Here is a 46,074-nt window from a genome sequence, read left to right as displayed (position 1 = left end):
TATAAGAGACAGGTGCGGGCGGGTGGGTGCCACGGCCTCGGCGGCGCGTACCGAGCCCGCCATTCGCCGCAGCTGATTGGTGGAGAACTGGGCGCGCAGCAGAGTGAACTCCTCGGTCTCCTCGTGCGCGGCGTGCTCGGCGACGGCGTCGGCGAACTTCGCGAGCTCGGCATCGAAATCGGGATGGTCCACCCCGAGGTCGTACAGGTCGGCCAACGCGCGTTTGGCGGCGTTCTCCTCCTCCAGTCGCGGCTGCACGATGTCGGCGTCGGCGCCGAAGCGGGCCCGTCCGGCGACCGGATGCACCACCTCCTCCTCGGCGCTTTCGTGCACGGCCAGCAACCGCACCAGCTCGGTGAACAGATCCTGTTTCGCGCCGTCACCCGCCTTCAGTCGCGCCAGCAGCGCGAAGATCTCCTCGTGCTGGGCGGTCAGCAGTTCGACGACATCCTGATCGGTCATCGCACACTCTTCCTGTCGCTACGGAATGAACTCCTGGACTTTGGTTTTCGCGCCCTGCGCGATGAGGTGCCACGCGTCGGGGTCGCCGCGCAGCACGGCTTCGGCGGTGTCCTTCATCTGATCCCAGGTCGCGTGCGGCGGGATCGGCGGCACGTCGGGGTCGCAGTGCACGTCGAGCACCACCGGGCCGTCGGCGTGCAGGGCGCTGTCCCAAGCCGGGCCGAGCTCCTCGGGTGTGCGCACGGTGATGCCGGTCAGGCCTGCGGTGCGCGCGAACTCGGCGTAGGAGACGTCGGGCAGGGTTTGGGATTCCTCGAATTTCGGTGCGCCGCCCATGGCGCGCAGCTCCCAGGTGACCTGGTTGAGGTCGTTGTTGTGGAACACGCACACGACCAGGCGCGGGTCGCTCCAGCGCGGGCGGTAGCGGGCGATGGTGAGCAGTTCGGCCAGGCCGTTCATCTGCATGGCGCCGTCCCCGACCAGCGCGATCGCCGGACGGTCCGGGTGGGCGAACTTGGCGCCGATGGCGTAGGGCACGCCGGGGCCCATGGTGGCCAGCGTGCCCGACAGCGACCCGCGCATCCGGCCGCGCATACGCAGGCAGCGCGCGTACCAGTTGGTGGAGGACCCCGAATCCGCGGTGACGATGGCGTTGTCGGGAATGCGTTCGGACAGCTCCCAGACCACCCGCATGGGGTTGACCGGCTCGGCGTCCAGCAGGCATTGGCGTTCGATCGTCTGCCACCAGCGGGCGACGTTCTTCTCGATCCGTTCCCGCCACGCGCGGTCGTCCTTGCGCCGCACCAGCGGAATCAACTCGGCCAGCGTCGATCTCGCGTCACCGACCAGGTTCACCTCGGTCGGGTACCGCATGCCGATCATGGTGCCGTCGATATCGATCTGCACCGCGCGCGCTTGTCCGAATTCGGGCAGGAACTGGCTGTAGGGAAAGTTCGATCCGACGATCAGCAGCGTGTCGCAGTCGCGCATGAGCTCGTAACTGGGCCTGCTGCCGAGCAATCCGATCGCGCCGGTGACGAACGGCAGATCGTCGGGCAGCACGTCCTTGCCCAGCAACGCCTTCGCCACACCCGCGCCGGTACGCTCGGCGAGTTCGACCACCTCGTCGGCGGCCGAGCGGGCGCCCTGCCCGATCAGGATCGCCACCTTCGATCCGGCGTCGAGCACCTCCGCCGCGCGCCGGATGTCATCGTGCGCGGGAATCACTCGCGCCGAGGCCGTTCCGGGCGGGCTCGACGGCACCTGCTTGAACGCGTGCCGCGGCGGCTCGTACTGCTCTTCTTGCAGATCCGACGGCAGGATCACCGCGGTAGGGGCGCGGCGCGCGGCCGCGATCCGGAAGGCGCGGTCCAGCGCGTTGGGCAGCTGGCTGGCCACGTTCACCTCGACCAGATAGTCCGAAGCGACGTCCTTGAACAGGTTTTGCAGATCGACTTCCTGCTGGTAGCTGCCGCCCATCGCGCTACGGGCGGTCTGCCCGACGATCGCGACCACCGGGACGTGGTCGAGTTTCGCGTCGTACAAACCGTTGAGCAGATGGATCGCCCCCGGCCCCGAGGTCGCGGTGCACACGCCCACCTTGCCGCTGAACTTGGCGTATCCGGTGGCCTGGAACGCCGACATCTCCTCGTGGCGAGCTTGGATGAACGCCGGCTTGTCGTCCGCGCGGCCGAAAGCGGCGATCAGACCGTTGATCCCGTCGCCGGGATAGCCGAAAACCTGCTCGACGCCCCATTCCCGCAAGCGTTGCACCACGTAGTCGCCGACCTGTCGAGCCATCGGGTTCCTCCTGTCCATGTGCCGGTGGCAGGGTCCGTCGCCGGGCGGTTACCCGGGCGTTGCGGCCCCAATCAGCGGGTCACCGTCCTCGGCGGTGTCCGGCTTGTACAGCAATCCGGGAAGCAGCGCCGCGGCGGCGGTGGCGGTCACCGAGCACGTGGTCGCGATCCCCCACCCCACCGGATCCAGCGGGCGGCAACCGAAATAGGTGCACAGCCCCGGTGTCATCACCACCGCGCCGAGCACCGCGCCGCTGGCCGCGGTGGTGATCCACACCAGCGGGCTGCGGTAGCCGGAGACCAGCGTCTGCCCCAGCTGGGTTCCGATGAGCGCGACCAGGCCGATGGTGGCGGCGCGGCGTTGCGTGCCGGTCACGCGGCCGAGGGTCCAGGCGACCGACGCGCTGGTGGCGGTGGCGACGCCGCGGACGCCGAGGGTGCGCAGCAAGTCGGTGCCCAGGTGCGCGCGCGGGAGGTCGGCGAGCCGTTCGGCCGCCCGCTGCGCCTGGGACTGCGGATCGTCGGCGTCGTCGGGATCGACCGCGTCCCCGTCGCGCGACAGCGCAAGCGCCATCGCCGGGAACATGTCGGTGAGCATGTTCACCAGCAGGAACTGCCGGGTGCCCAGCGGCGCCTGGCCGCTGACGGCGGTGCCGTACAGCGTGAACGCCACCTCGCCCGCGTTGCCGCCGACCAGGACGCCGACCGCCTCGGTGACCCGCTGCCACATGCCGCGCCCTTCGACGAGGGCGTGCAGCAGCACCAGCGGATCGGGCCGGGTGAGCACCATGTCGGCGGCATTGCGGGCGGCGACCGAACCCTGTGCGGCCAAACCGATTCCGACGTCGGCGGTGCGGATCGCGGCCGCGTCGTTGCTGCCGTCGCCGGTCATGCCGACGACGTGACCGGCGCGGCGCAGCGCCGCCACGATGCGCACCTTCTGTTCCGGAGCGACGCGGGCGAAGACCGTGCCGTGTTCGATCAGCTCCGCCTGGGCGGTCTCGTCCAGACCGTCCAGATCCGCGCCGGTCACCACCTCCCCCGCCTCGATGCCGAGTTGGCGGGCCACCGCCGCCGCGGTCACCGGGTGGTCGCCGGTGATCATGCGCACGCTGATGCCGTTGCGCTGCAACGCGGTGACCAGCGGCAGCGTCTGCGGGCGCGGGGCGTCGGCCAGGCCGATGAAGCCGAGCAGGGTGAGTTCCTCCACCGCCGCCTCGACGTCGTCGGGTTCGGCGGGCAGGTCACGCCGCGCCACCACCAGGACGCGCAGGCCCTGCTGGGCGAGGTCGCGCACCGCCCCTTCGGCGCGCTCGCGCACCCGCTCGTCCAAGGGGTGATCGGTGTCGTCCGATCGCACTTTGGTGCAGCGCGACAGCACGACCTCGGGCGCGCCCTTCACGATCAGCCGCAGTTTGTGGGCGGTGTGCCCCAGCGTGGCGGCGTAGCCGCGGTTGGATTCGAAGGGTATCTCCTCGATCGGATCCCAGCGGCGGACGTCGTCACCGAGCGCCTGCTCCGCGGCCTCCAGCACCGCACGGTCGGTGGCGTGCACGATCGGGCCCTCGGTGGGGTCCGGGCAGGCGCGTGCCGCGGCGCGCAGCAGCCGGCGAGCGTCTTCGGAGTCGGTGTCCGGGGACCATTGCGCGTCCAGGTCGGCCACCGTGGTCAGGCGCAGCCGCCCCTCGGTGAGGGTGCCGGTCTTGTCGAAGCACAGGGTGTCCACCCGGCCCAGCGCCTCGACCGTGCGGCTGGCGCGCACCAGCACGCCGTGCCGGGACAGCCTGCGGGCCGCGGCGAGCTGCGCGACGGTGGCCACCAGCGGCAGGCCCTCGGGCACCGCCGCGACCGCCACCGCCACGCCGTCGGCGATCGCGGTCCGCAGTGGCCTGCCCCGCAGCATCCCCAGCCCGGTCACGACCCCGCCGCCGGTCAAGGTCAGCGGCAGGGCGCGGTCGGTCAAGCGGCGCAACTGCGCCTGCACACCGCCCTTTTCCGGCGGAATGGCCCCGGCGGCGGCACGGCCTGCCTGAGTGTCGGAGCCGACGGCCACGACGACCGCGCGACCGGTTCCGTTGACCACGGTGCTGCCGTCGAAGACCATGCAGGCACGGTCGGCCACCGCCGCGCCCGGCGTGGCGGGGACGTGCTTATCGACCGTGATCGATTCGCCGGTGAGCCCGGATTCGTCCATCTCGAGGTCGTCGGCGCGCAGCAGCCGCGCGTCGGCGGGGACCACGTCCCCGGCGCGCAGCACGATCACGTCGCCGAGAGTCAGCAGGTTCGCGGGCACCCGGCGTTCGTCCGGTTCGCTCGCGTCGAGTTCGGTGCGATCGATCACCCGGGCGGTGAGCTGTTCGCGCTCGAACAAACGATGCAGCGCGTCCTCGGCGCGCTGGCGCTGCCAGGCGGAGACCAGCGCGTTGACCGCGAGCACCGACGACAGCAACACCGCGTCCGACGGCGCGCCGAGCACGGCGGTGGCGACCGCGCCGACCCCGAGGATCGGGGTCAGCGGATCGGACAGTTCGCGGCGCAGCTGGCCGGCGAACGACGCCGCCGAGGCGATCACGCTCGCGCCGGGGATGCGCGCCGCGGCGCCGGGCTGAGCTCGCTGCTCCAGCGCGACGGGCTCGGGCAACCGGCTCAGCACCTCGTCGGGTTCCAGGGCGTGCCAGGGCAGCAGCGGGGCGAGCGTGGCCGGTGGTTGCGTCCGCGCCGACCGCCATCCGGTGTAGGCGCCGCTGAGCAGACCGGTGTAGTGCGCCGCGGTCATGGGCGAGGACCTGCCCGCGCTGCCCGGCGCGACGGCCAGCAGCAGTCCGCCCAGCGCGGCCGCCGACAGGGCCAGCGAGCGGCCGCGTTCACTGACTTGACGTGCCGGGCCCACGGTGGCCAGCACGCTCAGCGCCTGCCCGAGGTCGCGGCAGACCACGTCGGCGGTCCATGGCATCTGCAGCGCGTTGTCCTCGCGGGTGGCAATGCCGATCGCCACGTCGGCGAACGCCAAGGCCCGGTGCGCGCGGGGACTCAGCACGGCGACGACGTGACCGTCTTGCTGCAAGGTGCGCACCAGCTTGCTCAGCGAGCGCGACGGGGAGACGAATTCGTCGGCCAGCGACCGCAACTCCGCGGCGTCGTCGCCCGCGACGAGGGTGACGCGCAGGCCCGCGCTGCGGGCACGGCCCAGCACCGCGTGCGCGCGCCGGTCCAGTTCGCGTCCGACCAGTACCCGCCCCACCGGTTTCCCGTTGTCGTGCAGTTCCCGCCATACCGGGCGGCGCGTGAGGCCCTGCTCGGCCTTGCCGGTCGTCGGGTGCACCAGCCGCCGGTGGCCGTCGGATGCCGGGTCGAGACCCTTCGGCCGCGAGTCGCCCTCCGGATCCTCGGCGGTTTCCCGATCCCACAGCAGGCGCTGGCTCGCGCTCCACACCTCCGCGACCGACCATTTCTCGTCGAGGGATTCCGCGTCGAGCACCATCCGGCGTGCGGTGAGCAGCGACTCTCCGTCGACGACCAGCGCCGACAATCGGTCCAGCCGCCGCCACACCCGCGGGTGGATCGTCAGCACCCCCGCCCGGCCCAGGACCGTGGAGACGATGGCGCCGTAGGCCTCCCGGCTGGCCCGTGCCGCCTTGGGCGCGCCGAGTTCCAACGCGTCGGCCGCGCCCAGCAGGCCACGACCGCCCAGTACCGAGGTGACCGCGCCCACGAGCGCGCCCGCGGCTGTCTCGTCGGCGACCCGTTCGATGGGTCCCTGCGGCATGTCCACGACGCGGGGCGGCGGCGAGAGCGGTTCGCACACTTCCGCGGGACGGCGGTCGATCTCGGCCTCCCAGTTGCGCCACTGCGCGTATCTGGTCAGCGACTCGGTCAGCGTGAAGCCGCGGTGCACCGCGTCGACCAGCAGGTTCGCCGAGCCCGCTGCGGCGCTGTTGCCGAGGGCGTTGCCGATGGCGTTGGCCGTGGTGAGCACCAGGTCCGTCCGGGGGCGGCCGAGCTGTTCCTCCAGCCGTTTACGCAGGCGGGGCTGGGTGTCGACGAAGGCGGCGGCCGCGCGCAGGACCCGGGCGGGCGCGCGCAGCGGGAGCACCGCGCTGACCGTGGACAACCCGATCGCGCACACATCGCCCGCGACCTGGATTCCGGCCGCCAGCAACGGCTCCCGATCCCCGGGGTGTTCACAGCCGCGACTCCAGTCCAGGTCGCCGACCGCGGTGTCGGCCTCCACCGACTCGATCGCCGCGACCAGGGCGGGCAGGTCGGCCGCACCGTGGGTGAGCGCGGCAACGACGCGACCGGTCACCGCGTTGACCCGCCACCAGCGCACGTCGCGGCGGGTGTCGAGGGTTCGGTGCAGCGCCTGCGTGACGGCTTCGCTCTTGCCGGAGTCCAGGCCACGGACCTCGACCGTGGCGCGGTCCTCGTAGAGGGCGACCCGGCGGCGCGAACGCAGCGCGTGCGGATCGACCAGTGCCGCCAGCTCGTCGCGCAGCTCCTCGTCGCGGCGCAGGTTCAGCAGCGACGCACCCGCTCGCGCGCCCGCCGCCACCACCTGCACCGGCGCCTGTGCCGCTTTGACGCCCAGGTCGACGGCCTTCTCCACACCCGCACGGGCCATCTCCGCCGCGACGGAGGTCGGCGCCTCGAGCCACCACGGCGAGACGACTCCGCGTAGTAAAAAGCTCATACCCGGCGAGCTACCCAGGCACGGACAGAGCAAACCGGACCCGGCCGCGGTCGCGCACGACCGCGGCTGGTCCGGTGCGGACCCGCTGCGCCGGTCAGTCGGCGGTCGGGTCGAGGACGATCTTCACCGCACCGTCGGTTTTCTGCTGGAACATCGCGTAGGCCCGCGCGGCGTCGGTCAGCGGAAGGCGGTGGGTGGCGAAGGTGTCCACGCCCAGCGGATCACCGTCGCTCAGCAGCGGCATGATGTCCTCGACCCACCGTTTGACATTCGCCTGTCCCATCCGCACCTGGATCTGCTTGTCGAACAGCACCCGCATCGGCAGCGGATCGAGCATGCCGCCGTAGACGCCGATCAGCGAGATCGTGCCACCGCGGCGGACGATGTCGATCGCGGAGTGCAGCGCCGCGAGCCGGTCGATGCCCGCGGTGTCCATCACCTTCCGCGCCACGACGTCCGGCAGGAACGCCGCCGAGCGCTGCGCCACCGAGGCGATCGGCGAGCCGTGGGCCTCCATCCCGACCGCGTCGATGACCGAGTCGGTGCCCCGGCCGTCGGTCCACCCCCGGATGATGTCGCCGACCGGCTCGTCGACCGACTCCGAGTCGATCACTTCGACGCCGCGTCCGGCCGCGCGCGCCAGCCGCTCGGGCACCCGGTCGACACCGATCACGCGATAGCCGCGATGTGCCGCGACCCGGCAGGCCATGTCCCCGATCGGGCCGAGCCCGAGCACGGTCACCGATCCGCCCTCGGGCACCGCGGCGTATTCCACCGCCTGCCACGCGGTGGGCAGCACATCGGACAGGTACAGGAATCGCGAATCGGGCGGTCCGTCGGGTACTCGGACGTGGGTGAAGTCCGCGTGCGGCACGCGCAGATATTCCGCTTGGCCGCCGGGCACCTGCCCGTAGAGCTTGGAATACCCGAACAGCGCCGCCCCGCAGCCGTATTCGCGGACCTGGGTGGTCTCGCACTGGGTGGGCAGCCCGGTCCGGCACATGTAGCAGCCGCCGCAGCTGATCTGGAACGGGATAACGACGCGGTCACCGGGGGCCAGCCGGGTGACGGCCGAACCGGTCTCGACCACCCGTCCCATCGGTTCGTGGCCCAGCACGTCGCCACTGCTCATGTACGCGCCGAGCACTTCGTACAGATGCAGGTCCGATCCGCAGATGCCGGTGGAGGTGACCTCGATGATCGCGTCCGTCGGCGCCTCGATCCGCGGGTCCGGCACCGTCTCCACGGCGACTTTGCGTCGTCCTTGCCAGGTCACTGCCTTCATCCGGGCGCTCCTCCGGTCGGGGTCCTCACTTCCCCGTGCTACCCGGGCACCCCGGCCCGAAACTCCGCCCGAGTTTGCCCGAACAGCGGCAGGGTAGGCGGAAGCCGTGGACCATACACGAGCTCCTCTGCTGGAAGCGCTTGCCGACTATCACCGGCTGGGTCGGTACGGCTTCACTCCCCCCGGGCACCGTCAAGGACGCGGGACCGACGAACGCGTGCTGGAGGTGATCGGCCGCGACGCCTTCGGCTCCGACGTGCTGGCCATCGCGGGCTTGGACGACCGGCTCGCGCGCGGCGGCTACCTCACCCGCGCCGAGGCGCTGATGGCCGACGCGGTGCGCGCCGAATCCGCGTTCTTCTCCACCTGCGGCAGTTCCCTGTCGGTGAAGGCGGCCATGATGGCGGTCGCGGGCGGCCACGACGGCGGCCTGCTCGTCCCCCGCGACAGCCACAAGTCGATCGTGGCCGGACTCATCTTCTCCGGCGTCCAGCCGCACTGGATCACGCCTCGATGGGACGCCGAGCACCATCTCTCCCATCCACCTTCGCCCCGGCAGGTGCGCCAGGCGTGGGACGAGCATCCCGACGCCGCGGGCGCGCTGATCGTGAGCCCGAGCCCCTACGGCACCTGCGCGGACATCTCCGCCATCGCCGACGTCTGCCACGAGCGCGGCAAGCCACTCATCGTCGACGAGGCGTGGGGCGCGCATCTGCCGTTCCACGAAGACCTGCCCACCTGGGCGATGGACGCGGGCGCTGACCTTTGCGTGGTCAGCGTGCACAAGATGGGCGCCGGCTTCGAACAGGGCTCGGTGTTCCATCTGCAAGGCGATCTCATCGATCCGATCCGGCTCAGCGAATGCGCCGACCTGCTGATGACCACCAGCCCGAATGTGCTGGTCTACGCCGCGCTCGACGGCTGGCGCAGGCAGATGGTCGAGCAGGGGCACGAACTGCTCGGCGCGGCGCTGCGCGTGGCCGAACAGGCCAGGCGGCAGCTGGCCGAGATTCCCGGCATCGAGGTGCTCGAGGACGAGCTGCTCGGCGCCGAAGCCTCGCACGACCTCGACCGGCTTCAGGTGCTCATGGACGTGTCCGGCACCGGGGCCAGCGGCTATCAGGCCGCGGACTGGTTGCGCGAGCACCGGCGCCTCGACGTGGGCCTCAGCGACCACCGCCGCGTGCTCGCCACACTGTCGCTCGCCGACGACAAGGACACCGTCGACACCTTGGTCGACGCCGTCGCGGCGTGGCGCGACCAGCTGACCGATCCCCGCCCGCCCCGCATCCAGCTGCCCGCGCCGGAAGACTTGCAGTTGGACACCGTGATGCTGCCGCGGGACGCGTTCTTCGGCCCGGTCGAGGCGGTGGACGCGCGCGAGGCCGTGGGCCGCGTGGCCGCCGAGCAGCTCACGCCGTACCCGCCGGGCATTCCGGTGGTGTTGCCCGGCGAGCGGATCGACGCGGCGGTCGTCGACTATCTGCGCACCGGACTCGACGCGGGAATGAACGTGCCGGACGCCACCGATCCCAAGCTGCGCACGATCCGCGTCGTGGCCCGAGCATGAACCGAATCACACTGTGAGCAAGGAGATTTCGTTATGGCCGGACCGACTGCCGTCGCCCTGGTATGCACGCTGAAGAAGTCACCCGCCGAATCCAGCAGCGACCTCATCGCCCGCCAGGTGCTCGATGAGCTGGCCCAGCACGGCGTGCAGGGCACGGTGCTGCGCGTGGTCGACTACGACGTGCTGCCCGGGGTCACCGCCGACGAGGGCCCCGGCGACCAGTGGCCGTCGATCCGCGAGCGGATCGCGGCGGCCGACATCCTGCTGGTCTCGACCCCCACCTGGGTGGGACACATGTCCTCGGTGGCGCAGCGGGTGCTGGAGCGATTGGACGCCGAACTGTCCGAGACCGACGACGCGGGCAGGCCCGCGATGGTCGGCAAAGTGGCCACGGTCGCGGTGGTCGGCAACGAGGACGGCGCCCACAAGATCGTCGCCGACCTGTTCCAGGGGCTCAACGACATCGGGTTCACCATCCCCGCGCAGGGTTGCACGTACTGGAACGATCAGGCCATGGGCGGAACCGATTACCAGGATCTCGACTCGGTGCCGAAAGCGGTGGCCTCGGCCACCGCGGCGCTGGCCAGGAACGCCGCCCACTTGGCCGGGGTGCTCGGCACCCAGCAGTACCCGCCCGCCGGGTGAGTCCCGCACCTCCCGCCGGTGACCGGCGGGAGGTCGCGGACGTTCAGGCCAGTACCGCGTCGACCGTCTTCTTCAGCGCCGAGGGCTGGGCGGGCGAGGTCGGCGCCTTCTTCCTGAGTTCTTGCAGCCGCGCCCCGATTTCCTGAAGCTGTTTGCGGCCAAGGCGCTCTCGCACTTTCGGGAACCAGTCGTTCTCTTCCTCGTCGATGTGGTGGTCGACGCTCTCGATCAGCACCGTGGCCTTGGCGGTGAAGTGCTCGTCGTCGGGCTTCATCATCGCCAGCTCGGTGACCAGCACATCGGCGACATGGTGCTCCTCGTAGGACTCCAAGATGTCGTCCTCGAGTTCGGGAACGAGTTTGCGCACCTCGGGGTACATGCACTCGTTCTCGAGGTAGGTGTGCACGGTGAGCGCCTCGATGATCTTGTTCACCACTTTCCCCTTGGTCTCGACGGCATTCTCACCCGCCTTCTCGAACTCGCGGAACAGCTTCCGTATCACCTTGTGATCCTCGCGCAGCAGCACGATCGCATCGGTCGTCATCGCTATCTCCCTTGCTTCGGATGCCGGTCTTTTGCCGACATTCCCGGCGCCGCGCCGCCGAAACCCCGCGCCTGCCGTGCGGCCCGGCCTGCGCCGGGCCGTAAGGTGGGCCCGAGACAGCGCAGGAAGGACGCAGATGCCACACGCGGATGAGTACGCACACGAACTGGCCGAACTGGCGCGACAGTCGGAGATCACCGTGGCGGTCGCCGAATCGCTGACCTCCGGCCGGCTGTCGGCCACGCTGGGCGCCGCGCCGAACTCCTCCGAATGGTTCCGCGGCGGCCTGGTGGCCTACAGCTCGGAGGTCAAGCACACCGTCCTCGGAGTGCCCGACGTTCCGGTGGTGTCGCAGCCCGCGGCCGAAGCGATGGCCACCGGCGTCCGCGGTTTGCTGAAAGCTGTTGTCGCCGTGTCGGTCACCGGTGCGGGCGGCCCCGATCCGCAGGACGGTCAACCGCCGGGCTCGGTCTGGTTCGCCATCGCCACCGAGCACGAGGTCCGCGCCTGGCACCGCCAGTTCGACGGCGACCCGGCCGACGTGGTCGCGCAGACCGTCGCCTGCGCCACCGAGTCGCTGCTGGACACCGTGCGCGCGCTGCGCTCGGATCGTTCGCCCGCGTGAGCGGCGCTCACGCCGAACGGCGATGCTTGCGGTGGCTGGTGTCGCAGAACGGGTAGTTCTTCGAGCGCCTGCACAGGCACAGCGCCACCATGAACCGGTCGCAGCGGATCGTCCGGCCGTCCGCGGTCACCACTTCCACCGGGCCCTCGATCAACGCGGGGCCGTCGGCGGTGAGTGTCACGCGACGCGACTGCTCATTGTCGGATGTGGTCGGCACGGATCACCACCAGATCTTCCATTCGCTGGCCGGGCCGGATGAGCCCGGCCGACTCCAGCCACTGTGCGCGGCGGCGCAGCACCGGCCCGAACGGCACCGTCGCCCGCGCCACGATCGCGGCCTTCAAGCCTCGCTCCCGCAACTGGTCCAGCGTCGAATCGGGATCGGCCAGCGTCGAATGCACGATCAACGCGACACCCCGCGGTTTCAGCAGGGTGGGCAGGGCCGCGCACAACTGGTCCAGGATCACCCTGCCGCTGGTCCCGGCGTCCCAGGCACGAGCGATGCCGCGGGTGTCGGTGCCCTCGGGAGCGGGGACATAGGGCGGGTTGGCCAGCACCAGGTCGAATTCGCGCCCGCCGAGCACCGCGCCGAAGTCACCGCGCAGCACCTCGGCCTCGATGCCCCGCAATCGGCAGTTCAACCAGGCCGACACCACCGCGGATCGGGACACGTCCACCGCGGTCACCCGCGCCGCTCCGGTGCGCGCGGCGGCCACGGCCAAGGCGCCGGTGCCCGTGCACACGTCCAGCGCGTGACCGCCGCGAGGAACGCCGGCCTCGGAAAGAGCGCGCACGAGCAACCAGGTGTCCAGCTGCGGCGGATAGACGCCGGGGGGTCGAATCAACATCACTTGTCGCGAATAGCCCGCTGAACGCCGCTTAATCCCCCGCGCCGACCGGCACGCTCCCGGATTCCCGCAACGAGCTGCCACCCGCGCGCCACGCTTGCAGCACATGATCGGCGAATCGGTCCTCGAGCAAGTTCGTCACCTGGATACCGAAGACCACCGATTCGGTCAGTCCCGGTTCCCGCTGGAGCAGGTCGCCGATCACGCCGGTCCGCATGATCTGCTCGTGCACGGCATCGGCTTCGACGTGCTCACGATAGAACAGCACGCACGCCGGATCGGCCTCCAGACGCCGCAACGCCTCCACCATGCGCTGCGCGCCGGGCGGCGAGGTGATCTCCACCGTGGCGAAATGGCCCACCAGCGCCCCGCGCCACGACCGGTGCAGACCGAACAGCGACATCATGTTCACCAGCGCCAGCATCGGCGCGGGCACCACGTCCAGGTAGTGCAGGTACGCCGGATCCAACCCCGCGCCGGCCAGCAGATCGGCGTACAGCTGCGCGTGCACGCGCTCGCCGCGTCCGCCGCCGAACTCGTCGAACTCCACCGCCACCAGCGAAGCCTTGGCCTGGCCGCGCAAGCGCGGAATCACCCAGGCGTAGGGGTCGGCCTCCTTGTGGTGGTAGATCGAACGATGCACGAAGTATTCGCGCATCTGCCACCACTGGCCCTCGTCGCGCAGGAACCGGCTGGGCCCGGCCGGGTCGGCGGGCGTGACCAGCAACTGGTCGAGTTCGGCGTCCAGATCCGCCCCGCCCGGCACGTCCGCGCGCAGCGCCTCCAGGAACCGCCGCTCCAGCGCGGCGCGCAGCCCGAGCAGGCCCGGGTCCCATTCCCAACCCTCGTCCACCGCCGCGAAGCCGTGATAGTGCAGCTCGTAGCAGGTGTGCAGGGCCAGATGCAGATCCTCGCCGTAGGGGTCCAGCGGACCCGGCCGCGGTACCGAACCACCCGGTTCGCCGCGCAGCAACTCCACGATCGCCTCGGACAGCTCGCCGCGGGGATGGGGCAGTTCGAGCGTCTGGGCGCCTGTCATGACCGTCATACTGCTCGCTTACCCCGGTCCGCCGCCGTTATCGCGGCCCGGCGCGGAAAGAATGCGGGCAAACCTCCCGTGCCGCACCGGGGCGGCACGGGAGGCGCCCGGAACTTACCCGTTGGCCTTCTTGTACGCCTCGACGACCTCGGCCGAGATCCGGCCACGCGCCGAGACGTCGATGCCGTTTTTGCGCGCCCATTCCCGGATGACCGTGGCCTGCTCCCGATCGTTCGCCGAACGCAGGACACCACCGCGTCCGCGCCGGGTACGACCGACTTTGCGGGCGTACGGAACCCACTGGTCGAAGAATCCGCGCAACTGACCGGCATTGTCCGCCGACAAGTCCATCTCGTATGCGACGCCGTCCACGGCGAAAGATACGGTTTCCTCGGCCTGAGACTTGCCGTCGTAGTCATCGACCAGAGTCACGACGACCTTGCGTGCCATAGAGATAATCCCTTCACGGTTACCGAGCGCGTGCAGTCGAAAAAACAATCGTAGCCAGTAGATAACAGATCAGTTCCACCCCGCGAACGGCGGGGTCCCCTGTCGCGGCACAGAAGCGTGCGGCGAACGGCGCACCGCCCGGTGACCGTGGAGACTTCACATATTGCACCCGCATCCCACGAACCGGCAAACCGCACGTCGCGGGACGCCTGGCGGTACTGCGACGGCGGCGACGCGCTTCCGCTCGGTACGCCCGAGGTGACCCCGATCTCGATCCGCTGTTGTCGCCGACGCCATTTCACCGCACCGTCGGTGCGGCGACGTGATTGTCCCGAATTCCCGGTCCCGGTGCGCGCTTCGCGGCACACTCTGTCCGATCACCGGCTCCGTCGAAGCCTTCGCGCGCTGCGAATCGACGCCATTCCCCCACCCCGCGTTTCCTTTTCACGGGTCCGGCTCACCGCCGATATACCCGACGCGTGTTCACCGGTCAATATGACAATCCTGTGAATCCGGCAGCGCACCGCGAGAACCGCTCGGCACAACCGACCACGCGGGGGGAGTCACACGGTCGGCGCTTTCCAACCCGCGACGGTGCACCCGCCTCGGCAGCGCGGGCGAGGTGGTCGCGGTAATCGGTCCGCTCGCGGGCGGGAGTTCGGCGCAGCGCCCCGGCGCATCACGGCGGACCAGGCATTCGGCGCGGCGGCGAGCTCCTCGAACAGCGTCCGGCGAGCAATTCGGCCCGGAACCGGGCCTGCGTCGACCCCACCTACGGGATGGGCGGCTGGTCACGCCGACTCGGACGACGATGGCGTAACGGCAAGGGCGCCGCCGCATTCCGCGTTTCGCGGGGAGCTGACGTCACCTCCCACGGCTGAGAAGGCGACCTCGTGGGCGCCGTTTTAGTCTGGACGACGCCCGGTCCAGCCGGAATACTGGCGTGCGCCGGTTTCGTCGGGGTCGGCCACGCCGGGTGTGCCGCATTCGGCCGGTTCACCGTTCGGAAGAAAGGACACCATCTCCCGATTCTGCAGACAGGCAGTCGGCCCGTGGAGAACGGCGGGGGGCCGAGTACCGTTCCGATCTCTGTCGAGCGAGTGGGGCCTCCGCGCGCCGCGGATCCCAGCAACGAATCAGATGTCGGCCGATTCGCGGAATTCGGCCAGACGAGCCCAGTGCACGAGCGGAAGTCGATAGTATGCGTGTGGCCTTATTGCCCGCAGGTACCAGGGGCGATCATCAACCGTATCTCGCGTTGGCGGACGAGTTCCGCGCCCGCGGGCACGAGGTGGAAATCACCGCCACCCGCAATCAGGCGCACATCGTGCGCAATGCCGACTTCGAACCCCACGTGATTCCCTTCGACGCCGCGGAATTACTCGAGACGCCCGCGGCCAGGCAGGCATTGGCCTCCGGCAGAACGCTGCCGTTCATTCGGATCATGCTCGACACGGTGAAGATCATCGAGGGTGGTCGCGGGGAGGCGATGCACGAGGTGCTCGCGAAAGCCTGCGCGGACGCGGATGTCGTCGTCGCCTGCGCGTCGACGCTGCCCTGGGCGATGGAGTTCCGGGAGAAGACCGGTACGCCGGTGATCGGCTGCCTGCCCTACCCGCTCGAGCGCACCGACGAGTTCCCGTCGTCGTTCATGGCGAAGAACATGACGACGTCCCGGATTGTCTCGCGTGCGACTTACAGCCTGTTCGAATTGTCCTATACGTTCCTGTATCGCAAGGTCGATCGCCAATTGCGGCAACAGATGGGGCTGGCGGGCAAGCCGCGCAATCCTTTTCGGCGACTGCGGGACGAGCGGACACCGCTGGTGCACATGGTGAGCCCGGTGCTGTTGCCGAAGCCGCACGATTGGCCCGAGCGCGCGACCGTCGTCGGTGCCCCCATTCTGCCGCAGCGGCTGCGCGACGCCTGGGGCGAAGCGGTCATCGACCCGGAACTCGACGCCTGGCTCGACGAAGGCGAACCACCGATCTATTTCTGCATGACCGGAATGCCCGTCGTCGATCCGGTGGAATGCCGCGAGATGATCGCCACGGTCTGCGCGCGGCTGGGCGCGCGGGCACTGGTCACGGTGAAAGCCGAGGGATTCCCGAAGGGGTTCAGCGCCGACCGCACCCTGCTGGTCATCGATTCGTTCGACTACGACCGCGTGCTGCCGCGCTGCCGCGCGGTGGTGCACCACGGCGGCAGCGGAAACACCCACGACGTGGTGCGCGCGGGGATTCCCGCCGTGGTGATCCCGGTGCACAGCGATCAGTTCTTCTACGGCTGGCGCATCGCCGCGCTCGGGATCGGAGCCACCTTCCCGTATCGCCGGATCACTCCCGATCGCCTGCACGAAGCGCTGGCGCAGGCCCTCACACCGCAGGCGCGGCAGCGGGCCGAGGAGATCGGCCGCACGGTCGCGGCGGAGAACGGCGTGTTCGCCGCCGTCGACGCCGTCGAGAAACTCGCCACCGCGTCCACCCGACCATGAGATGGCGGCCGGCGCCCGCGGGGAATCGCGGCGTCGCCCGATGAGCGCACGACCCCCGCGACAGTCGAGTTCCGAAGGTTGTACCGCATGACCGATTACCGTTCGTTCGTCGATGTGCTGCTCAGCCGTGGCGAGACGCCGAGCGACACGACCGCATACCGATTCCTGCGGACCGGTGACACGGACGGCCCCGTCGACGAGATCACCTACGCCGCGGTGTCGCTGCGCGCGCGGGCGATCGGCGCCGCGTTGCAGGACGGCGGCGTGCGCAGGGCCCTGCTGCTGTATCCGTCCGGATTGGATTTCATCGCGGGGTTCTTCGGCTGTCTGGCCGCCGATGTCGTCGCCGTGCCCGCACCCCTGCCCCAACTGGACGCCCGGTCCCTGCGGCGGCTGCGGCACATGGTCACCGACGCCGGCGTCGACGCGGTCCTCACCACCGGGCAGGTCCGCGCCGACGCGAGCGCGGCAGTCGAGCAACTGCCGGAACTGGCCGCGCTGAACTGGCTGGCGACCGACGAGATCCCCGACGAGGCGGCCGCGTCGTGGCGACAGCCCGCCGTAGGCCCCGATTCGGTGGCCTTCCTGCAGTACACCTCGGGTTCGACGAGCGCGCCACGCGGCGTCGTGGTCACGCACGCCAATCTGCTGCACAACGAGCGGGCCATCGCCGCGGCCCTGGGCCACACGCCGGAGCTGCTGGAGTCGCTCACCGACGCGCTGTTCGTCAGCTGGCTGCCGATGTATCACGACATGGGGCTCATCGCGCCGGTGCTGCAGACGATGTTCGTCGGCGCGAACGCGGTGTTGCTGTCCCCCCAGCATTTCCTGCAGCGCCCCGAGCGCTGGCCGGAGGCGGTGTCCGCGTTCGGCGCGCACACCAGCGGCGGTCCCAATTTCGGCTACGAGCTGTGCCTGCGCCGGATGACGCCCGCGCAGATCGAACCGCTCGACCTGCGCGGCTGGAAAGTGGCGTTCAACGGCGCGGAGACGGTGCGTCCTGCCACGGTGCGCCGATTCGCCGACACCTTCGCGAGCGCGGGGTTCCGGGCGGAGTCGTTCCAGCCGGTCTACGGCTTGGCCGAGGCGACGCTCATCGTCAGCGCCGCCGACATCGGCGCTCGGCCCACGGTGATCCTGCCGCCCGGCCGGTCCGAGCTGGTCGGCGTGGGGCGCCCCGCCGAGGGGCTGTCGATCGCCATCGTGGATCCGCGGCGACGCACCGAGTGCGCCGAAGGCGTCGAGGGCGAGATCTGGGTGTCGGGAACCAGTGTCGCCGCCGGATATTTCCGCGACGAGCAAGCCACCGCCGAGACCTTCCACGCCAGGCTCGGCGACGACGACCGGGATTTCCTGCGCACCGGCGATCTCGGATTCCGGTCCGGCGGTGAGCTGTTCGTCACCGGGCGGCGCAAGGACCTGCTGATCATCGACGGCAAGAACCATTACCCGCAGGACTTGGAGCTGACCGTCGAAACGGCGCACGACGCCGTCCGGCCGGGATGTGTGGCGGCCTTCTCGGTGGACGAGGGCATCGACGGGGAACTGCCCGTCGTGGTCGCGGAGGTGCGCACCGAGGACCCGGCCGAGCTCGCCGACGCCGAGGACGCGATCCGCGCGGCGATCGGCGCCGAGCACGGGCTCACGCTGCGGTCGGTGGTCCTGATCCGTCCCGGCGCGCTGCTGAAGACCAGTAGCGGCAAAGTACAGCGGCAAGCGTGCCGTGCGGCCTATCTCGACGAGGAGTTCTCCCCGCTCGTGCCCGTGCGCGGCGAGTTCGACGAGGCGTCGGTCACCGCCCCGTCGGCGGCGATGACCGCCGAGGAGATGCAGACCTGGCTGGTGGAGATCATCGCCCGGTTGGCGTATCTCGATCCCGCGCGGATCGACGTGCACCGGCCGCTGGTCGAGTTCGGTCTCGGCTCCGCCGATCTGGTCGAACTCGTGGTCGAGCTGTCCGACCGCGTCGGGCATCCGCTGGATACGAATCTGTTCTTCGAGCACCCCACCATCGCGCAGGTGGTCGCCGCGCTGCACCGCACCGAAGCCGACGCCGCGCCGGTCCGGCACCAGGAGGGCACCGGCGACGACGCCATCGCGATCATCTCGATGGCCTGCCGCTTCCCGGGCGGCGCCGACGATCCGGAAGCGCTGTGGCGCATGCTCGACGACGGACGCGACGGGCTGTCGGACGTGCCGCCGGGACGCTGGAGCACCGACGGGCTCTACGACCCGGACCCGGCCGCCGAGGGCAAGGCGTACACCTTCCGCGGCGGATACCTCACCCAGGTGGACGAGTTCGACGCCGCGTTCTTCGGCATCGGGCCGCGCGAGGCGGCGGTGATGGACCCGCAGCAACGGCTCATGCTGGAACTGAGCTGGGAGGCCATCGAACGGTCCGGCCGCGACCCCAGGCAGTTGCAGGGCAGCATGACCGGTGTCTATTTCGGGGTGTACAGCACCGGCTATCTCGCCGCTCCTGCGCCGCACCAACTGAACGGGCAGGTCGGCACGGGCCTGTCTCCCAGCGTGGCCTCCGGCCGGGTCGCGTACACGCTCGGGTTGCACGGACCCGCCGTCACCCTGGACACGGCGTGCTCGTCGGCGATCGTCGCGATGCACTTGGCCGCGCAGGCGTTGCGCGCGGGCGAGTGCGATCTGGCCCTGGCCGGCGGCGCGACGCTGCTGATGGGTCCGACCGCGCACGTGGAGCTGTGCAAGCTCGGTGTGCTGTCGCCGTCGGGACGCTGCGCGCCGTTCTCGGCGGGCGCGGACGGCACGGTGTGGGCCGAAGGCGCCGGTCTGGTGCTGTTGAAGCGGCTCGACGACGCCCGCCGCGACGGCGACCGGGTGCTCGCGGTGATCCGCGGCTCCGCGATCAACCAGGACGGGCGCAGCCAAGGCATCAGCGCGCCCAGCGGATTCGCGCAGGAGCAGGTCATCCGGGCGGCGTTGCATGCCGCGGGCGTTGCGCCCGAGGAGGTGGACTACGTCGAAGCGCACGGCACCGGCACCGCGCTCGGCGACCCCATCGAGGCACGCGCCCTGGCGCGCGTCTACGGTGCGGGCCGGGCGCCGGATCGCCCGCTCGGGGTTGGCTCGCTGAAATCCAATCTGGGACATACCCAAGCGGCGGCCGGGATCGGCGGCGTCATCAAACTGGTCCTCGGCCTGGCGCACGAGCGGATACCGGGAATGGCCTACGACGGGCCGCCGACACCGCAGCTCGACTGGGACGACAGCGGGTTGGTCGTGCGCACCGATCCGGCGCCGTGGCCGCGCGGCGCCCGTCCGCGCCGCGCCGCGGTCAGCGCGTTCGGGCTCAGCGGCACCAACGCCCACCTGATCCTCGAGGAGCCTCCCGCGCCGGAGGATCCGGCCGACACGTTCGACGACGACGTGCCGCACGACACCCGACCGGCGCTGCTGCCGATCTCGGCCCGGAGCCGGACGTCGCTGCGCGGTCAGGCGCGCCGCTTGCTCGAGCACGCCACCGGCGACGACACGTTGGCACCCGGCCCGGTGTCGCGCTCGCTCGCGTTGCAGCGCACACCGTTCGAATGGCGGGCCGTGGTCGTGGCGGCCGACCGCGCCGAGATGCTGTCGGGGCTGGGCGATCTCGCCGGTGAACAGGCAGCGCCCGATGTGGTGGTCGCCGCGGACGCGGCGCTCACCGCGGGCAAGACGGCGTTCGTCTTCCCGGGGCAGGGCGTGCAGTGGGCGGGAATGGCCCGGGACATGCTGGCCCGGTCCGAGGTCTTCCGCGCCGAATTCGCCCGGTGCGACGAAGCGTTCCGGCACCGCACCGGATGGTCGCTGGCGACCGCCCTGTTCGGACTCACCGCGGCCCAACTCGGTGACTTCACCGTGGTGCAACCGCTGCTGTTCGCCACGATGGCGGGGCTCGCGGCCGTCTGGCGGGACGCGGGTGTCACACCGGACGCCGTGATCGGGCACAGCCAAGGCGAGATCGCCGCGGCCTACGTATCGGGTGCGCTGAGCCTGGACGAGGCCGCTCAGGTGGTCGTGGCCCGCAGCCGCCTGATGGCCGACATCGCCGAGGAGGGCGCGATGGCGATGGTCGGCCTGCCCGCGCAGCGGCTCGAGCAGCGCTTGGCCGCGTTCGAGGGCGCGGTGTCGATCGCGGCGGTCAACATCCCCCGCTCGACCATCGTGGCGGGGGCCCGCGAGGCGGTCGAGACGCTGGTGGGCGAGCTGGAGGCGGAGCGGGTCGAGGTGCGGGTGCTGGCCGCGGGACCGGCGCTGGCGGGGCATTCGGTTCTGCTGGAACCGATCCGGGAGCGACTGCTGGACGAACTCGCCGGGCTCGGCGCCGTGGCACCGGCCGTCCCGTGGTACTCGACCGTGCTGGGCGAACAGCTGGGCGAGGACAGCGCCGATGCCCACTACTGGTATCGCAACGCGCGCGAGCCGGTCCGGTTCGCGAGCACGATCGAGCGCATGATCGGCGACGGGTTCCGGTATTTCGTGGAACTCGGGGTGCATCCGCTGCTGACCACGGCGGTGCGGGCCGTCGCGGAGCAGACCGGCCGCGAGATCGTCGCGGTCGGGTCGCTGGTGCGCGACCAGGACGGGCCGCGCAGCCTGGCCCGTGCTCAGGCCGCGCTGTGGGTGGCCGGCCGCGACCTCGACTGGTCGCGGCTGACGCCCGCGCAGGGCAGTGTCGATCTGCCGACCTACGCGTTCGACCGGCGGCGGTTCTGGACCGAGTCGGTGTCCGAGGACGCTTCCGCGCTGGGGTTGCAGGCCGCCGATCATCCGTTCGTCGGCGCCGTCGTGCCGCAACCGGATTCCGGCGGCGTCACGCTGACCGGCCGTCTCTCGCTGCGGACCCACCCGTGGCTGGCCGAGCACGCCGCGCCCGGCGTGGTCGTCCTGCCCGGCACCGGTCTGGTCGAGCTCGCGATCCGCGCCGGTGACGAGGTGGGCGCCGAGACCGTGCGGGAACTCGTGCTGCACGCGCCGCTGATCGTCCCGGCGGACGCCGCGGCGCAGATCCAGGTGGTGGTGGGCGACGCCGACGCCACCGGCCACCGGCCCGTCTCGATCCATTCCCGCCTGGAGCGAGATCTCGACACCTCGTGGACGCTGCACGCCCGTGGCGTGCTGGCGGCGGCCGCCGGAACCGATGCCGACGCCGTCGACACCACGCGGTGGCCTCCGGCGGACGCGGCGGCGGTCGACGTCGAGGACATGTACGCGCGGTTGTCCGATCGCGGGCACCGGTACGGTCCGCTGTTCCGGTCGGTGCGGGCGGCGTGGCGGCGCGGCGCGGAAGTCTTCGCCGAGGTGGCGCTTCCTGAGCAGGCCCACGGTGACGCCGCGCGGTTCGGGATCCACCCCGCCCTGTTCGACTCGGCACTGCACGCGGCGCTGCTGCTCGGCGCGGACGACGACGGTTCGGCACTGATGCCTTTCTCGTGGACCGGCGTAGATCTGCACGCCTCCGGCGCGACGGCGTTGCGGGTCCGGATCACCCAGGGCGAGGACGGAGTCCGCGTGCTGGCCGGCGATCACACCGGCCAGCCGGTCGTGTCGGTGGAATCACTGGTTCTGCGGCCCGCGCCGGCGGCGCGGGCACTCGACGGGGCGACGGTCGCCGCGCACCGCACCTTGTTCCGGCCGGAGTGGACTGCCCTGCCCGCTCCTGCGTCCGTCCGGCCGGTCGTCGCGGTGCCCTGGTCTCGGCTCGGCCCGCACGACGCGCCCCCGGACGCGGTGCTCATCGAGGTAGCCGACGGTGATTCGGTCGACGCGGTGCACACCGTGCTGCGGCAGACACTCGAGGCCTTGCAGGCGGCACTGGACGACCCGCGACTGGGCGCGGCGACGATCATGGTGCGCACCAGGCGGGCGATGGCGCTGTCCGGGGAGGACGTCCCGAACACCGCCGGAGCCGCGGTCTGGGGGATGGCCCGCACGGCGCAGTCGGAGAACCCGGAGCGCGTCGTGCTGGTCGACAGCGCCGACGCCGAGATCGACATCGCGGCGGTACTCGCCTCCGGTGCGGCGCAAGTGGTGGTGCGCGAGGGCGCGCTGTTCGCACCGCGGCTCGTGCGGCCTCCGGTGACCGCGGCCGCGCCGGGCGCTCCCGGCTTCGGGGACGGATTCGTGCTCGTCACCGGAGCGCCGGGACGACTCGGTTCGCTGCTGGCCGGGCATCTGGTGCGCGCCCACGGGGTCAGCAAACTGCTGCTGGCCAGCCGCCGGGGCTCCGACGGCCCCGGCGCGGAGGCCTTGCGCGCCGAGCTCACCGGCCTCGGCGCGGAGGTGGTCTTCGCCCGCTGCGACGTGAGCGACCGAGCCGCGCTGGCCGAGCTGCTGCGCGGACGCACGCTCAGCGGCGTCGTCCACGCGGCCATGGTGCTCGACGACGCCACGCTGGGATCACTGACGCCGCAACGGCTCGAAGCCGTCCTGCGACCGAAGGTCGACGCGGCGTATCACCTGCACGAGCTGACCTCGGGCATGGACCTGGCGTGTTTCGTCCTGTTCTCCTCGGTCGCGGGCGTGCTCGGCAATCCGGGTCAGGCGAACTACGCCGCCGCCAACGCCTACCTCGATGCCCTCGCCACCCACCGGGCGGCGCGGGGGCTGACCGCGCAGTCGCTGGCGTGGGGTCCGTGGAGCCTGGACATGCACGAGGTGATGGCGGCGGCCGACATCCGTCGCATGGAACGCACCGGTGTACGCCCGCTCGGCGCGCAAGACGGACTGGCGGCGTTCGACGCGGCGTTGCGGCGGAGCGAACCGGTGCTGGCGCTGATGCGGATCGATGCGGACGCGATGCGGCGCGCGCCCGCCGTCGCGCCGATGCTGCGCGGGCTGGTCCGTCCTTCGACGCGCCGCGCGGCGGTCCACCGCTGGGCCACCGACCCGTCGGCGCGGTCGCGGTTCGCCGAGCGGCTGCGCGGCTTGCCGCCCGGCGAGGCGGTCGCGGTCGCGGTGGACGTGGTCGCGCGCTGGGCCGCCGACGTGCTCGGTCACACCGGCGCGGAGGCCATCGCGCCGGACCGGTCGTTCCAGAGCCTGGGCATGGACTCGCTGATGGCGGTGGAACTGCGCAATCGGTTGCGCGACGATACCGGCATCCTGGTGCCGCTCAGCGAGATCTTCGCCCACCAGAGTCCGGCCGCGCTGGCCGCCTACCTCGTCGAGGAGGCCGCGCGCTCGGCTACCGGCGTGCCCGCCGTGGTCCCGGGCGAGCAGGAGGTTCCCGATGTCGTCAGGCTGCCCGTCACCCGGGATCTGATGCGGCTGCTGCGGACGCAACGGCAAGGGGTTCCGAGTGTCGCCCAGACCGGCGGACTGGCCATGCGGCTGCGCACGGCGGTCGGACGCGCCGAACTGGAAGCGATGCTGACTCGCCTCGCCGGGCGCCACGCGGCGCTGCGCACGGTGATCGTGCCGAGCGACGAGCACGGCATCCAGCTCGAGGTGCGGTCGACGCCGGGTGGGCCGCTGCTGCGGTGGACAGAGGTCGATCGACTCGACCACGCCGTCGCGCGCGCACGGTTCCGCGAGCTGATGCGCGAGCCGTTCGACCTGGCGCGAGGGCCGCTGTGGCGGTTCGAGCTGCTGGCGTCCGGTTCCGGCGAGCAGATGCTGATCTTCGGCGCGCACCACGGCATGTGCGATGTCCAGTCGATGTTGCTGGTGGCCGGGGAGATCGACGCCGAGCTGTCGGGCACGGCCTTCCCGGATACGTTGTCCAACAAAGACATCCACGATCTGCTCGCGGCCCAGGCGCCGCAGGCCGAGCCCGACGCCGAATGGCGCAGGGAGTTCGCCGGCAGCCGCCGCCTCGACCTCACCCTCGCCGGCCCGCGGCCTGCGCAGCGCAGTCACCGTGCGGGCGAGGTGCTGCTGGAACTGCCCGCCGAGCTGCAGGAGGGCGTGGCGCGGCGCGCGCGGGAGCTGGGCATCACGCCCGCGGCGCTGTTCCTCGGCACGCTGACGGTGCTGCTCGCCAGGCGGCAGGACAACGACCGATTCGCGCTCGCGGTCCCGGTGGACACCCGCATCCACGCCGACGCGCCAACGGGCGTCGGCTATTTCGGTGTGCCGGTGCCCTATCCGGCGACCGTCGAGCCGGGCGAGTCGATCGATGACCTGCTGCGCCGCACCGGCGACCGGCTGCGGCGCCTGCTGGTGCCGGGAGCCGGTTTCTCCGACGCGCTCGCCGCGCTCGCCGCGGAAGGGCTGTATCGGGACAACGCGCCGCTGGTGGAGGTGTACTTCAACTATCTGCGGGCCAATTCCGCCGTCCGCCCCGCGGATCTGGTTCCAGTGGGGACCGGGTACTCCGATCTCGATCTGATGGTGGCCGTGCTGGCCGACGCGGGCCAGATCTGGTTCACCTACAACGCAGACATCATCGATGACCCGGCCTGCACCCGCCTCGGCCACGACTACCTGGCGCTGCTCGGCGAGGTGATCGAGCACGCCGGGCTGCCTGCGCGCCCGCGCTCGCGCGCACCGCGCCCGGCCGCGCCCGGGGGCGTCGCGTTCGCCGCCACGTTCGCGCTGGGCAAGCTGCCGGATCTGTATCACGCGGCGTCGGCGCCCGGCCACGGCGAGGACGGACCGACCGTGCTCGAGGCGCCCTACCACCACGTCCTGGCCGGGTTGCGCGACCCGTCCGGCGTCTTCGCGCAACCGTCCACCGCCCTGGGCATCGTCTTGCTGCGGGCGGCGGACCTGGAGCGATTCGGCGCGCTCACCGACGACTCGCTCGCCGAACTGGCCGAGCAGTACCCCGCGGCGGTCCGGGAAGCGGCCGAGCGCGCCCGGGTGCCGATCATCGTCGGCTTCCTGCCCGCACCCGACCTCGACGAGCGCCTCCGCCGCTGGGAGCAGCGGACCGCGGGGCGGCTGCGGGAGATCCCCGGCGTCGCGGTCCTCACCGAACCCGACTGGACGCGCGAGCACCGGGTGGCGCACCGCTTCGACGAGCAGACCGACGCGCTGGCTCACCTGCCCTTCACCGAGGAATTCCAGGCCGCGGTGGCGCTGACGCTCGCCGCCGTCGCACGGGCGGCCCTGCTGCCCGCGCCGAAGGTCATCGCCGTGGACGGCGACGACACGCTGTGGAGCGGCGTCGTGGCGGAGATCGGCCCGGCGGCGGTCACCTTCGACCCGCCACGGCTGGCGCTGGCGCAGCGGTTGCGGCAGTGGCGCGCCGCGGGCACCCTGCTGGTGCTGATCAGCAACAACGACGAGGCATCCGTCCGAGCCGTCCTCGACCGTCCGGACAGCCCGCTGCGCGCCACGGACTTCACCGTCGTCTCCACCGGATGGGACAGCAAGGCCGAGCGGCTGGAGCAGGCCGCGCGGACCGTGGGCTTCGCGCTCGACGCGGTGGTCTATCTCGACGACAACCCGGTCGAGATCGCGAAAATACGCTCGCGCGCACCGGAAGTGCTCGCGGTGACCTGTCCGCCGGTCGGGGAACTGGAGGCGTTCCTCACGCGGTTGTGGCCGGTGACGCCGGTTGCCGTGACCGCGGAGGACGCCGAGCGCGCGGAGTTCTATCTGCGCGACCGCGAACGAGACCTGGCTCGGGAGCAGTCGGACTTCGCGCAGTTCCTCGACGGCTTGGAGCTGGCGGTGACCGTCGAGTCGCTGTCGGATCGGAGCATGCCCCGCGCGGCCCAGCTCGTCCGGCGGACCAGCCAATTCGTCCTGGACGCTGTCACCGAGGAGGATGTCGACCGGTGGCGGGAGGAAGGCGAGGTGTGGACCGCGTCGGCGCGCGACCGGTTCGGCGACTACGGAACGGTCGCCCTGCTCGCGGTGCGCGCCGACGGCTCGGCGCTGCGGTTGCTCGGCTGGCATCTCAGCTGCCGCGCCCTCGGGCGCGGGGTCGAAGAACGCCTGCTCGGCTGGCTGGCCGAGCGCGCGGCGGCACTGGGCTGCGCGACGGTGCGGATGACCGTGCACCGCACCGCACGCAACGTGCCCGCCCGCCGGTTGGCCGCCGCGCTCGGCGGCGGCGCCATCGATGACGAGCGACTCGAGGTCGACGTGCCGCTGGAGCGCCTGCGGACGTTCCGATCCTGGGCGCAATGACCAGCAGCGACAAGGAGTTCCGCGTGCGCAGTCCGAACGGCGAGCACCCGCCGCATACCGAGCGAGCCGATCGGCGCGCGCTCGCCGAGGCCATCGAAAGCGGTGGCGGTCTCGACGTGTCCGCGCTGCTGGCGCGCGCGGGCGGTCCGGTACGCACCCCTACGGAGATCGCGCGCTCCGGCGCATGGAGCGCCGAGTCGCTCACGACGGCGATGACCGCGGTGGCGAACCGGTTCACCGCCGAGCCGATCGGGCCGGAAACGGACTTCTTCGACGGCGGCGGCACGTCCGTCGCCGCGGTCCAGTTCGTCGCGGCGCTGGCCGGGGAACTGGACGTGCACCTCGACCTGGACGACGTCTTCGCCGACGCGCGCCCGCGCAGGCTGGCCCAGCGCTGGTTGGGTACCCGCGCCGAAGCCACGGAACCCGACCGGCCCGCGGTGGGAACAGGTGTCGTCGACGAAGAGTTCGCACAGCTCATGTCCGATGTCGCCGGAGCCGACCGGCTCCCGCTGGTCGACCCGCCGGACCGGGTCGTCCCCCGACGCATCCTGCTCACCGGAGCCACCGGCTTCCTGGGCAGTCATCTGCTGCTGGACCTGTTGCGCGGCAGCGACGCGCAGGTGGTCTGCCTGGTCCGCGCGCAGGACGACGCGGATGCGCTCGACCGGCTGGCCGCCGCGCTGACGCGGTTCCTGCTGCCGTGGTCAGCGGAGGTGCGCAGGCGGGTGACGGTGCTGCCCGGCGACCTGCGCGAGCCGAACCTCGGCCTGTCCGAGGCACGCTGGGCGGCGCTGGCGGAAGAGGTCGACGCCATCGTCAACGTCGGCGCAGCGGTCGACTTCCTGCGCGGCTACCGGTCACTGCGCAGCACGAACGTGCTCGGCCCGCTGACCCTGGCGCGGCTGGCGGCGACCGGGAGACCCAAACCGCTGCACCACGTCTCCTCGATCGCGGTGTTCAACGAACTCGGCATCGCCGCGATGGGCGAGGACGATCCGGTGGCGAACATCGGCAAGCTGGTGATCGGCTACGACCGGACGAAATGGGCGGCCGAGGCGGTCATGCGGCGGGCTCGCGAGCACGGACTGGTCGTCACGGTGCTGCGGCCCGGCGGCATCGGCGGCCACCGCGAGACCGGAGCGCACAATCCGCGCGACCTCAACAGCGGCATCATCGCGGCGCTCTCGCGGTTCGGCACCGTCCCCGCCCTGCGCAATCTCCATGTCGCTCCGGTCGATTGGGTGAGCAAGGTCGCCGCGGCGATCGTCTGCGCGCCGACGGCGTGGGGCCACAACTACCACCTCACCGGCACGCCCACCACCCTCGAGCAGATGCTCGGCGAATCCGCCGCGATCGGCATGGACATGCGGGTACAGCACTGGGCCGCCTGGTGCGACGAGGTGGTGGAACGGATCCGCACCGAGCCGGTCCCCGAGCTGGAATCGCTGGCGCAGGTGCTGCGCAGCCCCGTCGCGCGCCACCCGCTGGAGACCATGGCATCCGTTCCCGCCGCCACCGACGAGCGCACCCGCGCTTTCCTGCGCGCGCACCAGCTGCCCGCGCCCGTCCGCTACGGCGCCCAGTCCCAACGCAAGACGCTGGAGCGGCTCGCCGATACCGGCTTGGCACGGCTGCCGCAGTCGCAGGACACGCCCTATCTGTGGTTCTCGGAGACCTTGGCGGGAACGCTCGGGCCCGTCGGCGCACCGGCCGACACGTCCTGCACCCTGAATCTGCGGCTGTCCATCGCGAGCACCCACCAGCTGGTGGCCGGGCGCACCGTCGACGTCAGCGGCGAACTACGGTGCGCGCTGCTGCACGACGAACCGCTGGCCGTGTCCGGTGCGCTGTCGGTCCGCCCGCACGACGGCATCCCGATCCGGCACGGGCTGAAACATCCGCTCATGCACTATCGGCTCACACTGCGCGACGCCGACGGCGGAACGTGGTGGCTGTCCGGCTACAAGAACGCCGAGGCGCGCCGCACCCTGATCAGGCAGGCGCGCACGCTGAGCGTCGAACTCGGCCGCGAGGGCGAACCGGCGGGCTTCGCGGGCGAAGTCGCCGTCCCGCTGGACACCTACCTGCGCGATCAGATCGACGGCATCCACGTGGATCCGCGGTTGTCGGAGCGGCAGCGGCGGGCCGCGAAGCTGTTGTGGCTGAGCTGGTTCGGGTCCCAGCTCGGCAAGGGGCTGCTGGAACCCGCGCTGCGCGTGGGCACCGAACTGCTGGATCTGCGCCGAAACGCGAAGGAGTTCCGCTGATGCTCACCCCCATCCGGCCGGGCGCCGCGCCGACGGTGGAGGACATCCCGTTCCGCACCACCGACGGCACGCGGCTGGGCCTGCGCCGCGTCGTCGTCGACGATTCCGGCCGGCCCGCGGTGCTGCTGGTGCACGGCCACGGCGTCTCCTCGGAGATGTTCCTGCTGCCCGAGACCCGCACGATCGTCGACGCGCTGCTCGACGCGGGATACCAGCCCTGGCTGCTGGACTGGCGCGGCAGCTGCCGCCTGCCGTACAACGCCGCAGGGCCGCGCTTCAGCTTCGACGACGTGGCGCTCTACGACCTGCCCGAAGCCGTCGGCGAGATCCGGCAGCGGATCGGCGACCAGCCGCTGTTCGTGGTCGCGCATTGCGTCGGCGCCTTGGCGCTGTCGATGAGCATGACCGCGGGACTGGTACCGGGGCTGGCCGGCGTCGTCGCCCAGGGCGTCTTCCTCACGCCCAAGGTGAGCAGCGCGGTGCGGATGCGGGTGCTGGTGGGCGGCGAACTGCTCGGTTCCCGGGTACACCACCTCGAATCCGACTTCCGCAAAGTCGGGTTGTGGTCGCGGAAAACGCTGCTGTACGCGTTGCTCACCCGGAAAGGGGAATGCACCGACCCCACCTGCCGGATGGTCCACGGCAGCTGGGGCATGGGCGCCCAGCTGTTCGTGCACGAGCATCTCGATCCGCGCACCCACGACCGCCTCGCGGAGCTGTTCGGCCCGATCCCGGTGCACGTGCTGCCTCAGCTGCGGCGAATGGAGCTGGCGCACGCCGTCCAACGCTGGAACGACCACGACGACCGCTACCGCGTGCTGCCGGAGAACGCCTTGGACCACGCCGACCGGATCGATTGCCCGGTGCTGCTGCTGTCGGGCAGCCGCAACGAGGTCTGGCTGGACTCGAACAAGCTGTGCCACGACGTGCTCGCCACCCGCAACCCCCAGCTGGAGGTCCGCTACGTCGAAATCCCTTCCTACGGTCACCTCGACACCTTCCTCGGCCGCGGCGCGGCACTGGACGTCTACGGGCACATCCTGGAATTCCTCGACGGGCACCGGACTTCCGCGCCCGGATCGGCAGGCACGGCGTGAGCGGACACGGCGACGACGGCCGGTCGCTGCGCATCGCGATGTTCGCGGATTTCCACCCGGCCACCCTCGGTGGGATCCAGACGTCGATGCGCGCGCAGCGCACCGCGTTGGAGCGGCTCGGCCATCGCGTCACCGTGTTCACCATCCCGCCACCGGAATCCACGCCGCCCGACCCCGGGATCGTCGTTCTCGCGACCACGCCGGGCCTGACCGTGAACGGCTACCCCGTCGCCCTGCCGACCCGCAGGAACGCACACCTCATCGATGCGGTCTTCGCCGAGCGCGGCTTCGACGTCGTGCACGCGCAGACCACCTACGGCGCGGGCGTCGCAGGCTTACGCGCCGCGCGCCGCCACCTCCTTCCCGTCGTCCAGTCGATGCACAGCCGCGACGACTCCTTCATCGAACGCAATTCCCCGTTCCCCTACCTCGCCGCGCTCACCATGCGCCTGCTGCACGGCCGGTTCGTCGGCTTGCGCACCGCCATGCCGCGCCTGCCGGAAAGCCGTACCGCGCGACATGCCTGGCGGCCGCTGGTCGCCCAAGCCCAGGCCGCCGATCACGTCGTAGTGCCGACCCGGCATTTCGCTCAGCGGTTGGCCGCCCACGGCGTGGACCGTCCGACGCACGTGGTGTCCAACGGAGTAGACGACGACCTGGTGCGCGCCCTCCCGGAACGCTCCAGCGGCCCGGATCGGCCGCTGCGCGTGCTGTGGTGCGGCCGTTTCTCCGCGGAGAAACGGCCGCTGGAGGCCGTCGAAGCGGTGCACCGCGCCGGAGGCTGTCTGCTCGACATCTATGGGGCGGGAGCGCTGGAGCCTCGACTGCGCTCGGCCGTCGACCGGCTGGGGCTGCGCGAGCGGGTGCGGTTGCACGGCGAGGTGAGCCAGGCCGAGTGCCTGGCCGCCATGCGCGCCCACGACGTGCTGCTGTTCCCGTCCGCCGGGTGCGACACCCAGGGCATGGTGCTGCTCGAAGCCGTCGCGGCGGGCATTCCGGTGCTGCACTGCGACCCCGACGTCACCGAAACCGTCCCCGCGGGCGGGGAATACCGCGCCCGCGATGCCTCGACAGCCGCGCTCGCCGAGGCGCTGCGTGAACTAGTGGATCGTCCGGAGCGGCTCGCCGCCATGCGCGATGTCCTGGCCCGCCACGCCAAACGCACCTTGCAGTCGCGGTTCACCGCGCGCTTGGTCTCGGTCTACACCGAGGCGATCGCCGACGCCGAGTCAGCTCGGTTGCCGTAGCGGCAGGCCCGCCGCGGTGTAGATCGCATCGATGACGCTCATCGTGGCCACCGCGTCCTCCGGCGAGGTGAGTACCGGCTCACCGTGGCGCACCGCCGCGACGAAGGCGTCGAGCTGATAGGCGTATGTGGTGCGGCGCGAAGTCTTCTCCGTGCGGCTACCGCGCTCCGAACGCACCGACAGCCTGCGCGGCAACTGCGGAGCCACCGGGTTGACCACCCGCATCTCGCCGCGTTCGCCCACCACTCGCGCGCCGATGCGCAGCAGATCCGACGACCACATCGAGCAGCGGACCCGCCCGGTGTGACCGGAGGGGAAACGCAACTGCGCGCTCATCGCGCGGTCGATCCGCGGACCGCGCAACTTCGCGGTCGCCGCGACGACTTCCGGGTCCTCGCCGCCGAACACCCTGGCCATGTGGACCGCGTAGCAGCCCGCGTCCATCAGCGCCCCACCGGCGAGCGCGTAGTCGTAGCGGATATCGGAGAATCGCGGCAGCGGAAAGCACATGGCGGTGTCCACCCGCACCAGCTTGCCGAGTTCCCCGGAGGCGATGATCTGCTCCGCCCGCCGGGTCATCGGGTGGTAGCGATAGTGGAACGCTTCCATGACCACCCGGTCGGACGTCGCGGCCAGTGCGGCGATCTCCTCGGCCTCGGCGGCATTGGCGGTGAACGGCTTCTCGCACAACACGTGTTTTCCCGCCGCGAGCGCCGCTTTCGTCCACCGGCCGTGCAGGCCGTTCGGCAGCGGGTTGTAGACGGCGTCGATGTCCGGCGCGGCCACCAGTGCCGCGTAGCTGTCGAAGACCTGCGCGATGCCGTGCTCGCGCGCGAACGCGCGCCCACGTTCCGGCTCGCGGGCGGCCACCGCCGCCACCACGACGTCCGGGTTCTCCCCGGCGGGACGCACCAGGGCAGCCGGTGCGATGCGGGCGGCGCCCAGGATGCCGATCCGCAGCGGCGGTCCGGATTGTCTCATGCGCGCGACTGTAGCAATGGAACCGATTGCGCCGCCGAGCGATCCGTCAGGGGGACGGCGCGTCGCCGTACACCGTCAACCAGATCGCCCGGCCCAGCGCCTCGGCCAGCGCGTCGTCGGTGACCCCGGAGCCCGCGGAGAAGCTGACGGCGATCGCGCGTTCGACCATCGAGGTCAGCACGATGGCGGTGGCCTGCGGATCGATCGCCGGGCTGATCCGCCCCTCGGCGCGGTCGTGCTCCAGCCTGGACCGCACCACCTGCACGAACGAGGCGACCCGGCCGCGCCAGTACGCGCCGACGTCCCGGTCGTAGGCCGCCACCTCGCTCAGTGCCAGCAGCAGGGACCGGTGCTCCCGGAATCCGGCGATCATGGTGCGCACCGCCGTCACCACACCGGCCTGGCGACTGGTGTGCTCGGCGCTCCACCAGCGCTCGGCGGCCTCGAACAGATCCGCCGTGGCCAATTCGGCCATCCGGATCAGCAGCTGACTCTTGTCCGGGAAATACCGGTAGAACGTCGACCTGGCCGACTGGGACGCGGCGGCGATCCGGTGGACGGCGATCTCGGTATAGGGCGTGCCGTCGGCGAGTAGCTCCTCCACCGCGGCCAGGACTCGTCGCTCGAACTCCGCGCGCCGGTCGTCGACGGGCTTGCGCGCGTTTCTGGGGACCCGGGTCAGCGAGGGCATCCGGTTCCTCTCTGCGGCGAAACGGCCGCGTTGTTCGGCTGTGCCGGTGGGGTGCGTCGCACCACGGCCTCCATTCTGCCGACACGGCACCGATATTGACATTCGGGCAGCCACGGTCCATCATCGATCGGACACAGTGTCCGAGACTATATGACCGAGGTGTTCGGGCATGCGCGGATCTTCCTCCCCGGCAATCGAGCACACCGACGTGGTGGTGGTCGGCGCGCGATGCGCGGGCTCGGCGGCGGCGATCGCCTTCGCTCGCGCAGGCCGCGACGTCGTCGCCTTGGACGCGGCGCGCTTTCCCGCCGACACCCTCTCCACGCATCTGCTGTGGCCCGCCGGCCTGGCCGAGCTGCGCCGGTCGGGCGCCTCGGAGCGGGTCGCGCAGCTCGGAGCTCCGGCGCTGACCACAGCCTTCGCCGCGGGCGGCGGCCACCAGGTCCGGTCGTCGTTCACGCCGGTGGACGGCATCGACTACGCGATGTGCGTCCGGCGCACCGGATTGGACGCCGCGCTCGTGGCAACCGCCGTCGACGCAGGGGCACGAGTCCGCGAGGGCGTGCGGGTCACCGATCTGCTCTGGTCCGGCGATCGCTGCGTCGGCGTCCGCTACGGCGACCGCGGCGGTGCGCGCGAACTGCGCGCGCGCCTGGTGGTCGGGGCGGACGGCCGCCGCAGCACGGTGGCCCGGCTGGTCGGCGCCGAGCGACCCCGGCTCAACGCACCGAGCGGACGGGACTGCTACTTCGCTTACTGGCAGGACGGCGCGGCCGACCAGCGGCACGTCGCGGCGCAGTGGCGTTGCGGCCCCGATCTCGGCACCGCGTTTCCCTGCGACGACGGGCTGCTGCTGAGCCTCGTCCAGCCGCCCGCTCGGCCCGGCGAGCCGGGCGCCGGGCGCGCCGAACGCCGGTATCAGGAGGCGATCGAGCGACTACCGGGACTGCGACGGCGGCTGCGCGATTGCCGCCGGGTGGGGCGTGTGCGTTCGGCCACCGGCCTGGCCTCCTACTTCCGGCGCTCGACCGGGCCGGGCTGGGCGCTGCCCGGTGACGCCGGGCATTTCAAGGACCCGGTGACCGCGCAAGGCATCCGAGACGCGCTGCGCTACGGGCGATTGCTCGGCGAACTCGCCGCCCCGGCGCTCGACGACACCGAGCACCTCGATACCGCCCTGACCGCGTGGGAACAGCTGCGCGACAGCGAGTGCCTGAGCGTCTACCAGTGGACCAACCGGCTGGCCAGGGGCACGGCGATGCGTCCGCTGGAGATCGAGCTGTATCGGCAGGCCGCCGCCGACCCGGCGCTGGCCGACGCGGTCACCGCGGTCTTCTCCCGCACGGTGCATCCCGAGGACGTCTTCACTCCCGCCCGCGCCGCGGCGCTGGCGGCGGGAGCACTGCGCGATTCGTGGCGCGCGCCCTGGCCGGTCATCGCGGACCTGGTGGGCGAATGCCGCGACACGATCTCCGAACGACGGGAGGCCCGCGCCTTCGCGCGCACCGATCCCGCCACCGTCATCCCGTCCCGGCCGCCGCGTGGTTTCCTCGCGGCATCTTCAGGAGATCGACATGCATGACCCGCGCCCTCGCCCGACCATCGACCTCACCCGCCGCGACCTGCTGCGCGGCGCGCTCGCTGCCGCAGCGGCCGTCGCCGCCGCCCCGGCACACGCCGCACCGCCCGAAGCTCGCCGAACGCCCGGGCTGCGCACCGGAGGAAAGTCGGTCGCGGTGCTGGGCGGCGGGGTCGCGGGGCTGTCGGCGGCCCACGAACTGATCGAGCGCGGATACGAGGTCACCGTGTACGAACCGGCGTTCCTCGGCGGCAAGGCACGCAGTATGGGCGTGCCGGGCACCGGCACCGACGGCCGCTTGGATCTGCCCGGCGAGCACGGCTTCCGGTTCTTTCCCGGCTGCTACCAGAACCTGCCCGACACCATGCGCCGCATTCCCTTCCCCGGCAATCCCGACGGCGTCGCGGGCAATCTAATCCGGGTCGAAGGCACCGTCGCGGGTTTCCGCGGCAGGCCGCCGATCTTCGCGCCGGTCGAACTCACCGGCATCGATCAGCTCACCCCGCAACGGTTGCAGAACACCCTGGTCGGCGCGTTCGGCTTCATTCCGGAACTGCCGCCGGCCGAGCTCGCGTTCTTCGCCAAACAGATGGCCGTCTGGTTCACCTCGTGTACCGAACGGCGGTTCGGGCAGTGGGAGTACGTGACGTGGGAGCAGATCCTGCGCGCCGAGGGCAAGTCACCGGCATACCGCGAATACCTCGTCAGTGCCCTGACCCGGATCACGGTGGCGGCCAAGCCCCAGGTGAGTTCGGCCAGAACCATCGGCACCATCGGTGAGGCGCTGGTGCTGGCCGGGACCGGAGCGATACCCCAGTACTCCGCAGGTATCGACCGGATCCTCAACCGTCCCACCAACGAAGCGTGGATCGATCCCTGGGTGGCGTATCTGCGCTCGCGCGGCGTGCGATTCGTGCCGGGGCAGCGGGCGACGCGGCTGGAATTGCGTGCGGGCCGGATCGCTTCGGTGACGGTGACCGATGCCGACGGCCGGTCGACCACGGTGACCGCGGACTGGTATCTGTGCGCCATGCCGGTGGAGAAGGCGGTCGCTCTGCTCAGTGACGACATCCTCGACGCCGACCCGCATCTGGCAGGCATGCGGCAGCTGCGCACCGACTGGATGGTCGGCATCCAGTACTACCTCACCCGGCCCACCGAGCTGCCGGAAGGCCACATCGCCGCGCTGGGGTCGCCGTGGGCGCTCACGGCACTGCGCCAGGCCCCCATGTGGGTCGGCGATTTCGCCGCCCGCTACGGCGACGGAACGGTGCGGGAGTGCCTGTCGGTGGACATCTCCGACTGGGACTCCCCCGGCATCCGCTTCCGCCGGCCGGCCAAGCAGTGCACCGCCGTCGAGGTCGCCGAAGAGGTGTGGGCCCAGCTCAGCGAATGGCTCAACACCGCGACGGGCTGGCTGCGCCCCGAGGACATCCGCTCCTGGCATCTCGATCCCGGGGTCACCTGGACCGCGAGCGGCATCCACAACGAAACCCCGCTGCTGGTCAACACGGCCGGCTCCTACGACAACCGCCCCGAAGCCCGCTGCGCCGTCGCGAACCTGTTCTTCGGCGGCGACCACGTGCGCAACAATATCGATCTCGCCACCATGGAGGGGGCCAACGAATCCGGGCGCGCGGCGGCCAACGCCATCCTGGACGCCGCCGACGACCCCGCGCCCCGCGTTCCGGTCTTCCCGCTGGTGTCGCTGCCGGTCTTCGACCCGTGGAAACGCATCGACGCCGACCGGTACCGCGCCGGATTGCCGCATCTGCTCGACGTGTGACCGGCCGCGCCGCGGCGCCGGAACGCTTCCGTGCCCGCCTAGGACGCCTCGGCGGCGGTGATGCTGGTGGTGGCCAGGATCGTGCGCGCGACCAGCTGCGGGTCATCGATCATCGGAACGTGACCGGTTCCCGGCAGCACGGTGAACACGGCCTCGGGCAGGCGCGCCCGGGCGATCGCCGCGTGGATCTCCTCGGGCAGCACACGGTCGTGCTGCGCCCACGCCACCGTGATCGGGCACGGCAGCGGGTCCAGCGCGGCGACTTGCTCGTCGGTGCCGAGCAGGTCGGCGGTCACGGTGCAGCCGAGCAGGTCCCGTAAGAAGGTCATGGCTTGCGCCGCGCTGACGCGATCGCCGTGGACGGCGATGTTGCGCAATGCCACTCGCCGGGCCACCGCACTGCGCAGTGCCAACGGCGCGAGGAAGCCGAGCAGCCGCCCGGTGACCGCCTCGCGGGCGATGCGACGGGTCGCGGCCTTCTGGCTCCCGGCGCCGGATTCCCAGAAGCCGGCAGGCGAGAGCGCGCAGACGGTCTCGGCGCGCCCGCGACGGGCCAATTCGATCGCCATCCATCCCCCCAGCGAGTTGCCCGCGATGTGCACGCGGCGCAGCCCCAGCGCGTCCAGCCGCCGCTCGATGTCGTCCACCAGATGCTCCACCCGCGCCGGACGCCGCAGGGCCGGCGGGCCGCCCCGGTGGCCGACGGCGGTCGGGGTGATCACCTCGTGCCGCGCGGCGAGCAAGGGTGTGACGTCATCCCACACCCGTTCGGACATCGTGACACCGTGCAGAAGAACGAGCGGGGGGTTGCTTGGCATTGCCGTCCCTTCGAGTTCGTAGTGCGATCTCGAAGGTGGATACCACAACCTCACCTACGGTGACAGCGGAAACCCCCACTTCACCGGTCGATCGCACTGACCGTCGCGAGAGTTTGCCCGGCGTAACGCTGACCGCCGCGACACGGCATCGCTACCCTGCTCGACAGCGCGACCGGATCGAGCCGAGCCGCCCGCGCCGGAAGGCAAGAGCCACAATGCCTTCGGCGCGACCGGCGCCGGGATCGCACCCGTCCTCCAGCGCCGTCCGCGGCTCGGCGGCGCGAAGGTCCGTTCCGTCAGACCGCTTCCGGCCGCCAGGTCGCGACCGCCCAGATCACGACGACGTTGATCGCGATGACCAGGATGGACCATGCCGGGTAGTACGGCAGCCACATGAAGTTCGCGATGATCGACAGAGCCGCCAGGCCGATCGCCACCACCCGCGCCCACGTGGCGCCGGTCATCAGACCGATGGCGGCGATGACCAAGAGGATGCCGAGCACGATGTGGATCCAACCCCACGAGGTGGTGTCGAACTTGTAGACGTAGTCGGTGCCGACGACGTACAGCTCGTCCTCGGCGACGGCGGAGATGCCCTGGAAGATCGACAGCACCCCGACGGTCAGCAGCAGGATGGCTGCCGCGATGGACGTGCCCGCCGCGATGCCACGGCGGACGGGGTGTGCCTCCGGTTCGGTCATGTGCGTCATCGGTCGCCCCCTTTCTCGGGAAGTTTTGGACGTTCTCCGAATCTCCACTAGTCGGCCCGGTCGGCACTTCACCCGTTTCGGGTGACTCCGGCGCTTCCGTCTCCCCGGGATGAAAATTCCATAACGACCACCCACGATGTGATCGAGGGGCCTTTCCACCGGGTAAGTTCCGCTACCGAGGCGCGGTAGCGATCTGTCAGCACACGGCCCGGGAGGCACGGTGACCACCTCGCACGTCCCCGCACTACGCCCCATCCCCGCCGCGGCGGAGTCCGCTACCGATATTCCGGCGTTGCCGTTCCCTCCGATCCCCCGGCCGGGCCTGTCCGCCGCCGCCGACGCGGTGACGAGAAACCGCGATGGACACGTCCTGCTGCTGTGCGCGCCTGCCGGAACCGGGAAGTCGGTGCTGATCGCGGACTGGGCCGCCCGGCGCGCGGCGGGCGGATCCGATGTCGCCTGGGTGACAGTCGCCCCGGAGCTGGACGATTCGGCGGCGCTGTGGACCGTGCTGCACGCCCGCTTCGGCGTCCCGGCTACCGACTGCTCGCGACCGCCGACCGCGCAGGCGGCACTCATCGAGACGCTGGACGCGCGGGCGACGCCGACGGTTCTGGTGCTCGACGACGCCCATCTGATCACCGATCCCCTCGCGCTCGCCGGTGTCGAGTATTTCCTGCAGCATGCCCCGCCGTCCGTCACGACGGTGCTGTGCGCGCGCTTCGCGCCGCCGATCCGCTGGCACGTGCTCGATCTCCATTCCCGGCTGACCCGCTGGGGCATGAGCGAACTCGCCCTCACTCCGGATCAGGTCGACGCGCTCTGCCGTGCTCACGGCTGCGAACTCACCGGCGCCGAACTCGACAGCCTCTGCGCGCTGACCCGCGGCTGGGCCGCGCTCGTGCGCATCGCCGCCGCCCACCTGAGTACCCGAACCGACGACCGCGCCGCGGCGCTGACCGTGCTCGCGCGCCCGGCGCGCGCGGTCGCCGATTTCCTGGTCGGCGAGCTCGTCGAGGCGCTGCCGCCCGCACTGCGGCAGTTCCTCACCTACACCAGCGTTCCCGCGTCGTTCACCGAGCAACTCGCCGACGAACTCGTCGGCGGCGGCGCGGGCCATCATCTCTACGAACTCGACCGGATCAACTTCCCGATCGATGCCGCCGTGCGCGGCGGCGAGGTGTGGTTCGCCTGTCATCCGCTGGTGCGTGCCCATTTCCTCGCCGAGGCCCGCCGGCTCGGACCGCAACTGTGCGCGGATCTGCATCGCCAGTCGGCCCGCTGGTTGCGCCGCGCGGGGCTCCCCGCGGCCGCGCTCGGGCATCAGCTCGCGGTCGCCGACCGAGCAGACCTGTGTGAATTCCTGTCCGCCTGCGCGTTGCGGATCGTGCTCGACGGTGAGGGCGCGATGCTGTTCGATCAGGTGGCCCGCTCGGCGCCCGCCTTGCTCGATGATCCCTTCCTGTGGCTGGTGCGCGTGGTGGACGCGCTCGTCGCGGGCAGCACCGCCGCCGCGGTCGCGTGCCTGGACACCGCGACCGCGCGACGTGCCGCGAAGGGCTCCTTCGCCTCCGCCGAACGACTGGACGCGCTCACCCTCGCCGCCACGATCGACGTCGCGGCGACCACCGGAGCCGTCCTCCCCGGTTTCCCGGACCGGGTCGCGCCGACCGGCGACCCCGATCTCGACGCGTACGCCGCGATCCAGATCGCCACCGCCTTCGTCGCGGACGGCGCGGTCGCGCGCGGGGAACAGCTGCTGCACTCCGGGCTCGCGGTGGCCGAGCACGCGGGTCGCCCCCGTCTGGTGCTGCGTGCGCTGACCCGGCTGGCTTTCGCGGCCGACGCCGTCGACGCCGCCACCGCGATGCGCGACCGGGCGGCGCGCGCGCTGGCGATCGCGGACGAACACGGGTTGTCGGAGGTCTCCGACGCCGTGCAGGCGACCGCGATCGCCGCCTACGGCGCCTACCTGCAAGGCGAGACGCCCGACGCGGCGCAGGTCCGCGCCGTGCTCACCGAGCGCGTCGACCACGACGGGTCCCACGGTCCGGTGGCGGGATGGCGCGGCCACGTGGTGGGCCGCCTGCTGCAGCTCGAGCGGGCCGATGAGCAGTCCGCCGCGGTCGACGCGCTGCGGCGCAGCCTGCTGGTTCTGCTGGAACGCGAGGCGGTGCCCGCCGCGACGGGCAGCTTGATCCTGCCGGTGGTCTGGGCGCTGCTGCGGGTACACGACGCCAGGACCGCGCAGCTGCTGGTCGAGCGCGCACGCGGGATCGTGGGCGAACTGCCCGAGGTGCGGTTGGCCGACGCGGCACTGCACGCCGCGGCCGATCGCCGCAAGGCGACCTGCGCGGTTCTCGAACCGCTGCTGGACCGGGCGGGCGAGTTGCGTCCGGTCAGCGCGATCACCGGATGGCTGCTGTACTCCGCGGCGCAACACGAGGCCCGTGCACCGGCCAAGGCCCTCGCCGCACTGGAGAACGCGCTGGGTTCCGCCGCGCCGCACCGGCTGTTGCGGCCGTTCCTCGACGTGCCCGCCGCGATGACGTTGCTGGACAGCTACGCGGGACGTTTCGGCCGGTCGGAGAGCTTCGCGGAGTCGATCCGGCGTCATCCCGCCGCGCGCCGCAGACCCGCCTACCCCGCCTTGACCCACACCGAGATGACGGTGCTCAAACAGTTGCCGTCCGGGCGTACCGCCCAGCAGATCGCCGAGGACCTCGGCGTCTCGGTGAACACCGTGAAGACCCACCTGCGGGGGATCTACGGCAAGTTGGGCACGAACTCCCGGGTGGAGGCCCTCGACCACGCGCGCCGCGGCGGGCTGCTCTGACGCCGGTGATCTGACGCCGGTGACCGGTCGCTGTCCGCTTCCCGGCGGTGGGCGTGGCCTTAGGCTGAGTCATGGCCCTCTCACGGCGGAGTTTGTTACGAGTCGGCGGCGCGGGGTCGGCCGCGCTGCTGGTGGGAACCGCGGCGGCGAGCAGTGCTCGATTCCCCGCCCCCCGCCGGCTCGGCGATCCGTTCGCCCTGGGCGTCGCGTCGGGCGATCCCGCGCCCGACGGCGTGGTGCTGTGGACGCGGCTGGCGCCGGACCCGCTGGCGCCGGACGGGCTCGGCGGCATGCCGATCGACCCGGTCACCGTCGACTACGAAGTCGCCCACGACGAGCACTTCCGGCAGGTGGTGGCGCGCGGGTCGGCGGTGGCCACCCGCGCGCTCGGCCACAGTGTGCATCCGGAGGTGCACGGGTTGGCGCCGGATCGCTGGTATTACTACCGGTTCCGGGCAGGCTCGGCGGTCTCGCCGGTCGGCCGGACCCGCACCGCCCCGGCGCCGGGACAGGCCATGTCCCGTTTGCGATTCGCGTTCGCCTCCTGTCAGTCGTGGAGCTCCGGGTATTACACCGCCTATGAGCACATGAGCCGGGAAGATCTGGACCTCGTCGTGCATCTGGGCGACTACATCTACGAGCGGGCCTGGGTGCGCGGCCGGGCGGGCGTGGAAATGGGCCCGAATTTCCGCGCCGAGGCCGTCGACCTGCCCGGCTACCGGCTGCGCTACGCGCTGTACAAATCGGAACCCCCGCTGCGCGCCGCGCACGCGGCGTTCCCGTGGCTGGTCACGATGGACGATCACGAGGTCGACAACAACTGGGCCGCGGGCGCGCCCGGCATCGGTCTCGACATCTGGCGCGTCCCGGCCCTGTTCCGTCGCCGCCGCGCGGCCGCCTTCCAGGCTATGTACGAGCACCAGCCGCTGCGCCTGGCCCAGCTGCCGTCCGCGGCGGGGATGCGGATGCATCGCCGCTTCCGGTTCGGCGACCTCGCGGAGATCACGATGCTCGACACCCGCCAATACCGCACACCGCAGGCTTGCGAGGGCGCCGTGGTCGACGACTGCGCCGAGCGGCTCTCCACCGATCGGACGATTCTCGGCGCCGCGCAACGCGAGTGGCTGATCGACGGCCTTACCCACTCGACGGCCCGCTGGCAGATCCTCGGCAACCAGGTCGGCATGAGCCAGAACGACTCCGATCCCGGCCCGGAGGTCAGCGTCTCCACCGACGCCTGGGACGGTTACGTCGCCGACCGCAACGCCGTGCTCGGCGCCGCCGCGGCGCGCGGGGCGGGCAACCTGGTGGTGATCACCGGTGACCGGCACGAGAACCAAGCCGCGGACCTGCGCCGCGACTACACTGATCCGGCCGCACCGGTCGTGGCGGCGGAATTCACCGGCACCTCGATCACCAGCAACGGCGACGGAGCCGATCTGAGCGAGAAAGGCCGCACGCTGCTCACCGCCAACCCGGATGTCAAGTTCTTCAACGCCCAGCGCGGGTATGTCCGGGTCGAACTCGACCACCAGCTGTGGCGCAACGATTTCCGCGTCGTCCCGTACGTCCGCCGTCCCGGCGCGCCGATCCACACCCGCGCTGCCTATGTCGTCCAGAACGGGATTCCGGGCGTCGTCGAGGCATGGAATCCCGGCCACGCCGCACCACCGACGCCGTCCGCCGAGGCCGCCGGTCATGCTGACGCCGGCCGCGGTGATCGGTGAGCCCGCGGGCGGACCGGGCGCCGCTGAAGCCGCGGCTCAGCGGCTCACGGACTCCGCACGCAGGATGAGGACGGTGATCTCGCTCGGGGCGAACACCCGCAGCTGCGGCCCCCAGAAACCGGTGCCCCGGCTGGTGTAGAGCTGGGTGCGCTCGCCGTGGCGGCTCAGCCCCGCCACGACGGGCTGGTCGAGCCGGACGAGGTAGTGGAAGGGCCAGATCTGGCCGCCGTGGGTATGGCCGGAGATCTGCAGTGCCACACCCGCGGCCGCCGCCTCGGCGACCTGCTTGGGCTGATGGGCGAGCAGGACGACCGGCGCGTCCGGGTCCGCGCCCGCCAGCGCGGCGGGCAGGTCGGGGCCGTGACCGGTCAGGCCGACGCCCGTCGGGTCATCGATACCGGCGATCACCAGCTGATCGTCGCCGCGGCGCACCGTCTCGTGCTGGTTGTGCAGTGGTCGCCAGCCCAGCGAGGCCATGTGCTCGATCCAGCCCTGTGCGTCACCGAAATACTCGTGGTTGCCGGTGATGTAGAACCGGCCGAGTTCGGCCTCGACCTTGCCGAGCGGATCGACCTGCGCGTGCCGCCGAGCCACCGAGCCGTCCGCGAGATCGCCCGCGTGACAGGCGATGTCCGGGCGCTGCGCGTTGACCACCTCGACCACACGTTCCGACCAGCGCAGCCGGTCGAGTGCGGCGTAATGGGTGTCGGTCACGACCACCACGCGCAGTCCGTCCAGCGCCGGGCCGAGACCGGGAATGCTCACCTGCGTCGTACGCACCCGCGGCACCCGGCGCGCCTCGAACACACCCCACGCCACCAGCGCCGTCGCGACCGCGAGCACACCCACCGCGACGATCCGCGAGCGCGCCGGATCGCCGATGCCGGCGACGGTCAATCCGGCGCGTGCGAGATTGCCCAGCACCGACCAGCTGAAGAACACCCACATCACGCCGAGCAAGGTGTCGCCGACGATCGCGGCGGCGTCCGACTGCGCGGGCCCGTGACCGAGGAACATCGACGCGGGCAAGCAGGCGAAACCGAACAAGAACAGGGCGGAGCCCAGCCAGAACAGCGGGCCGGATTCCTCGGTCGGCGCCGCCACCAGCGTCCACCAGGGCAGCAGGAACAGCACAGCGGGAATCGCCAGGAACAAGATCAGGCGGGGCACAAACTTCAAGAGGGCTCGTCCTCGTGCGCGGGTGTAGCGCGCGGTCCCTCTCCGGCGCCATGGGCGCTTTCGACCATAGCAGCGGCTACGCCACACCGAGCCGGTCGGCGGCGACGGCGAGATCCTTGTCACCGCGGCCGGACAGGCACAGCACGATCACCGAGTCCTCGGGCACCTCGCCGCGCTCGGCCATCTCCATCAGGTAGCCGACGGCATGGGCGGATTCGAGCGCGGCGAGGATGCCTTCGGTATGACTGAGTGCCTGCATGCCGCGCAGGGCTACGGCGTCGGTGGCGGCGCGATAGGCCACCCGGCCACTGTCCTTCAGGTGACTGAGTTCGGGACCGACACCCGGGTAGTCCAGCCCCGCCGCGATGCTGTGGGTGCGCGCGATCTGGCCGTCCTCGTCCTGCAGCAGATAGCTGTAGGACCCGTCGATCTCACCCGGACTGCCCATGCAGAGCGTCGCCGCGTGCTCGCCGGTGTCGACCCCGAGGCCGGCGGCTTCGACGCCGATCAGCCGCACCCGCCGGTCGCCGGCGAACGGATGGAAGACCCCGATGGCGTTGCTGCCGCCGCCCACGCAGGCCAGGACGTAATCGGGCAGCCTGCCTTCGGCACGCACGATCTGGTTCCTGGTCTCCGCGCCGATCACCGTCTGGAAGTCCCGCACGATCCGCGGGTACGGCGCCGGTCCCGCCGCGGTACCGAACAGGTAGTGCGTAGCGTCCACGTCGGCCACCCAGTCGCGGACCGACTCGGTGATCGCCTCCTTCAGCCGCCGCGAGCCGATGTCCACCGGCCGCACCTCGGCGCCGAGCAGCCTCATCCGCATCACGTTCGACGCCTGCCGCCGCATGTCCTCGGTGCCCATGTAGACCACGCAGGTCAATCCGAGCATCGCCGACACCGTCGCGACCGCAACGCCGTGCTGGCCCGCGCCGGTCTCCGCGACGATCCGCCGCTTGCCCATCCGCCTGGCCAGCAACGCCTGCCCGATGGCATTGTTGATCTTGTGCGCGCCGGTGTGGGCCATGTCCTCACGCTTGAGGTACACCCGGACGCCCGGCACGCCCAGCAACTCCCCGAACCGCCGTACCTGATGCAGCAGCGTCGGCCTGCCCACCCGGTCGCGCAACAGCTCCCGGTATTCGGCCATGAACCCGGGATCGGCCCGGGCGATACGGTAGGCGTCCTCCAGGGCCAAGAGCGCGGCCATCAGGCCCTCGGGTACGAATCTGCCGCCGAAAACGCCGAACCGCCCGCGTTCGTCGGGGAACATCTCGTGCCGGTATTCGCTCACCGCCACGTCGTGGTCAAGCCTCATCAACACCAACGCTTTCACCGCCAAAGAGCCGACGGGTCAGTCTGTTCCGCTCGCGCGAGCACAACCCCACGGGTTGGCAACAAGCGAGTTAACAGACTAGATCGTTCGGATGGCTAAGGTGTTCTCACTGGTGGAGGCGATCGGCGCGGCCGGGCGCGGCGCGCGTGGCTACCGGCCGGCAGGCACCGTGGCGGAGATCTGGGCGACCAGCCGCCACGGCCGCTCGGTGTCGGTCGTGGCCTTGCCGCTGGTGAGGATCGCGCCGGAGAGCCCGCGTGCCGGATCCGCCCAGCCGTACTGGGTGGTCAATCCGCTTCGGCCGAAATGCGATCCGGTGTCGCGGCCGAACTTCGATCTGCGTCCGCCGAGTTCGAAACCGGCCCGGCTGACGCGTCCGGCCACCCCGGGTATCCACGGAGCCGGTCGCACCGCCTCGGCCAACGTCTCCGGCCGGATGATCCGCCTGCCGTCCGGTGCGCCGCGCGTGAGAATCTCGTAGAAACGCGACAATTCGGCCGCGGTGGTGACCAGATTGCCCGAGGGCAGTTCGGCGGTGAGAAAGGCGTCGGTGGCCGCGCGGGAGGCGCGGTCCATTCGTCCGCCGATCGCCTTGCGCGCCAGGTAACTAGCCGTGCGGGACGGCGCGGGACCGGTCTTCACGCTGGGCACGACCTTGTCCAGATCCTCGGGCCGCACGCCGAAGTTGGTCCAGCGGAAACCGAACGGCTCCAGCACCTGCTCGGCCAGGTGCTCGCGCAGACGCTTGCCGGTCGCGCGCCGCACCAGCAGGCGCAGGACCAATCCGAGGGTCAGCGCGTGATACACCCGGAACCGTCCCGGCTTCCAGCTCGGGACGAGGTCGGCCAGCGCGCGCACCGCCAAGTCCTCGTCGAGGACCAGGTCGACGCCCTGATAAGGCGGCGTGACGAACGGAATCCCGGCGGAGTGCGAGAGCACGTCACCGATCGTGATGGCGGCTTTGTCGTTCGCCGCGAACTCCGGGATGTAGTCGGCCACCGGCTCGTCCAGAGTGAACGCCCCCTGCTCGACGAGCATGAACATCAGCGCACCGGCCACGCCCTTCGCGGTCGAGAAGCCGCAGAACGGCGTGTCCGGGGTGGCCGGGACCTTGACCGCGTCCGGCCCGTCGCCCGGCGCGTTGCCCCAGCCGTGACCGATGGTCCGGTTCAGCACGATCCGGCCTTCGCGGCGCAGGCAGACCTGAATCGCCGGTGTGCTGCCCAGGCGATACCACGCCTGGACCGACTCCCACAGGGATTCCACATCCGCGC

At 71.2% G+C, this 46,074-nt stretch carries 28 protein-coding genes (1 of these 28 cut by a window edge); 12 read left to right on the top strand and 16 right to left on the bottom strand.

Annotated elements, in window-relative coordinates:
• The 4 genes from HOV91_RS09495 to HOV91_RS09480 form a co-directional block, all read right to left on the bottom strand.
• On the bottom strand, nt 1-462 hold a 462-nt coding region (locus HOV91_RS09495), incomplete at its 3' end, for a hemerythrin domain-containing protein (RefSeq protein WP_174185074.1).
• A gap of 18 nt (nt 463-480) precedes the next feature.
• A complete protein-coding gene (locus HOV91_RS09490; protein ID WP_174185073.1) occupies nt 481-2,262 on the bottom strand; it encodes a thiamine pyrophosphate-requiring protein in 1,782 nt (593 codons plus the stop codon).
• A 48-nt stretch (nt 2,263-2,310) separates the two neighbouring features.
• Nucleotides 2,311-6,951, bottom strand: a complete 4,641-nt coding sequence (locus HOV91_RS09485; RefSeq protein ID WP_174185072.1) for a cation-translocating P-type ATPase — start codon at nt 6,949-6,951, stop codon at nt 2,311-2,313.
• A gap of 94 nt (nt 6,952-7,045) precedes the next feature.
• Nucleotides 7,046-8,236: a zinc-dependent alcohol dehydrogenase gene (locus tag HOV91_RS09480; protein WP_174185071.1), complete on the bottom strand. Its 1,191-nt coding sequence runs from the start codon at nt 8,234-8,236 to the stop codon at nt 7,046-7,048.
• Between the two features lie 106 nt (nt 8,237-8,342).
• Here HOV91_RS09480 and HOV91_RS09475 point away from each other — a divergent pair, with 106 nt between their 5' ends.
• On the top strand, nt 8,343-9,806 hold the full coding sequence (locus tag HOV91_RS09475; protein WP_174185070.1) for an aminotransferase class I/II-fold pyridoxal phosphate-dependent enzyme: 1,464 nt from the start codon (nt 8,343-8,345) through the stop codon (nt 9,804-9,806).
• Between the two features lie 33 nt (nt 9,807-9,839).
• The gene (locus tag HOV91_RS09470; RefSeq protein ID WP_174185069.1) at nt 9,840-10,451 is read left to right on the top strand and encodes a flavodoxin family protein; all 612 of its coding nucleotides are present in this window, start codon (nt 9,840-9,842) and stop codon (nt 10,449-10,451) included.
• 43 nt (nt 10,452-10,494) lie between these two features.
• On the opposite strand, the gene HOV91_RS09465 is transcribed toward HOV91_RS09470, so the two are convergent.
• Nucleotides 10,495-10,995 (bottom strand): hemerythrin domain-containing protein, encoded by a 501-nt coding sequence (locus tag HOV91_RS09465; protein ID WP_174185068.1) that lies wholly within the window; start codon nt 10,993-10,995, stop codon nt 10,495-10,497.
• 136 nt (nt 10,996-11,131) lie between these two features.
• Here HOV91_RS09465 and HOV91_RS09460 point away from each other — a divergent pair, with 136 nt between their 5' ends.
• Entirely contained in the window at nt 11,132-11,620 is a 489-nt protein-coding gene (locus HOV91_RS09460; protein WP_174185067.1) for a CinA family protein, read from the top strand.
• Between the two features lie 7 nt (nt 11,621-11,627).
• Here the strand turns inward: HOV91_RS09460 and HOV91_RS09455 are convergent, their stop codons facing one another.
• The 4 genes from HOV91_RS09455 to HOV91_RS09440 form a co-directional block, all read right to left on the bottom strand.
• Nucleotides 11,628-11,801, bottom strand: a complete 174-nt coding sequence (locus HOV91_RS09455; protein WP_086007479.1) for a CDGSH iron-sulfur domain-containing protein — start codon at nt 11,799-11,801, stop codon at nt 11,628-11,630.
• A 13-nt stretch (nt 11,802-11,814) separates the two neighbouring features.
• Nucleotides 11,815-12,468 carry a HemK2/MTQ2 family protein methyltransferase gene (locus HOV91_RS09450; RefSeq protein ID WP_174185066.1) on the bottom strand — a complete coding sequence of 218 codons (654 nt, stop codon included), beginning with the start codon at nt 12,466-12,468 and terminating at the stop codon, nt 11,815-11,817.
• A gap of 31 nt (nt 12,469-12,499) precedes the next feature.
• Nucleotides 12,500-13,507, bottom strand: coding sequence for an iron-containing redox enzyme family protein (locus HOV91_RS09445; RefSeq protein WP_174185065.1), 1,008 nt, complete (start codon nt 13,505-13,507; stop codon nt 12,500-12,502).
• 114 nt (nt 13,508-13,621) lie between these two features.
• The gene (locus tag HOV91_RS09440) at nt 13,622-13,957 is read right to left on the bottom strand and encodes a histone-like nucleoid-structuring protein Lsr2 (RefSeq protein WP_043725771.1); all 336 of its coding nucleotides are present in this window, start codon (nt 13,955-13,957) and stop codon (nt 13,622-13,624) included.
• A gap of 1,201 nt (nt 13,958-15,158) precedes the next feature.
• On the opposite strand from HOV91_RS09440, the gene HOV91_RS09435 reads away from it, so the two are divergent.
• The 5 genes from HOV91_RS09435 to HOV91_RS09415 all read left to right on the top strand — a co-directional run bounded on the left by HOV91_RS09435 (nt 15,159) and on the right by HOV91_RS09415 (nt 31,157).
• The gene (locus HOV91_RS09435; protein WP_174185064.1) at nt 15,159-16,451 is read left to right on the top strand and encodes a glycosyltransferase; all 1,293 of its coding nucleotides are present in this window, start codon (nt 15,159-15,161) and stop codon (nt 16,449-16,451) included.
• 87 nt (nt 16,452-16,538) lie between these two features.
• Nucleotides 16,539-26,543: a hybrid fatty acyl-AMP ligase/type I polyketide synthase gene (locus tag HOV91_RS09430; protein WP_174185063.1), complete on the top strand. Its 10,005-nt coding sequence runs from the start codon at nt 16,539-16,541 to the stop codon at nt 26,541-26,543.
• Nucleotides 26,540-28,813: a thioester reductase domain-containing protein gene (locus HOV91_RS09425; RefSeq protein ID WP_174185062.1), complete on the top strand. Its 2,274-nt coding sequence runs from the start codon at nt 26,540-26,542 to the stop codon at nt 28,811-28,813. Before HOV91_RS09430 ends, HOV91_RS09425 begins: the two co-directional genes overlap by 4 nt.
• The gene (locus tag HOV91_RS09420) at nt 28,813-29,910 is read left to right on the top strand and encodes an alpha/beta hydrolase (protein WP_174185061.1); all 1,098 of its coding nucleotides are present in this window, start codon (nt 28,813-28,815) and stop codon (nt 29,908-29,910) included. Before HOV91_RS09425 ends, HOV91_RS09420 begins: the two co-directional genes overlap by 1 nt.
• Complete coding sequence (locus tag HOV91_RS09415; protein WP_312884533.1) at nt 29,907-31,157, top strand: glycosyltransferase; 1,251 nt, start codon at nt 29,907-29,909, stop codon at nt 31,155-31,157. The genes HOV91_RS09420 and HOV91_RS09415 overlap by 4 nt, the downstream gene beginning before the upstream one ends.
• On the opposite strand, the gene HOV91_RS09410 is transcribed toward HOV91_RS09415, so the two are convergent.
• Both HOV91_RS09410 and HOV91_RS09405 read right to left on the bottom strand, forming a co-directional pair.
• On the bottom strand, nt 31,140-32,138 hold the full coding sequence (locus HOV91_RS09410; protein WP_174185060.1) for a Gfo/Idh/MocA family protein: 999 nt from the start codon (nt 32,136-32,138) through the stop codon (nt 31,140-31,142). The two genes, HOV91_RS09415 and HOV91_RS09410, sit on opposite strands and share 18 nt — an antisense overlap.
• A gap of 46 nt (nt 32,139-32,184) precedes the next feature.
• The gene (locus HOV91_RS09405) at nt 32,185-32,829 is read right to left on the bottom strand and encodes a TetR/AcrR family transcriptional regulator (RefSeq protein WP_174185059.1); all 645 of its coding nucleotides are present in this window, start codon (nt 32,827-32,829) and stop codon (nt 32,185-32,187) included.
• Between the two features lie 169 nt (nt 32,830-32,998).
• On the opposite strand from HOV91_RS09405, the gene HOV91_RS09400 reads away from it, so the two are divergent.
• The gene (locus tag HOV91_RS09400) at nt 32,999-34,411 is read left to right on the top strand and encodes an NAD(P)/FAD-dependent oxidoreductase (protein WP_174185058.1); all 1,413 of its coding nucleotides are present in this window, start codon (nt 32,999-33,001) and stop codon (nt 34,409-34,411) included.
• Nucleotides 34,404-36,194, top strand: a complete 1,791-nt coding sequence (locus HOV91_RS09395) for a hydroxysqualene dehydroxylase (protein ID WP_174185057.1) — start codon at nt 34,404-34,406, stop codon at nt 36,192-36,194. The genes HOV91_RS09400 and HOV91_RS09395 overlap by 8 nt, the downstream gene beginning before the upstream one ends.
• 38 nt (nt 36,195-36,232) lie before the next feature.
• Here HOV91_RS09395 and HOV91_RS09390 read toward each other — a convergent pair whose 3' ends face one another.
• Nucleotides 36,233-37,012, bottom strand: a complete 780-nt coding sequence (locus HOV91_RS09390; protein WP_174185056.1) for an alpha/beta fold hydrolase — start codon at nt 37,010-37,012, stop codon at nt 36,233-36,235.
• Between the two features lie 296 nt (nt 37,013-37,308).
• Nucleotides 37,309-37,722, bottom strand: a complete 414-nt coding sequence (locus HOV91_RS09385; protein ID WP_174185055.1) for a DUF7144 family membrane protein — start codon at nt 37,720-37,722, stop codon at nt 37,309-37,311.
• 220 nt (nt 37,723-37,942) lie between these two features.
• On the opposite strand from HOV91_RS09385, the gene HOV91_RS40800 reads away from it, so the two are divergent.
• Together HOV91_RS40800 and HOV91_RS09375 are read left to right on the top strand one after the other, a co-directional pair.
• The gene (locus HOV91_RS40800) at nt 37,943-40,558 is read left to right on the top strand and encodes a LuxR C-terminal-related transcriptional regulator (RefSeq protein ID WP_174185054.1); all 2,616 of its coding nucleotides are present in this window, start codon (nt 37,943-37,945) and stop codon (nt 40,556-40,558) included.
• A gap of 71 nt (nt 40,559-40,629) precedes the next feature.
• On the top strand, nt 40,630-42,285 hold the full coding sequence (locus HOV91_RS09375; protein WP_174185053.1) for an alkaline phosphatase D family protein: 1,656 nt from the start codon (nt 40,630-40,632) through the stop codon (nt 42,283-42,285).
• 36 nt (nt 42,286-42,321) lie between these two features.
• On the opposite strand, the gene HOV91_RS09370 is transcribed toward HOV91_RS09375, so the two are convergent.
• The 3 genes from HOV91_RS09370 to HOV91_RS09360 form a co-directional block, all read right to left on the bottom strand.
• Nucleotides 42,322-43,464 carry a metallophosphoesterase gene (locus tag HOV91_RS09370; RefSeq protein WP_174185052.1) on the bottom strand — a complete coding sequence of 381 codons (1,143 nt, stop codon included), beginning with the start codon at nt 43,462-43,464 and terminating at the stop codon, nt 42,322-42,324.
• Nucleotides 43,465-43,540: 76 nt separating this feature from the next.
• Nucleotides 43,541-44,782 carry a tryptophan synthase subunit beta gene (gene trpB / locus HOV91_RS09365; protein WP_174185051.1) on the bottom strand — a complete coding sequence of 414 codons (1,242 nt, stop codon included), beginning with the start codon at nt 44,780-44,782 and terminating at the stop codon, nt 43,541-43,543.
• 168 nt (nt 44,783-44,950) lie between these two features.
• A protein-coding gene (locus HOV91_RS09360; protein ID WP_174185050.1) for a serine hydrolase crosses the window boundary here: on the bottom strand, nt 44,951-46,074 show its 3' portion. Its footprint extends 100 nt past the window's final position; only the last 1,124 of its 1,224 coding nucleotides appear in the window; its start codon lies beyond the right edge, outside the window — the gene reads right to left on this strand; it ends in the stop codon at nt 44,951-44,953.

Origin of the sequence: Nocardia barduliensis (genome assembly GCF_013315795.1) — a bacterium.
Taxonomy (GTDB): domain Bacteria; phylum Actinomycetota; class Actinomycetes; order Mycobacteriales; family Mycobacteriaceae; genus Nocardia; species Nocardia barduliensis.
Note: the sequence above shows the minus strand (reverse complement) of the source record. Positions and strands in the feature narration are given on the sequence as shown.

Bases quoted from the DNA above. Each gene is read 5' to 3' on its own strand.
- HOV91_RS09490 (WP_174185073.1), bottom strand. From the start codon at position 2,262: ATGGCTCGACAGGTCGGCGACTACGTGGTGCAACGCTTGCGGGAATGG.
- HOV91_RS09485 (WP_174185072.1), bottom strand. From the start codon at position 6,951: ATGAGCTTTTTACTACGCGGAGTCGTCTCGCCGTGGTGGCTCGAGGCG.
- HOV91_RS09480 (WP_174185071.1), bottom strand. From the start codon at position 8,236: ATGAAGGCAGTGACCTGGCAAGGACGACGCAAAGTCGCCGTGGAGACG.
- HOV91_RS09470 (WP_174185069.1), top strand. From the start codon at position 9,840: ATGGCCGGACCGACTGCCGTCGCCCTGGTATGCACGCTGAAGAAGTCA.
- HOV91_RS09465 (WP_174185068.1), bottom strand. From the start codon at position 10,995: ATGACGACCGATGCGATCGTGCTGCTGCGCGAGGATCACAAGGTGATA.
- HOV91_RS09460 (WP_174185067.1), top strand. From the start codon at position 11,132: ATGCCACACGCGGATGAGTACGCACACGAACTGGCCGAACTGGCGCGA.
- HOV91_RS09450 (WP_174185066.1), bottom strand. From the start codon at position 12,468: ATGTTGATTCGACCCCCCGGCGTCTATCCGCCGCAGCTGGACACCTGG.
- HOV91_RS09445 (WP_174185065.1), bottom strand. From the start codon at position 13,507: ATGACAGGCGCCCAGACGCTCGAACTGCCCCATCCCCGCGGCGAGCTG.
- HOV91_RS09440 (WP_043725771.1), bottom strand. From the start codon at position 13,957: ATGGCACGCAAGGTCGTCGTGACTCTGGTCGATGACTACGACGGCAAG.
- HOV91_RS09435 (WP_174185064.1), top strand. From the start codon at position 15,159: ATGCGTGTGGCCTTATTGCCCGCAGGTACCAGGGGCGATCATCAACCG.
- HOV91_RS09430 (WP_174185063.1), top strand. From the start codon at position 16,539: ATGACCGATTACCGTTCGTTCGTCGATGTGCTGCTCAGCCGTGGCGAG.
- HOV91_RS09425 (WP_174185062.1), top strand. From the start codon at position 26,540: ATGACCAGCAGCGACAAGGAGTTCCGCGTGCGCAGTCCGAACGGCGAG.
- HOV91_RS09420 (WP_174185061.1), top strand. From the start codon at position 28,813: ATGCTCACCCCCATCCGGCCGGGCGCCGCGCCGACGGTGGAGGACATC.
- HOV91_RS09410 (WP_174185060.1), bottom strand. From the start codon at position 32,138: ATGAGACAATCCGGACCGCCGCTGCGGATCGGCATCCTGGGCGCCGCC.
- HOV91_RS09405 (WP_174185059.1), bottom strand. From the start codon at position 32,829: ATGCCCTCGCTGACCCGGGTCCCCAGAAACGCGCGCAAGCCCGTCGAC.
- HOV91_RS09400 (WP_174185058.1), top strand. From the start codon at position 32,999: ATGCGCGGATCTTCCTCCCCGGCAATCGAGCACACCGACGTGGTGGTG.
- HOV91_RS09395 (WP_174185057.1), top strand. From the start codon at position 34,404: ATGCATGACCCGCGCCCTCGCCCGACCATCGACCTCACCCGCCGCGAC.
- HOV91_RS09390 (WP_174185056.1), bottom strand. From the start codon at position 37,012: ATGCCAAGCAACCCCCCGCTCGTTCTTCTGCACGGTGTCACGATGTCC.
- HOV91_RS09385 (WP_174185055.1), bottom strand. From the start codon at position 37,722: ATGACGCACATGACCGAACCGGAGGCACACCCCGTCCGCCGTGGCATC.
- HOV91_RS09375 (WP_174185053.1), top strand. From the start codon at position 40,630: ATGGCCCTCTCACGGCGGAGTTTGTTACGAGTCGGCGGCGCGGGGTCG.
- trpB (WP_174185051.1), bottom strand. From the start codon at position 44,782: ATGAGGCTTGACCACGACGTGGCGGTGAGCGAATACCGGCACGAGATG.